This is a genomic window from Pseudomonas sp. lyk4-TYG-107, assembly GCF_030209055.1.
Classification (GTDB): domain Bacteria; phylum Pseudomonadota; class Gammaproteobacteria; order Pseudomonadales; family Pseudomonadaceae; genus Aquipseudomonas; species Aquipseudomonas putida_A.
This window is the reverse complement of the sequence record NZ_JARVST010000014.1, coordinates 55,435-112,665: the sequence shown is the minus strand read 5'-3', so window position 1 is coordinate 112,665 and position 57,231 is coordinate 55,435. Positions and strand designations below refer to the sequence as shown.

Below are 57,231 nucleotides of genomic sequence, written 5' to 3'. Positions count from 1 at the left end.
AAGGAGCTGATCTCGGTTGCACTCAATATTGAGTTCGGCTGGATATTTCAGGTCGATGTAGCTCGAGAGCACAACTCGGTCGGCTCCCTCTCCCTCGGGGAGAGGGCTGGGGTGAGGGTGCTCTTGAACTTGCCAGACAATTACCGATCAGTTCCTTACAGGTTCAGCCAAGAGGGATCGGAGTTTTGATCAAGTTCAGGATCGCCATTTTGCTGGGAGCGCTGCTGTTTCTCGGCGCCAGCGAACTCGAAGCCGCCACGCTGCCGGGTGTTCCGGCTGCTGCTGAAGAACCGGCCAAACCCGAGCCGATTGTGCAGGGTGGTCTGCTCGGCGCGATCAGTTCGAGCATCGACGACGTGCAGGACAAACTCGATCTCAACGAGCATCTGGTCGACGCCTGGCGCCTGCGTGCCGACCGGGCGGCGGATGAGGTCGACAAACTGGTCAACCAGCCGTCGAACCGATCCGGCTGGAGCGTCGCCGGAGATTTTCTGATGTTGTCCGGCGTCTGGCTCGGCACTTTTGCGCTGCTCACGGTGCTCGGCAACCTGCTGGCCAAACGGCTGAGTCAGGGCCGTTGGCTGCGCACCCGCCAGCGCAGTCAGGACCTGGTTGGCTACCTGCTACCGTACACGCTGCCGGCGCTGATCTGCCTGCCGCTGACGTTGTATGTCAGCCACTTTCTGCAAGCTTCGGTTGGGCGGGCGCTGGCACTGTGTTTCGCCTACGCCACCAGCAGCGGGATTTTCTCCACCTCGATGCTGTTGTGTGTGGTGGTGATGTTCAATGTCGGGCACAAACGGCCGGCCGCGCGGATCATTCGCGACTACTGCCCGAAACCGCTGTTCCTGATCGGCTTTCTCGCCGCCCTCAGTGATGCGTTGACCAGCCCACAGATCGCCCGCCAGTTGGGCGGCAATATCACCAGCAGCGTTGCGGTGTTCACCGGGCTGATCGCCTCGATCATCTTCGGTCTGCTGGTGATTCGCCTGCGTCGGCCGGTGGCGCATCTGATTCGTAACCGACCGCTGGCGCAACGTCTGAAACAGCCGTCGTTGCAGGAGTCGCTGCGGATTTTTTCCGGGCTCTGGTACTGGCCGATCGTGCTGATGGTGCTGGTTTCGGCGGTCAATCTGATCGGCATCGGCGAAGACAATCAAAAGGCCCTGCGCTGTGCGCTGTTCACCACGGTGCTGCTAATCGGCACGGTGTTCCTCAGCACCATCCTCCAGCACCTGTTCAAGTCGCGCAAAGCCGAAGCGATCCAACGCAGCAGCGCCTACAAGGAGCGCTTTCTCAGCCTGTTGCACGCGCTGCTGCGGATCGTTATTGCGATTGCCTTCATCGATATTCTCGGGCGGATCTGGGGCGTTTCACTGCTCGATTTCGCCCAGAGCAGCACGATCGGCCGGGCGATCAGTAATGCGTTGAGCAGCATCGGCCTGATCTTCCTCGTCACGTGGCTGTTGTGGGTGGTGCTCGACACGGCGATTCAGGAAGCGCTGAAACCACCGGTCAGCAAACGCTCGTCGCGCCAGCCCAGCACCCGGGTGAAAACCATCCTGCCGCTGCTGCGCAATGCGATCAAAATCATCCTCGTGGTGATCTGCGCGATCACCACCATGGCCAACCTCGGCATCAACGTTGCGCCACTGTTGGCCGGTGCCGGGGTGGTCGGTCTGGCGATCGGTTTCGGTTCGCAGCAACTGGTGCAGGACGTGATCACCGGGCTGTTCATCATCATCGAGGACACCCTGTCGATCGGCGACTGGGTGGTGCTTGATTCCGGGCACGCCGGCACCGTCGAAGGCCTGACCATTCGCACCCTGCGCCTGCGTGACGGCAAGGGGTTTGTGCATTCGGTGCCGTTCGGCCAGATCAAGGCAGTGACCAACCAATCACGCCAGTTCGCCTATGCATTTTTCTCGGTGCAGTTCACCTACGACACCGACGTCGACAAGGCCATCGAGCTGATCCGCGAGACTGGTGATTCGATCCGTGAAGACCCGTTCCTCAAGTACAACCTGCAGGGGCCGCTGGATGTGTTCGGGGTGGACCGGATGGACTTGAACGGCGTGGTGCTGACCGCACAATTCCGTACCGTGTCGGGCGGGCAGTATGCAGTGAGCCGGGCGTTCAACCAGCGTTTGAAAAAGCTTGTGGATAACAGCCCTGAGGTGCATTTCGCGCAGACTTATCCACAGCAGGTTTTGTTGCCCAAGCGGCAGGGTGAGGGGGAGTTGGTGGCGAGCGAGGTGCCGCAGAAGTCGAGTACCTGACCGCCGGATTTTGTGCTGGGATTGCCGGCCTCTTCGCGGGCAAGCCCGCTCCCACATTGGATTTGTGAACGCCGCAGATCCCCGGTGGGAGCGGGCTTGCTCGCGAAAGGGCCGGAACTGTCGACATCAATGCCGGATCAGCTTGCTGCGCACCTGTTCCATAGTGATCTGATCCAGCTCAGCCCAGAAAACCTGTTTGCCAGCAATCTCGGCAGCAAGCGGCACCCCATCGCGATACACCAACCGATTACTCGCCAACGCCGGCACTTTTGCCCCCGGCAACAATGTCCCCGCCAGGTTCAATGGATCCACCCCGCACACCGCAATCAGACTGCCGTCATGTGCCCGGCGGCGCACTTCGCGCAGCAACGGAATCGCCTCGGGCAAGGCAAACTGTTCCCCCGCCAGACCACTGACAAAGCGCCCGCCGCGAATCTCGCCACGGGCCTCCAGCCGATGAAACGTGCGCAGCAATTCGCGCCAGCTCGGCAGCCAGTCCGCTTCGCGCTCCAGCAGACGCCAGAACACCACACCGTAGCGGCGCAGCAACGTCATGGCGACATGTTCGAGGGTTTCCGGCGAAGCGCTCTGGCTGTTCTCCATGAGCGGCCCGCGCCGCAACAACGCCCAGCGCCCGGCATCGTCCATGCCACCGACAAACGCCCCGCGCCCGCGTCGACTGCTGCGTTGCTGGCGCTTGCTCGCCGGGGTGATCAGGGCGCGCAAACCGGCGAAGCTGTCGGCGTTCACCAGGCCGGCACCGACCAGTTCCTGCAAGGCGATTTCCAGCTCGGTGCGCAGCAGATGCGCCTCGTGAATCAACTCATCGAAAAACAGCGCGCCGTGCTGACTCAGCGCTTCGTAGACCTTTTGCGTTTTCGGCGACAGTTCGCTGACCGGCGTTTGCTCGGCCAATCCACTCCACAACCCGACCTGACTGCGCGGCAGCAGCACAATCGGCGTACTGCGCAACGCCGTGCCGCTGACTTTCTGCCGGGCGCTGAGCCGCGTCCACACCAGTTTGCCGTTGCGGCACAGGTCATCCAGCCAGCTCGGCGAATAGTCTTTCAGGCGCGCCGGGAGAATGTCGCTGTCCCACGCGGAGGCCGCTGCCGGGTAACCTTCGAACTGGCCGACAATCGCCGGCAACACCGCGCTGCCCTGAGCGCGCGTAGCGGAGGACAGATGCTGCCAGTCGAACAGAAAACGCATGAAATCCTGCAGAGCCACCGGCTCGATTTCCCGGCGCAAACGCTTGACCGTGTAGCGATGAATGCGCGCCAGCAGATGCCGTTCGCACCATTCCTCAACCGTCGCGCCCGGGGTGAATTTACCGCGCAGCACGTAGCCTTCGCGCTCCAGTTGCGCGAGGGCCTGATTGACCTGCGGTATCGGCAACGCGAGTGGTTCGGCAATGGCGGCCAACGGCAGCGGGCCAAATGCGCCCAGTCGCGCGCGGAGCACTTCGACCAGCGCTTCCTCTAACGTCCAAGGCTCGTTGAAACCGGGCAAGGCCTCTTGCTGCGGTTGCAGCGTGGCCTGTGGATAAAGCGCCAACAGGCAGGTCAGGCGTTCTCGCGCCAGCCACAACGAGCCAGGCTGTGGATGTGTAGTGACTGTGAGGCCGTCTTCGCGAGCAGGCTCGCTCCCACAGTTGACAGTGTTCCAACTGGCGGAACGCGGTTGAATGTGGGAGCGAGCCTGCTCGCGAAGCTTTTCTTTTGCCGTTACTGGCGGAACGGCCAAGCGGCAGGCGCGACCGCTCGCAGTCAGCGCGTCAAGCCATTCGCGCCAGTGTTCGCCAGCCTGAACTTCAAGGTCGCTGATGCAGGCAAGGCTCATCAGCGCCTCGTGCATTTCATCGATGTTGGCCGGCGTCGGCCATGCCTCTTCACGCACCGCGTTGATGGCGTCTGCGTCCAGCGCACCGAGATCATCAGTGGACTGCGGATCGCTCCAGCGCCGGTTGAGCACCGCTTGGGTGCGGCGTTCTTCCAACGGCGCATCGTCGAGAAAGCTGTACGGCCGCGCGCTGAGAATTTCTGCCGCCAGCGGTGACGGCGCCGGCAGATCGCGGCTGAGCAACCGCACCTCGCCGCGCTCCATGCGCCGCAGCAGATTGAGCCAGCCGTCGCTGTCCATGGCCTCGTGCAGGCAATCGTCGAGAGTCTGTTCAATCAGCGGATGTTCGGGAATCTCCCGCTCGCCGGCGAGGTTTTCCAGGCAGGCAATCTGATCGGGGAACACGCTGGCAATCAGGTCTTCGCTTTTCATCCGCTGCAACTGCGGCGCGACTTTGCGCCCGCCGGTAAAACGCGGCAACGCCAGCGCTACCCCGGCATTCCAGCGCCAGCGCACGCCGAACAACGGCGCGTCGAGAATCGCATGAATCAGGATGTGCTCGGCGCTGTTGCTGTGCAGGTAGCGCCAGACGTCGTCCAGTTCGAAACTGTGGCTGGTGGACAGCGACAACACGATCGCATCCTCACTGGCGGCAGCCTGCAACTCGAAATTGAACGTGCGGCAGAAACGCTTGCGCAGCGCCAGGCCCCAGGCGCGGTTGATGCGGCTGCCAAATGGCGAATGGATGATCAACTGAGTGCCGCCGGACTCATCGAAAAACCGCTCCATCAGTAACGTGTCCTGCGAGGGCAGGGCGCCGAGGGTCAGGCGAGCGCGGGCGAGATAGTCCACCAGCTGTTCGGCGCTGGCGCGGTTCAGGCCGAGGGTTGCGGTCAGCCAGTCGAGCGCCGGTTGCAGATCGCCGGGGCTGGCGCCGAGCAACAGGTCGAGAGTCGCTTGCAGCCGCGCCACCGCCGCAGACAATTCATCGCTGCGCCCCGGGGCTTCGCCGAGCCAGAACGGAATGGTCGGCGGCTGGCCCTGAGCATCCTCGACCCGCACCTTGCCGGTTTCAACCCGCAGGATTCGGTAGGAGGTGTTGCCGAGCTGGAACACATCACCCGCGATACTTTCCACGGCAAAGTCTTCGTTGACACTGCCGATGCTCAGGCCTTGTGGCTCAAGCATCACGCTGTAATCGGCGTTGTCGGGGATGGTGCCGCCGCTGGTCACGGCGGTCAGTTGCGCGCCACGGCGGCCACGCAGGGTGCGGCTGACCGCATCGCGGTGCAGGTAGGCGCTGCGGATGCCCTGACGACCGTTGTAGCCTTCGGCGAGCATGGTCAGCAGCGCCTGATAGTGTTTTTCGTCGAGATCGCGGTAGGGCGAGGCTTGGCGGAATAGCGCCAGCAGCGCGTTTTCCGCCCATTCCCGGCAACTGACTTCGGCGATGATCTGCTGCGCCAGCACATCCAGCGGCGCTTGGGGGATTTGCAGGGTGTCGAGTTCGCCACGGCGCACGCAGTCGAGCAGGGCGGCGCACTCGATCAGGTCGTCGCGGGTGGTGGCGAACAAGCGGCCCTTGGGCGTGCCGCCGACCTGGTGCCCGGAGCGCCCGACCCTTTGCAGAAACCCGGCAATCGAACGCGGCGAGGATATTTGGCAGACCAGATCGACTTCGCCGATATCGATGCCCAATTCCAGCGACGCAGTGGCGATCAGCACTTGCAGCTCGCCGCGCTTGAGCCGCTGTTCGGCGTCGAGGCGGAATTCCTTGGCCAGACTGCCGTGGTGCGCGGCGACTGCGTGCTTGCCGAGGCGCTCGCTGAGGTGGCGGCTCAGGCGTTCGGCGAGGCGCCGGGTATTGACGAAAATCAGCGTGGTTCGGTGTTCGCGGGCCAGTTCGGCGAGCCGGTCATAAACCAGCTCCCAGACATCGTTGGCCATCACCGCCGACAACGGCACCGGCGGCACTTCGATGCCCAGATCCCGTGGCCGGGCGTGGCCGATGTCGATGATTTCGCAGGGGCGATCGGTGCCGACCAGAAACCGCGCCACGGCGTCGATCGGCTTTTGCGTGGCGGACAAGCCGATGCGGGTCAAGGGTTCGGCACACAACGCCTGCAGGCGTTCTAGGCTCAGGGCCAAGTGACTGCCGCGTTTGCCGGCCGCGATGGCGTGGATCTCGTCGATGATCACCGTGCGTGTGTTGCCGAGCATTTTGCGCCCGGACTCGGAGCCGAGCAGCACGTACAGCGATTCCGGAGTGGTCACCAGAATGTGCGGCGCACTTTTGCGCATGGCAGCGCGGTCTTTTTGCGGGGTGTCGCCGGTGCGCACTGCCGTGGTGATCTGCAATTCGGGCAGGCCCATCCGGCGCAACTGCTCGGTGATTCCCGCCAGCGGGTTCTGCAGGTTGATGCGGATGTCATTGGACAACGCCTTGAGCGGCGAAACGTAGACCACCAGGGTTTCGTCCGGCAGACCTTCGGGGTTTTCCAGGCCACGGTGGACGAGGTCGTCGAGCACCGCGAGGAAGGCGGTGAGAGTTTTACCGGAGCCGGTGGGCGCGGCGATCAGCGTCGAGCGGCGCTGGCGGATCAACGGCCATGCGCGGGCCTGGGCGGCGGTGACCGTCGGGAAGGTGCTGCTGAACCAGGCGCTGACGGCGGGGTGAAAGCCTGCCAGGGTGGCGTCCTTGAGGATGGGCAGATTCATGGCTCAAGTTATGCGGGTGGGGGCGGCAAGATGCAAGTACCGCTGGGATCTTCAGCGTTTGGCCGGGCCTCTTCGCGAGCAAGCCCGCTCCCACAGGGGAATGCGGTCAACTGTGGGAGCGGGCTTGCTCGCGAAGAGGCCTGCTGCAACGCCACAAATGCCAGGGATCTACACTTTACGGGTGACGGTTGCGCACTAAACCCGCAAAATGCAACGATTCCGGCAATTATCGACGACGGGTGTCACAAGCACCGTCGCTAAAGCCATCGTTCCAATCAGACTGGGCCTGCTGACTCTATGCGAATGCGCCTTATGTTACTGGGCGGCGGAAATGCCCTTGGGCAGGCGCTGATTCGCCTCGGTGCGGAAGAAGACATCGGTTTCCTCGCCCCCCGCCCGCCAGAAGACGGCTGGGATGCCGCGAGCCTGACGCAACTGCTCGACGATACCCGTCCGGATGCGTTGATCAACCTCGCCTACTATTTCGACTGGTTCCAGGCCGAAACCGTCAGCGAAAGCCGTCTGGCCGGGCAGGAACGCGCCATCGAACGGCTGGCCGAGCTGTGCCAGCACCACAACATCATCCTCGTGCAGCCTTCCAGCTATCGGGTGTTCGACGGTTCGCGGGCGACTGCCTACAGCGAAAAGGACGAGCCGGTGCCGCTGGGCCTGCGCGGTCAGGCGCTGTGGCGTATCGAGCAAAGTGTTCGCGCCACTTGCCCGCAACACGTGTTGCTGCGCTTCGGCTGGCTGCTCGATGACAGCCCTGAAGGCACCCTCGGGCGCTTCCTCGCCCGCGCCGAACAACCGGACGAATTGCTCATGGCCGATGACCGCCGGGGCAATCCGACTCCGGTGGATGACGCGGCACGGGTGATCATTTCGGTGCTCAAGCAACTCGATTGCGCGGCGCCGCTGTGGGGCACTTACCATTACGCCGGCCACGAAGCGACCACGCCGCTGGCGCTCGGGCAGGCGATTCTGACCGAGGCGCGCAGCCTGCATCAGTTGGCAATCGAAGCGCCGACCGCTCAGGCCCATGCCGCGCGGCCGGACGCCGCCGAGGAACCGCAACACGCGGTACTCGCCTGCAAGAAAATTCTGCACACTTTCGGGATCAAGCCCCGCGCCTGGCGCGCCGCACTCCCGGCTTTACTGGATAGGTTTTATCGTCATGGCTGAAGGCCCTGTTTTAATCACCGGCGGCGCCGGTTTCATCGGCTCGCACCTGACTGACGCGTTGCTCGCCACCGGCCACTCGGTGCGGATTCTCGATGATCTGTCGACCGGCAAACGCAGCAACCTGCCGCTGGACAACCCGAAGGTCGAATTGATCGTCGGTGACGTCGCCGATGCCGCGCTGGTCGCACATGTCATGCAAGGCTGCAGCGCCGTCGCGCATCTGGCGGCGGTGGCCTCGGTGCAGGCGTCGGTGGACGATCCGGTGAAGACGCACCAGAGCAATTTCATCGGCACCCTGAATGTCTGCGAAGCCATGCGCCAGGCCGGAGTGAAGCGTGTGCTCTACGCCTCGAGCGCAGCGGTGTACGGCAACAACGGTGAAGGCGAGTCGATCGACGAAGACACGCCAAAAGCCCCGCTGACGCCATATGCCTCGGACAAACTGGCCGGCGAGCACTACTTCGATTTCTACCGTCGTCAGCATGGTCTGGAGCCGGTGATCTTCCGCTTCTTCAACATCTTCGGCCCGCGCCAGGATCCCTCTTCGCCGTACTCCGGGGTCATCAGCATCTTCAGCGAGCGGGCACAGAAAGGCCTGCCGATCACGGTGTTCGGCGATGGCGAGCAGACCCGCGATTTCCTCTATGTCGAGGATCTGGTCGATGTGCTGGTGCAGGCAATCAACAAGCCTGAAGTGGAAGTGGGGGCGATGAACGTCGGCTGGAATCAGGCGATGAACCTCAAGCAGATGCTGCAAGCGCTGCAGGAAGTGGTCGGCGAGTTGCCCCCGGTCAGCTACGGCCCGGCGCGCTCCGGCGACATCCGTCACTCGCGGGCGAATAACGCGCGTTTGCTGCAACGCTTCAAGCTGCCAGAGCCGACGCCGATGCGTGTGGGGCTGGCGCGGTTGCTCGGCAAGTAGGTTTATCGCAGACATGAAAAAGGCGCCTTTTTACAGGCGCCTTTTTCACGGCCGGAATTTGTCGCTAATCCTGTGGCGAGGGGATTTATCCCCGATCGATCACGAAGTGATCGTCGTCAGTTCTAAGCCTGCTCACCCAAAGCCTCATTCACCACCACGTGAACGTTCCTGGTTGAATCTGCCTTAGAACTTGTAGCCCAGACCCACCATGTACACAAACGGATCGACATCGACATTCACCTTGGCACGAGTGCCCGGTGCCACCGCGTTGTTCTCGACGGTGGCGCGGGTGTCGATGTCGATGTAGCGCACCTGGGCGTTGAGCATGATGTTGTCGGTCAGCATGTAGTCAGCACCGACCTGCCAGGCCAGGCCCCAGGAGTTTTTCGCCTTGAAGTTGCTGAAGCCGTTGGACTGGGCTTCGCTGCCGACGTGCTCGTCGTAGATCCAGGTGTAGTTGATGCCGCCGCCGATGTAGGGCTGGAACGGCGATTTCGCATCCAGCGGGTAGTACACGACGCTGAGGGTGGGCGGCAGGTGTTTCAGGGTGCCGAGTTTGCCGTTGGCCGCTGGCAGCGCGGTGCCTTTGATCTTCACGTCATGCTCGAACGGCGAGGCCGCCAGCAACTCGATCCCGATGTTGTTGGTCAGCATGTAGGCGAAGTTCAGACCCAGTTGGGTGTCGCTGCTCATGGTCGCCTTGCCGCCCAGGTTGGTGCCGCTCAACGGACCCTGATCGACCTTGACATTGGAGCTGTCGGCCTTCGGGTTGACGGTGATCGCACCGGCGCGAACGATGATGTCGCCGGCTTCGTGAGCGTGGGCGAGCGGGGCTGCGAGCGCGAGGGCAAACAGCGAGGCGCTGAGCAAGGACTTGTTCATGGGGGCTCCAAAAGGACGTTAAAAATGTCTGATGTCCTATGGTATGAAGCCAACTGATACGGTCTTTTGACTCAGCTCAATGAAACAGTGATGCCCCGGTTTTTTGTGGAACCTTTGCCGACCCCTTCGCTGGCAAGCCAGCTCCCACAGGTTTCGTTGGTGTTCAAAAAATGGGTGAACGACTCGATCACTGTGGGAGCTGGCTTGCCAGCGAAGGGGCCATTAAAAACATCACAGAAGTGCCGGAATTACTCCGGCAGCTCATACACATAAATCTTGTCCGCCGCCATCTGATACCCGGCATCGGCCAGTTCGCTGGTGGACGCCTTGACCTGCAACGGTCCCTCGACCCAGTACGGCTGATACAGCTCGTCGAGCTTCACGCCCAGCTCGCTTTTCACATGCACGATCTGGTTCGACGGCGGTGGCGGCACGTGGATGCAGGCGCCGAAATACGGCACCAGCAGGAAGTCCGTAGTGCGTCCTTCTTCATTGACTTCCAGCGGCACGATGTAGCCCGGCAGGCGGATGTTCTGCCCGTCGAGACTTTGCACCACCGGCGCGTTGGGCATGTCCTGTTTCGCCGCTGGCGCCGACTCAGCCGAGAGCGCGTCGCCCATCTTCGACAGGTCGTGCAACGGCGTCATGTTCGGCACTTCCGGCGCGGCGTCCGGCGGGATCATCTCCGACCAGGTCAGGTCTTTCGGTGCCGCTGCCCACACGGGTAGGGCGACCAGCAACAGCAGCGCAAGCACAGCGCGGGGCATGGTGAACATCCTCATAAACGGATCGACAGGCCATCGGCCAAGGATTGGCGATACGCGCGCCAGGCCGGCACGCTGCCCATCAGCAGCGCGGCCGCCAGAATGCCACCGAGCAGCGTCCATTCATACTCGCTCGGCCACGCCAGCGGCAGATACAGCCCGTAATTGGCCTGCACGTAACCCTGCGCGGCGGCGATGCCGAGGTACAGCAACGCCAGTCCGGCGATTACGCCGGTCAGTGCCAGCGCGAAAGCTTCCAGCACCAGCAGACTCGCGATGTGCCACGGTCGTGCGCCGACCGAACGCAAAATCGCCATCTCCCGGCGGCGCTCGTTAAGGCTGGTGAGAATCGCCGTGAGCATGCCGATCAACCCGGTCAGCACCACAAACAGCGAGACCACAAACAGCGCCTTTTCAGCGGTGCTCATCAGGCTCCACAGCTCCTGCAAGGCCACGCCCGGAAGGATCGCCAGCATTGGCTCGCCCCGGTATTCATTGATCTCGCGTTGCAGGGCGAAGGTGGAAATCTTGCTGTTGAGGCCGAGCATGAACGCAGTGATCGCCTGTGGCGTCAGGTCCATGTTGCGTGCCTGATCCGCCGTGATTCGGCCGTTGCCGCGTGCCGGCACACCGTTGTGCCAGTCGATGTGAATCGCCTCCATACCGCCGAGGCTGATGTGCAGCGTTCGATCTACTGGCGTGCCGGTGCGCTTGAGAATGCCGACCACGGTGAACGGTTTGTCATCGTGCTTGACCAGACTGATTGCCGCTACGCCGTGGGCCAGCACCAGTTGGTCGCCGAGCTTGTAATGCAGCGCTTCGGCGACTTCGGCGCCGAGCACCACTTCGAACGGGTCGGTGGCGAAGGCACGGCCGTCGGCCAGTTCCAGATGTTGCTGACGACCGTACTGGTAATGCTCGAAATAGGCTTCGGTGGTGCCCATCACCCGGTAGCCGCGATGGGAGTCGCCGAGGGACATCGGGATCGCCCACTTCACTTTCGGGTTGCTGGCGAAATGTTCGAAGCTGTCCCAACGGATGTTGTTGGTCGCGTTGCCGATGCGGAACACCGAGTACAGCAGCAGGTTCACCGAACCGGAGCGAGCGCCGACGATCAGGTCGGTGCCGCTGATGGTGCTGGCGAAACTGGCTTTGGCCCCGGTGCGCACGCGCTCGACCGCGAGCAACAGGCACACCGACAGGGCAATGGCGAACGCGGTGAGCAGGGCGGTAAAGCGGCGGTTGGCCAGACTGGCCATGGCCAGACGAAACAGATACATCTCAGACCTCGGCAGACGTGGCGGCGCGATTGAGTTCGGCCAGGGACAGGTGACGGTCGAACAGCGGCGCCAGGCTCTGGTCGTGGCTGACGAACAACAGGCTGGAGCCGGCCTCGCGGCATTCGGCGAACAGCAGACGGATAAAGTTTTCCCGGGCGTCGTAATCCAGCGCCGAGGTCGGTTCGTCGGCGATCACCAGTTCCGGTTGGCCGATCAAGGCCCGGGCGGCGGCGACCCGTTGCTGCTGACCGATCGACAGCGAATCGGCGCGACGACCGAGGATGCTTTCATCTTTCAGGCCCAAGTGGGCGAGCAGGGTGGCGGCGGCCTGGTCGACGCTGCCGTGGCGCTGTTTCGCTCGCTCGGCACGCAGCCTGGAGAAGTGGCAGGGCAACTCGACGTTCTCGCGTACCGAAAGAAACGGCAGCAGGTTGAATTGCTGGAAGATGTAGCCGGTGTGATCGACACGAAAGCGGTCGCGGGCGCCGGCACCGAGTTCGGTCAGTTCCTGGCCGAGCAGGCGAATGCTGCCGCGCCCGGGTTTCTGCACGCCACCGAGCAGGCCGAGCAGGGTGGTCTTGCCACTGCCGCTGGGGCCTTTGAGGAACAGGGTTTCGCCCGGTTCCAGGCGAAACGCCGGGATGTCCAGCAGCGGCGGGTGACCGGGCCAGTTGAAGCCCAGGTCGGACAGTTCGATGAGTGCTTGGGTCATGGCACCAGTTTCATGAAGTGAACACGTAACCCCTTGTGGGAGCGGGCTTGTCGGTGTGATCAGAATTTCAGGGCAGCCGCCTTGGCCGTCACTTCCGTACCCTGCTGGCCGCTCGGGCCGATCAGTTGTACCTGAATTTTCTGAGTGGCCGGGAAGGTATTGAAGACGTTCGCCAGATCCAGCGTCTTCAAGGCACCTGGTGCAGCGCAACTGAATTGGTAGTGTGCGTGGATTTCGCTGTGATCGTGATGATGCGCTTCACCGCCCTTGGCATCTTCGTCGTGGTCATCATCGTCATGCTCGTCGGCAGCCGGTTTGTCGCCGAACAGCGGGCTTTCCAGTTCCTGGCTGGTGACCTTGCAACCGGCGGCGGCTGGCAGGCTGAACAGCGCCAGCGGGTTTTCCAGTTTGGTGCGCGCGGCCACGACTTTGGCTTTGTCGGCGTCGCTGGCGGCGGCGTGTTCGAAGCCCACCAGGTTCATCGCCGGGCTTTCCAGTTCCAGCTCCAGGGTCTGGCCGTCGAGTGCGGCGTTCAGTCGGCCTACACCGTGTTCGTGGGCCCCGAGGCTGCCGTGCTCATGGTCATGATCGTGCTCATCGGCGGCATGGGCGATGGCCAGCGGCAACAGGGCAAACGGCAAAGCGAGGAGCAGACGACGCATGACGGTCTCCGGGAAGTAAAGTGAAGAGTTTGTTATGTAATCTTATAACGAAAGTCCGCAGAGTTTGCCCGTGCGCTTGGCGTTGCACAAGTCCCGTGGGAGCATGCAGGTCAGAAATGTGCAGGAGCGAAGCAGATGTTGCGGATACGCGGAACCGTCGGCGCGACGCCGGTGGATTTGACGGTGGAGCTGGATGACAGCGATTGGGTGAAGCTCGGCGCAGCCCTTGGCGCGCAGCCGCAGGGTGATCAGCCTGAAGCGGCATTGAGCACGCCGGCAGTGAAGCCACTGAACCAGGACGATGCGTTGTGGCAGGTCGCGCAGGATCTGTTGCGCAAGGCCGGGCAACTCAGCGGGCCAGATCTTCTGGGGCAGCTTGAGGGATTGACCGGCAGCGCGGCCGCAGGCAAACGCCTGCTGGTGCGCTTGCGCCACAGTTCACAGGTGAAAGTGGCGAGCGGCGGCGATACGCCGCTCTACAGCTGGGTCGAGTGAGCGGTTAGTACAGCGCAGCGAAGACCTTGCGCCGGTAAGCGGTCACCAGCGGATGATCGTTGCCCAGCAGTTCGAACACCTGCAGCAACGTCTTGTGCGGCAACCCTTCGCCGTAGCTACGGTTACGGATGAACAGCTTGAGCAACGCCTCCAGCGCCGCTTCGTATTGCTGACGCGCCAGTTGCTGGATCGCCAGTTGATACACCGCTTCGTCGTCTTGCGGATCTTTGGCCAGACGCGCCTTGAGGTCGGCAGCATCCGGCAGATCACGGGCAAGTCCCAGGAACTTGATCTGCGCCTTGGCCCCGGCCAGTGCAGCCTTGTGCTCATCGCTCTTGACCGCGTCGAGCACGGCTTGCGCTTCGTCCAGTTCGCCGCGTTCGGTCAGGCAACGGGCGTAGAGGATCAGCGCCTTGGCGTTGCTGTTGTCTTCGGTGAGCATCACCACCAGCGCCGCTTCCGCGTCAGCGAAACGCCCTTCATCGAACAGCGCCTGCGCCTGTTCGAACGGATCGGCGGCGGCCGGCGGCGGCATTTGCACATGCGGCTCAAGCAACGCGCGCACTGCGGATTCCGGCTGCGCACCGGCAAAACCGTCCACCGGTTGACCGTCCTTGAACAGCACCACGGTTGGCAGGCTGCGGATGCCGAAGCGGGCGACGATGTCCTGTTCTATGTCGCAGTTGACCTTGGCCAGCAGCAGTTCGCCCTGATAGCTCTCGGCAATGCCTTGCAGCATCGGCATCAACGCCTTGCACGGCGCACACCACTCGGCCCAGAAATCCACCAGCACCGGTTTGTTGAAGGAGGCTTCGATCACCGACTGGTCGAAATCGGCAGTCGTGGCGTCGAAGATGTACGGCGTTTGCTGACTCATGGGGGATCTCGTAAAAGCGTGGATGTGGCAACTATACGGCTTGGCGGGGTGTGGCCGGAAGCGGTCAGTCTTTGAGAGGTGTGTTGCCTGCCAGAATGCTTTCGCGAGCAGGCTCGCTCCCACATTTGGAATGCGTTACCCCTGTGGGAGCGAGCCTGCTCGCGAAGCTTTTAGTCACGCCGCGCATGGTAAAGACTGACATGTCTGAACTCTTCCGGCTCCGCCAGATCCGGCAAGGTCATCGCCTCAAGCATTTCGATCCGCTCATACAGCGGATGACGAAAATCCCGAACCCGCGAATCCGCCACCAGCGCCTCACGGCCACGGCTGAGAAATGCATCAAGCAGTGGCAGGTTCTCGCGGTCGTAGAGCACGTCCGCCACCAGAATCAGGTCGAAGCGATCAGCCTCGGCAAAGAAGTCCGTCGAATAACTCATCTGCACATCATTGAGTTCAGCGTTGGCCCGACACGCAGCAATCGCCAGCGGATCCAGATCACAGGCCACCACTTCCGACGCCCCGGCCTTGACCGCCGCAATCGCGGCGATGCCGGAGCCGGCGCCGAAATCCAGCACACGCTTGCCACGCACCCATTCGGGAAACTCCGCCAGATAACGCGCCACCGCCAGGCCGCTGGCCCAGCAGAAACTCCAGTAGGGCGGTTCGTGGAGGATGCGCCGGGTTTCATCCGGGCTGAATTCGCGATCCATGTTGTCGCCGTCGATCAGCCACAACTGCAAATCGGTGCCCGGTAACGCACAGGCCTTGAGCCGCGCATCACCGAGCAATTCACCCAGCGCCTGTTGCAGGTCGAGCGGTACGGTCATGGTGCTTTGACAAATTGCAGCTGGCCCAGCGCCTGTGTGGTCGGCTGGGTGATGGTTTGCGACGGCAGGTGCAGGATCAACTGGCCCGATTGCGTGGCACGACCGCGCAGCTCAACCCGTGCGCCGGCCGGAAATGACTCCGGATTGAAGCGCAGGCGAAATGGCAGGATCTGGTTGTTGCCGATCAGGCTGGAACTGGCGAGCAGTTGTTGCGGACGCGATTTTTCATCGATCACCAGCAGCGCCAGTTCGACTTCGGCCCCGGCCGGCACGCCTTGCAAGGTGCCGCTCAGTTCCCGTTGATAGGCAGGCAGCGGACCAAGATCAGCGGCCTCGCGGGCTTTTTTCTGCGCCTGTTGCGGCGCCGGGCCTGGTGTTGGCGGTTGCGGTTTGGGTTTATCGCTACCGCAGGCCACCAGCAGGGCGAAAAGACTGAGCAAAACGAGCGGTCGTAGCGACATTGGCAGCTCCAGAAAATGAAATCCGTGGATCAAACGATCATGGCAGTCTGTATACCGCAAACCCTATGGCTTGTCTTGCCACCGGGATGCGCTACCATGGCCCTCCCTTTTTTTGTTGCCAGCCACCATGCACTGTCCCTTCTGCGGTGCCAACGACACCAAGGTCATCGACTCGCGTCTGGTCGCCGAGGGCGAACAGGTGCGCCGCCGGCGTGAATGCCTGGCCTGCGGCGAACGTTTCACGACATTCGAGACGGCCGAACTGGTGTTGCCGCGCCTGATCAAAACCGACGGCAGCCGCCAACCGTTCGACGAAGAAAAACTCCGCGCCGGCATGCAACGCGCCTTGGAAAAACGTCCGGTGAGCGTCGAGCGTCTCGAATCCTCCCTGGTCCACATCAAGCACAAGCTGCGCGCCACCGGCGAGCGCGAGGTCAAATCCCTCGTGGTCGGCGAACTGGTGATGGCCGAGCTGCAAAAGCTTGATGAAGTCGCCTATATCCGTTTCGCTTCGGTATACCGACGCTTTCAGGACCTCAACGAGTTCCGCGAAGAGATCGACCGCCTCGCCCGCGAACCGGTGAAAGAATGACCAGCGCCGCCGAGCAGGCGATCCTCGACGCCCGTTTCATGGCACGCGCGCTGGAACTGGCGCGCAAGGGCCACTACACCACCCATCCCAATCCCCGGGTTGGCTGCGTGATCGTCAAGGACGGGCAGATTGTCGGCGAAGGCTTTCACGAGCGTGCCGGCGAACCCCACGCTGAAGTCCACGCCCTGCGTGCTGCCGGTGAGCTGGCCCGAGGCGCCACGGCTTACGTGACCCTTGAGCCGTGCAGCCACCATGGCCGCACGCCGCCGTGCGCCGATGCGCTGGTAAATGCCGGAGTTGCCCGGGTGGTCGCCGCGATGCGCGATCCGAATCCGCAGGTCGCCGGGCGTGGCTTGCAGCGTCTGGCTGATGCCGGTATCGCCATCGAAAGCGGCGTGCTGGAAGCTGAAGCACGTCAACTCAATCAAGGTTTTCTGAAACGCATGGAACACGGCTTGCCGTTCGTGCGGGTCAAGCTGGCCATGAGTCTCGACGGTCGTACGGCGATGGAAAGCGGCGAAAGCCAATGGATCACCGGCCCAGCGGCGCGTTCCGCCGTGCAGCGTCTGCGCGCGCAGGCTGCAGTGGTGCTGACCGGGGCCGACACCGTGCTGGCCGACGGTGCGCGCCTGACCGTGCGCGCCGACGAACTGGGTCTGGATGCCGAGCAAACCGCACTGGCCATGAGCCGTCCGCCGCTGCGGGTGCTGATCGACGGGCGCCTGCGGGTGCCGCTGGATGCGCCGTTCTTCAAGGCCGGCCCGGCGCTGGTCGCCACCTGCATGGCGGTCGAAGAGCAATACGCCAATGGCCCGGAGTGTCTGATCGTGCCGGGGGATGACGGTCAGGTCGATCTGCGTCAACTGCTGATCGAACTGGCCAACCGTGGCGTCAACGAAGTGCTGGTCGAGGCCGGCCCGCGTCTGGCCGGCGCGTTTGCCCAGCGCGGTCTGGTCGACGAGTTCGTGATCTTCATCGCCGGCAAGTTTCTCGGTTCCACAGCGCGGCCGCTGCTGGACTGGCCGCTGGCCTATATGAAGGACGCTCCGGAGTTGAAAATCACTGAAATCCGCGCGGTTGGCGATGACTGGCGAGTCACTGCGACGCCAGTCGTTTCGGCGAGCGTATAATTCCCGGCCATCGCCTTAGCGCTGGCTTCGTTCTCAAGGAGAACCCCATGTTTACCGGCATCATCGAATCCATCGGCAGTATCCGTGCACTGACCCCCAAGGGCGGTGATGTGCGGGTGCATGTCGAAACCGGCAAGCTCGACCTGAGCGACGTCAAACTCGGCGACAGCATCGCCGTCAACGGCGTGTGCCTGACCGCGGTTGAATTGCCGGGCAACGGTTTTGCTGCTGACGTCAGCCGCGAAACCCTCGATTGCACCGCGATGAATGACCTGAAAAGCGGCAGCCCGGTCAATCTGGAAAAAGCCCTGACCCCGACCACCCGTCTCGGTGGACACCTGGTCAGCGGTCACGTCGACGGTGTCGGCGAAGTGGTGTCGCGCAGCGACAATGCCCGCGCCGTGGAATTTCGCATTCGCGCGCCGAAAGAACTGGCCAAGTACATCGCCCATAAAGGCTCGATCACCGTCGACGGCACCAGCCTGACCGTGAACGCGGTGGATGGAGCCGAATTCCTGCTGACGATCATTCCGCACACCCTGAGCGAAACCATCATGGCCTCCTACAAGCCAGGCCGCCGGGTGAACCTGGAAGTCGATTTGCTGGCGCGTTATCTGGAGCGTTTGCTGTTGGGCGACAAGGCTGCAGAGCCGACGTCCGGTGGTATCACTGAAAGCTTTCTGGCCGCCAACGGCTACCTCAAATCCTGACTGAAGGGGGTGCCTTGTGGCGCTCAATAGCATCGAAGAACTGGTTGAAGACATCCGCCAAGGCAAGATGGTCATCCTCATGGATGACGAAGACCGCGAGAACGAAGGCGACCTGATCATGGCCGCCGAATGCTGCAAGGCCGAGCACATCAACTTCATGGCCAAGCACGCCCGTGGCCTGATCTGCATGCCGATGAGCCGCGAGCGCTGCGAGCTGTTGAAGCTGCCGCTGATGGCGCCGCGCAACGGTTCCGGTTTCGGCACCAAGTTCACCGTGTCGATCGAAGCCGCCGAAGGCGTCACCACCGGTATCTCCGCCGCCGACCGTGCGCGCACCGTGCAAGCGGCTGCGGCCAAAGATGCCAAGGCTGAAGACATCGTCAGCCCGGGCCACATCTTCCCGCTGATGGCCCAGGCTGGCGGTACGCTGGCCCGTGCCGGTCACACCGAAGCCGCCTGCGACCTGGCGCGCATGGCCGGTTTCGAACCAAGCGGTGTGATCTGCGAAGTGATGAACGACGACGGCACCATGTCCCGTCGCGCCGAGCTGGAAGCGTTCGCCGCCGAACACAACATCAAGATCGGCACCATCGCCGACCTGATTCACTATCGGATGATCCACGAACGTACCGTTCAGCGGATTGCCGAGCAGCCGCTGGACAGCGAACTGGGCCAATTCAACCTGGTGACCTATCGTGATTCGGTGGAAGGCGACGTGCACATGGCCCTCACGCTGGGCACTGTCTGCGCCGAAGAGCCGACCCTGGTGCGCGTGCACAACATGGACCCGCTGCGCGACCTGCTGATGGTCAAGCAACCGGGCCGCTGGAGCCTGCGCGCCGCGATGGCTGCGGTGGCCGAGGCCGGCAGCGGTGTGGTGCTGTTGCTCGGGCACCCGCTTGATGGCGACGTGTTGCTGGCGCACATCCGCGAAACTGCTGATCAGGCGGCGGTGAAAAAACCGACCACCTACAGCATCGTCGGTGCCGGTTCGCAGATCCTGCGTGACCTCGGTGTGCGCAAAATGCGCCTGATGTCGGCACCGATGAAATTTAATGCGATATCCGGTTTCGATCTGGAAGTTGTAGAATACGTGCCCTCCGAATAATGACCCGGTTTTTCCGGCATTGTTGACATGGATTCTTGTGGTGAGGGGATTCATCCCCGATGGGCTGCGCAGCGGCCCCTGTTTTGGGACTGCTACGCAGTCCATCGGGGATAAATCCCCTCGCCACAGCTAATATCACTGAGGGATGCGTACGAGACGCGTCCCGGCTCTTTAAGAGATCTGACGAATGACCCTGAAGACCATCGAAGGTACCTTCATCGCCCCTAAAGGCCGCTACGCTCTGGTAGTGGGCCGTTTCAACAGCTTCGTGGTTGAAAGCCTGGTCAGCGGTGCAGTTGATGCCCTGGTTCGCCACGGCGTGAGCGAAAGCGACATCACCATCATCCGCGCACCTGGCGCCTTCGAAATCCCGCTGGTTGCGCAGAAAGTCGCCCAGAAAGGCGAGTTCGCAGCCATCATCGCCCTCGGCGCGGTCATTCGTGGCGGCACTCCGCACTTCGAATACGTGGCAGGCGAGTGCACCAAGGGTCTGGCCCAGGTGTCCATGGAATTCGGCGTACCGGTCGCGTTCGGCGTCCTGACCGTTGACTCCATCGAGCAAGCCATCGAACGTTCCGGCACCAAGGCCGGCAACAAAGGTGCTGAAGCTGCCCTGTCCGCTCTGGAAATGGTCAGCCTGCTGGCGCAGTTGGAGGCCAAGTGATTAGCGACGATAGCGATCGTTTCAACCCGCGCGATCCGAAACCTGCGGATGCCGGCAAGCCATCGAAGAGCGCCAAGCGCCGCGAAGCCCGTCAGCTCGCGACTCAGGCCCTGTATCAGTGGCACATGGCCCGGCAATCGCTGAACGAGATCGAAGCGCAGTTTCGCGTTGATAACGATTTCACCGATGTCGATGGCGCCTACTTCCGCGAGATTCTGCACGGGGTTCCGCAGTTCAAGAGCGAAATCGACACCGCGCTCAAGCCGTGCCTGGACATCGAGATCGAAGAGCTGGACCCGGTTGAACTGGCGGTTCTGCGCCTGTCCACCTGGGAACTGCTCAAGCGCGTCGACGTGCCGTACCGCGTGGTCATCAACGAAGGCATCGAGCTGGCGAAAGTCTTCGGTTCGACCGACGGCCACAAGTTCGTCAACGGCGTACTCGACAAGCTGGCTCCGCGCCTGCGTGAAGCTGAAGTGAAGGCGTTCAAGCGCTGATACGCGCTTGAGACCTCATGGGCGAGTTTGAGCTGATCCGCAATTTCTTCGCCGCCGCGCCTTGTGCGCAGGGCGGCGAGGGCGTTGCTCTGGGGATCGGCGATGACTGCGCCTTGCTCGCCGTTCCCCCCGGGGAACAGCTGGCGATTTCCACCGATACGCTGGTGGCCGGTGTGCATTTCGCCGACCCTTGCGATCCGTTTCTGCTCGGTCAGCGCTCGCTGGCCGTCGCGGTCAGCGACCTGGCCGCCATGGGCGCTACGCCCGTTGCCTTTACCCTTGCCCTGACTGTGCCGACGGTGACCGCCGATTGGCTGCAAGCCTATGCCCACGGTTTGAACCGCATGGCGCAGGGCTGCGGCATCGCGCTGGTCGGCGGCGACACCACGCGCGGGCCGTTGAGCCTGACGGTGACCGTATTCGGTCGCGTACCGGTCGGGCAGGCCTTGACCCGCAGCGACGCACAACCGGGCGATCTGCTCTGTGTTGGCGGTGAGCTGGGCAATGCCGCCGGGGCGTTGCCGCTGGTGCTTGGCCAGCGCGAGGCCGAAGCAGATATCGCCCAGCCGTTGCTCGATCATTACTGGTCGCCGCAACCGCAACTGGCGCTAGGTCAGGCCTTGCGTGGCAAGGCCACATCGGCCCTCGACATCTCTGACGGCCTGCTCGCCGATTGCGGGCATATCGCTCTGTCCTCGGGGGTTCGCCTCGAAGTTGAACGCGAGCGCGTACCGTTGTCCGATGCTTTAGTGGCGTTTCTCGGTCAGCGCGGTGCCGAACGGGCGGCGTTGAGCGGCGGCGACGACTATGTGCTGGCCTTCACGCTACCGTCCGTCGAGTTGCCGGCGCTGCTGGCCGATGGTTGGCCGATCCATGTGATCGGGCGTGTGGCGCAGGGCCAGGGTGTGGTGCTGCTGGATCGCGAAGGACACGACATCACCCCGCAAATCCGCGGTTATCAACATTTTCAGGAGACACCGTGACAGATCACCCGAAACAGGTTCCGGCCGAATTCGTTCCGCCGTCGGTCTGGCGCAATCCCTGGCATTTTCTCGCGTTCGGCTTTGGCTCCGGCACCTTGCCGAAAGCACCGGGCACGTGGGGTTCGTTAGTTGCGCTACCCTTTATCCCGTTGTGGCAGATGCTGCCCGACTGGGGTTACTGGCTGATGCTCGGGATCACCATGCTGTTCGGCTTCTGGCTGTGCGGCAAGGTGGCCGACGATCTGCGGGTGCACGACCACGAAGGCATCGTCTGGGATGAAATGGTCGGGATGTGGATCACCCTGTGGCTGGTGCCGGAAGGCTGGTACTGGTTGCTCGCGGGGTTCCTGGTGTTCCGCTTCTTCGACATTCTCAAGCCATGGCCGATTCGCTGGATCGACCGGCATGTCCACGGCGGCGTCGGCATCATGCTCGACGACGTGCTGGCCGGCGTGTTTGCCTGGCTGGCGATGCAGGGGCTGGTGTGGATTTTCGCCTGATCCGGATCGTCAGGGTTAAGTGAGGAAACGAGGGATGGCTCGACGCTGGCTGGCGCTTGTGTTTTTGACCTTGCTGGGCACTGTTGCCAATGCGCAGGAAGCTGCGCCGACGCCCGCGGTCATCCATCTGGCCAGCGAAGACTGGGAAGACTACACCGCCGCCGACGGCCATGGCCTGGGCTGGGACGTGCTGCGCAAGGTGTTCGAACCGGCCGGGGTGAAGCTCGACATCCGCACTGAACCCTATACGCGCTCCGTCGGTCTGGCCGAGCGCGGCGAAGTCGATGCCTGCGTCGGTTCGTATAAAAACGAGGCCAGCGACCTGCTATACCCGCGCTGGAACTTCGACACCGATCACATCTACGCCCTGGGCCTGGCGAGCAATCCGTCACCGACCCCGGAGACCCTCGGCAACTATCGCCTGGCGTGGGTACGCGGTTACGACTATCAGGATTATTTGCCCAATGTGCGCAACTACAATGAGGTCGTGCGGCGAACCGGGATCCTGTCGATGCTCACCCACAACCGTGCGGACTATTACATCGATGCCTTGACCGAAATCGATTACGTGCTTGGCCGGGCCAAGGATCCGACGCAGTTTCGCAAGACCCCAATCGCCGAATTGCCGCTGTACCTGTGCTTTGCCGACACGCCGCAAGCGCGCACACTGATGGCGCTGTTCGACAGGCGCATGGAGCAATTGGTCAAGAGCGGGGAACTGAAGCCGGTTTTCGAGCAGTGGAAGCAGCCGTATCCGTTTGATTCAAACTGACGCACTGATCTTGCGTCCAACACCGCCCCCCCTGTGGGAGCGAGCTTGCTCGCGAACGCGGTGGTTCAGCCGGCCTAGTGATCGACTGACACGACGCCTTCGCGAGCAAGCCCGCTCCCACAGGGATCTGCAATGGCCGGGTGTTATCAAACTTTTTGATCGTTATGCCCGATAATTCAGCCTAAGCGTCTGCAGGAACCTGCTGTTACAATGCCGGCCTGCGAATCTTCAGACTTTTAGATCAGGAGCACACCGGTGCCTGTCGTTTTTGTCGCCGCTTCCAAGCTGCCAACGCCTTTTGCACAATTCACCATGCACGGTTTTCTCGATGAGGCCACCGGCCGCGAGCACGTTGTGCTGAGCCTGGGTGATTTCGCCGACGGTGCCCCGGTGCTCGGCCGGTTGCACTCCGAGTGCCTGACCGGTGACGCGCTGTTCAGTCAGCGCTGCGACTGCGGGTCGCAACTCGAAGCGGCGCTCAAGGCCATCGCCCGTGAAGGCCGTGGCGTGCTGCTGTACCTGCGTCAGGAAGGTCGCGGCATCGGTCTGCTGAACAAGATCCGCGCCTACGAGTTGCAAGACGGCGGCGCCGACACCGTTGAAGCCAACGAGCGTCTGGGGTTTGCCGCCGATCAGCGTGACTACGCCATGTGCCTGCCGATGCTCGAGCATCTGGGCGTGAAGTCGCTGCGTCTGATGACCAACAACCCGCGCAAGGTCAAAGCCCTGACCGACATGGGCATCGTCGTTGCCGAGCGTGTGCCGCTGCACACCGGTCACAACCCGCACAACAAACTGTACCTGGCAACCAAGGCCAGCAAGCTCGACCACATGATGGGCAACGAGCATCAGGGCGAGGTAGACCGCGCGTGACCCGCGGTCAGGTGCGACGCCGCCTGGCGGTCGACTGGTGGAAGTATCTGGCGTTGGCGCTGCTGCCGCTGTTTGTCCTGAACCTGCTGTTCGGTCAGGGCGAGGGCATTGTGCCGGTGCTGACCATGCCATTGTTCATCGCCGGCGTTGCGTCGATGTTTGTCAGCCTGAAGTTCTTCGGGCGCTACAAACACGCGCTGATCGCCACGCAGAAAGCCCTCGACACCCCTGATGAACCGGCGGCCTGGATTGCTTTGGCCACCCAGCGCCGTAGTGCATTGCTCGCGGCATCGTTGCCGGCATGGATCGGTGCGCTGGCGGTGTTCGTCGGTCTTGAAGCCGTACCGCTGATGTTGCTGGCGCTGTCCACGGCCGTGCTGTTCTACCTCTACCGTATCCCGCGTCAACTCGGCTGATGCGTCGTCTGTGGCTGGCGGTTCTGCTGCTGGCCTGCGCCGGCCCGGTGCTGGCGAGTCTGCGGGTGGTTAGCCTCGCGCCTTCTTTGTCAGAAATCGTTATCGAGCTGGGCTCGGCTGATTTGCTGGTTGGCGTGCTCGATGCTGGCGAGCGTCCTGCGGAACTCAAGGATGTCCCGTCAGTTGGCCACTACGGTCAGCTGGACATGGAACGCCTGCTCAGCCTGAAGCCTGATTTGTTGTTGCTGTGGCCCGGCAGCGTCGGCCCGGCGCAACGCGATCAACTCAAACGCCTGAATATCCCGACTTACGTCGCCGAGCCGCACAGTCTCGAACAACTTTCTGCACAGATCGAATCTATTGCCGCGCAACTAGGCCGGCCTGAGCGCGGAGTGAAACTGGCGGCGCAACTGCGCAAGAAACTCGATGACCTGCGCCAGCGCTATCGTCGGGACACGCCGCTGAACGTGTTTTATCAAGTCTGGGACAAACCGCTGTATACCGTCGGTGGCGGGCAGATCATCAGCGATGCGCTCGAAGTCTGCGGCGCACGCAATGTGTTTGCCGACCTGAGTGTGCCAGCGCCGCAGGTGAGTATCGAGGCGGTGTTACAGCGCGATCCGCAGGTGATTCTGGCTGGCGATCAGGCGCAGCTTGATGCGTGGAAAGCCTGGCCGCAGGTAGCAGCAGTGAAGCAGGGGAAACTACTGTTGATTACCGATAAAGGCCTTGAGCGCCCAAGCGGCCAAATGATCGATGCCACCGCCAAACTCTGCCAATTGATCGCGCCTGACCGCTGAAGCCGGGGGTGACTTCTTCGCGAGCAGGCTCGCTCCCACAGGGGATTGCATTCCAAATTGTGGGAGCGAGCCTGCTCGCGAAGGGGACAGTCAAATCAGCGAAGATTCAGATCAAAGCTGGGGAGTCCAGGTGACCCCAAACATCCAGACTCGACCTTCCTCGCGATAGCCATACTGGCTGCCGTCATAGCTGTAATTCGCCCGGCTGTAGCCTTTGTCGAAAACGTTATCGACCTTCAGATCCAGCTTGATCTCGCGGTTCAGCGCCCAACTGCTGCGCAAGCCGAACAAGGCGTAGCCACCCAGCGGGGTTTCATTTTTCAGATCGTCATAACTGTTGCTGACAGCCTGCCAACTCGCACCGACGCCGATCTGGTCAAACTGCCGATCCAAATCCCAGCTCAATGTACGCCGCGCACGACGCGCCAACGTGTGCCCGCTATCGCGATCACGCGGGTCGATAATCGCCACACCGAGATTGCTCTGCCAGCCGAACAGTTCCTGTTTCAGCGCCGCTTCAAAGCCATTGATCCGCGCCGAGGCCACGTTCTCCGGGCGTGAGTTGCTGCCAAAGATGATCGCGTCTTGCAGATCAGTGCGGTAAATCGACGCCTCCAGCCGACTGCTATCGCTCAACTGACTGCGCCATTGCAGCTCGTAGCTTTTCGAGGTTTCCGGCTTCAGATCAGGGTTGCTGAAGTCCGGGTAGTACAGGTCGTTGAAGGTCGGCGCGCGGAAGCCTTCGCTGTAGCTCAGCAACAGATCGTTGTCCGGGTTCAGCGGCAGGGTGAAGGTGCCGCTCCAGGTGTTCTGGCTACCGAATTGCTGGTTGTCGTCGTGGCGCAGACCCAGTTCGGTGGAGAAGCTGTCGGCCTGATAACGATGCTGGATGAACGCGGCGCGGTTCCAGCGGCTGTCTTCATTGAACGCGGTGCTGCTGTTGACCCGGTCTTCGTACCAGTCGCCGCCGAGGATCAGGCTGTTGCGCGCATCCAGAGTCAGGTCGTTCTGCCAGTTCACCGAATCGCGATAGGTATTGAACACCGTGCGCTCGTCGCTGAGCTTGTCGAAGGTTTTCTCGCGATTTTCGCTGTGACCGAATTCGACGCGGGTTTTCCAGATTTCGTTGACCCGGGCATCGACGTAGCTGCTGACACTGCTGACGTTGAAGTCGCTGTAAGGCTGCTGTTGCACCGACTCGAAAGTAGTCGTATCGAAGCGGCCGAACGGGTTGTCGAACTCGCTTTTGCCACGGTTATCCAGCAGGTTGGCGCCGACTTCGATGTCATCGGTCAGTGCATGGCTGAGACTCAGGCTGACGGATTGATTGCGATAGGCATCTCGATCGCTGTCGCTGGGGTATGACTCATGAGTACGGTCGAGGCCGGCGGTGTCATCGAGGCTGGCGCCGAGGTTGAAGCGGGTCTTGTCATCGCCACCGGACAGGCCGAGGCTGCGTTCCCAGGTCTGGTTGCTGCCGAAGCCGACGTGCAAGCGCGGCTGCAGGCCTTGCTCGGTGCCGCGGCGGGTGAAGATCTGGATCACCCCGCCAATCGCATCGCTGCCGTAAATCACCGAGCGCGAACCGCGCAACACTTCCACGCGTTCGATCTGGTCGATGTTCAGGTGCTGCAGATTGCTGTCGCCGGAGGTCGAACTGCCAATGCGCTGGCCATCGACCAGCACCAGACTCTGCGCCGATTGCGTGCCGCGAATGTAGATCCCCGGCAGGCTACCGCGCCCACCGGCCTGCGCCACTTGCACACCCGGCACCCGCTGCAGCAGATCGGTGACGCTGCCCGGTTGCAGGCGGTCGATGTCTTCGCGGGTGAACACGGTGTTAGCGGCGCTGCTGTCGTTGCGCGCTTCGACCTGGCGGTTGGCGCTGATCAGCGTGTCGGGCAGCTTCAGCGCTTCGTCGCGTTCGAAGGTGTCGGCGAGGGCGCTGGCGGCTGGCAGCAGGAGAAAGGGCAGGGCGAGGCGCGAGAGGTTCATCGGTGTTCCCGTGGGTATTTCTGATGTACACAAATCAAATGTGGGAGCGGGCTTGCTCGCGAAGGCGGTGTATCAGTCCACTCATCATCGACTGATCCGACGCCTTCGCGAGCAAGCCCGCTCCCACATGGGTATTGCGTGTTACTTGTTGAGCAGTTCCAGGCGCTCACGAATCGAAGCTTCGATTCCCGCTTCGTCCAGCCCGCACTCGGCCAGCATCTGCGCGGGTTTGGCGTGCTCGACGTAGATGTCCGGCAAGCCCAGATGCAGCATCGACTTGAGGATGTTCTCGCGCGCCAGGAACTCGCTGACCGCGCCACCGGCACCGCCCATGACCGCGTTCTCTTCGATCGTCACCAGCAATTCGTGGTTGCCGGCGATTTCGCGCACCAGTGCCTCATCCAGCGGCTTGACGAAGCGCATGTCGACCACGGTCGCATCCAGCTTCTCGGCGACTTTCAGCGCTTCGGTCAGTTGCACGCCGAACACCAGCAGGGCGACTTTGCTGCCCTGGCGGCGGACGATGCCCTTGCCGATTTCGATCGGCTCGAGATCCTTGTCGATGGTCGCGTTCGGGCCGGTGCCGCGCGGGTAACGCACCGCCGCCGGGCCGTTGTACAGGTGGCCGGTGGTGAGCATCTTGCGCAGTTCGTTTTCATCGCTCGGGGTCATGATGACCATGCCCGGAATGCAGCGCAGGTACGACAGATCGAAGCTGCCGGCGTGAGTCGGGCCGTCTTCGCCCACCAGACCGGCGCGGTCGATGGCGAACAGCACGTCGAGGTTCTGCACCGCGACGTCATGCACCAACTGGTCGTAACCGCGTTGCAGGAACGTCGAGTAGATCGCCACCACCGGTTTGGCGCCTTCGCAGGCCATGCCGGCGGCGAACGTCACGGCGTGCTGTTCGGCAATCGCAACGTCGAAGTAGCGCAGCGGGAAACGTTCGCTGAACGCCACCAGGTCCGAGCCTTCCTTCATCGCCGGGGTAATCCCGACCAGGCGCGGATCAGCCGCGGCCATGTCGCACAGCCATTCGCCGAACACCGCCGAATACTTCGGCCCTCCGGCCTTTTTCGGCGCAGCAGCCGGGGCGTCGACCGGCTCGAGCTTGGTGATCGCGTGGTAACCGATCGGGTCGACTTCCGCCGGGGCGAAGCCTTTGCCTTTCTTGGTGACGATGTGCAGGAACTGCGGGCCCTTCAGATCGCGCATGTTGCGCAGGGTGGCGATCAGGGTCGGCAGGTCGTGGCCGTCGATCGGGCCGATGTAGTTCCAGCCCAGCTCTTCGAACAGGGTGCCGGGCACCAGCATGCCTTTGGCGTATTCTTCGGTGCGGCGGGCGATTTCCCAGGCGCCGGGCAGGCGCGACAGGACTTTCTTGCTGCCCTCACGCATGCTCGCGTAAGTGCGGCTGGACAGGATCTTCGCCAGATAATTGGACAGGCCACCGACGTTGCGCGAGATCGACATGTCGTTGTCGTTGAGGATCACCAGCATGTTGGCGTTGACTTCCGGCGCGTGGTTCAGCGCCTCGAAGGCCATGCCGGCGGTCAGCGCGCCGTCACCGATCACCGCAATCGCCTTGCGATCGCTGTTCTGCAGGCGGGCGGCAATCGCCATACCCAGCGCGGCGCTGATCGAGGTGCTGGAGTGGCCGACGCCAAAGGTGTCGTACTCGCTCTCGGCGCGACGCGGGAAGGCGGCGATGCCGTCCTTCTGACGCAGGGTTTCCATGCGCTGGCGGCGACCGGTGAGGATCTTGTGCGGGTACGCCTGATGACCCACGTCCCACACCAGCCGGTCATCCGGGGTGTCGAAGACGTAATGCAGCGCGATGGTCAGCTCGATGACGCCCAGGCCGGCACCGAAATGCCCACCGGTCTGGCCGACCGTGTAGAGCAATTCCAGGCGCAACTCATCGGCCAGGGTTTCCAGCTCGGCTTCGCCTAACCGGCGCAGGCCGTCCGGCGTGTTCGCGCGGTCGAGCAGGGGCGTGGTCGGGCGCTTGCGGGGAATCTCATGAAACGTCGTGGGCATCAGGCGAATCGTTATAGGTATAGAAGAGGCGGCAGTTTACCTGATGCTTCGCCCCCTGCCCACGCGTTGCTCTTTTTTGGCAGGTTGGCGTTCAGTTACGCCGCTCGACGATATACCGGGCCAGGTCGCGCAAAGGCTCGGCTGCCGCGTCAAACGGTCGCAGCGCGTGCAGGGCCTGATCGCGCAGTTCAAGAGCATAGCGCTTGGCCGCTTCCAGCCCCAGCAGGGCCGGGTAGGTCGGCTTGTCGCGGGCGATGTCGGCGCCTTGGCGTTTGCCAAGGGTTTCGGTATCGCTTTCGACGTCGAGAATGTCGTCCTGCACCTGGAAGGCCAGACCAATGGCCTGTGCATAAATCTGCAGAGCCTTGAGTTCATCCTGCTCGGCACGGCCGCTGGCCAGGGCGCCGAGCTTGACGCTGACTTCGATCAGCGCGCCGGTCTTGTGTCGGTGCATCTGCTCCAGCGCTTGCTGATCCAGCTTCAGACCGACCGAACCGAGGTCGATGGCCTGACCGCCGACCATGCCTGCCGGGCCGGCCGCGTGCGCCAGCGCCGTGACCTGTTGCAGACGGATGTCAGCGTCGAGGTTGCTCAGACGCGGGTCGAGCAGGGCGCTGAAGGCCAGGCTCTGCAAGCCGTCACCGGCGAGAATCGCGCAGGCTTCGTCGAATTTCTTGTGGGTGGTGGGCTGGCCGCGACGCAGATCGTCGTCGTCCATCGCCGGCAAATCGTCGTGTACCAGCGAATAAGCGTGGATCAGCTCCACCGCGCAAGCCGCACCGTTGGCTTGCTCAGCCTTGCCGCCCAGCGCTTCGCACGCAGCGTAGGCGAGTAGCGGACGTACGCGTTTGCCGCCGATCATCACGCTGTAGTGCATCGCCTCATACAGGCGCGACAGCTCCGGCAGCGGAGCCTTGAAGAGGATTTCCAGTGCCGCATTGACCCGCGCCTGGCTGGTCGCCGAATACGCCGCAATCATTCTGGCTGTTCCGCGTCGAAGGGTTCCTCGGCGAGTTCGCCATCGCGCTCCAGCAGCACTTGCACCTTCTGCTCGGCCTGGGCCAGCGCTGCCTGGCAGTCACGGGTCAGACCGATGCCCTGCTCGAAAGCGGTCAGCGAGTCTTCCAGCGACAATTCACCGTTCTCCAGACGCTCGACCAGTGTTTGCAGGTCGGCGAGGGACTGTTCGAAATCCAGTGCAGCTTTTTTGCGGGCCATGGCGGCGATTTCCGGTTGACGTTAAACCGGCGCGACACTAGCAGATAGGGGGTTTATGGGCAAATGAGTGGGCCGACGGACAAGGGTGTCAGTCGGTCGAGTCACCCGGATATTGAATCTGATACCGAGTGCTCCGCCCCCCGCCCGGAAGACGTTGCAGGCAGCCTTTTTCCAGCAGTTCCGCCAGATGTCGGGTGGCCGTGGCTTTGGAAACCTTGGCCACACTCTGGTATTGCGCTGCACTGATACCGTGCTCGAAACCACGCTCACCACCGTCGAGCAAACGATTGAGCACTTTGATCTGCTCCGCCGACAGCCCGGATTCGCGGTGCGCCTGCCAGAAGCGTGATTTTCCCAACACACTTTCAATCCGCGCAATGGCCTGTTGCAGACTGCGCAGTAAGGTTTGCAGGAACCATGTGAGCCAGTCGGTAATGTCCAGCGTGGCTTTCTGACTGGATTCGAGAATCCGGTAATAGCCCGCACGATCATCGAGGATGCTGGCGGACATCGCATAAAAACGAATCGCCTGCGCTTCGCTCTGAGCCAGTGCCAGATCGGTAAGGGTGCGAGTCAGGCGTCCATTGCCGTCGTCGAACGGATGCAAGGTGACGAACCAGAAATGTGCGATGCCAGCTCGCAAGAATGGATCGAGGCCTGCCTGTTGCCGACTGGCGTCGAACCACTTGAGAAAACTGTCGAGTTGCCGCTCAAGGCCTTGTCGCGGTGGCGCCTCGAAGTGCACGGTCGGACGGTCGATTCGCCCTGAAACCACCTGCATCGGCTCATCGCCGCGTAATGCGCCGACATTGATTGCACGCGAAAGGAAACCACTCTCCTGTTCTGGAAACAGCCATGAATGCCATTCCAGCAATCGTTGCAGTGTCAGCGGTTCGGCAAAGCGTTGAGTGGCATCGAGCATCAGTTGCGCGAGCCCTTCGCTGCGCTTGCTGACGTTGTCGCCATCAGGCGATTCCAGCCCCAGGCGTCGTGCCAGTGAAGAACGCACGGATTCAACATTCAATTGTTCCCCCTCGATGGCCGAGGAGGTCACGATGTTTTGCAGCAACGCGTCCAGTTCAGTCTGAGCGCTCAATGAATTGCCCACTGATCCCGCCATGCCCATCAATTGTCCCTGCGCCTGAACGCATTCGCGCAACAGCGCAGTGAGACGCTCTGCCTGCCAGTTGAAGTCGGGCCAGTCGGGCTGCTGCCAGATCCAGTGAGTTGCCATGAAATGCCATTCCTGAGTGCGTGAGCCGAATAGAAACGCTATTCGGCTCATTTCGTGAGCCGAATATGACGCCTATTCGGCTCATCGTCCACCCGAGGGCGTGATTCCTACCGCATTTCAAGATGTATCCGATTGTTAAAAAACTGCCGAATCGCTAATCTTCGCGCCTTCTACGACCCGCTAGTCACGGGGTCTTTCAGACGAAACGCAGTTTCCACCGCTGTGAAGTACCGAGGATCGGGTGCAAGGTTTCGTTCAGGCATGGCAGGAGGCATTACATGCGTTCATTTCTTTGGCTGCTGATCGGTTTGGCCTGCGCGCCTGCGCTGTGGGCGGCGCCGATTGCCGAGCTGTCTGAGCCATCCGGTGGCTGGCGTTACAACGGTCTGCTCGACCGCAGTGAAAACCCGCAAGTCGCCTACCCCACGCCGCCGATCGATCGCGGCATTCAGCGCAATCGCACGATGATTCAGGGCCAGCTCAAGGCCATCGGCAATCAGCGCGGGCCGCACACGCTGGCGGTCAACGGCAATCCATTGAATCTGTACACCGACGATGACGGGCGGTTCGCCCGGCCCTATGCGTTCGGCGCCGGTTCCAACAGTGTCGAAGTGCGCAGCGCCGAGGGGCAGTCGCTCAAGCGCGTGCAGTTCTATGAAGCGAATAACCTGCGCACGCCGGCGAAGATCCGTGTGGTGCTCGGCTGGGACGATCCCAAGGCCGAGCTCGACCTCCACATCATCACCCCGGACGGCCAGCATGCGTTTTTCGCCCACACGGCGTTGACCAACGGCGGCGGTCTGGACCCGGATGGTGTCGATGGCCCCGGCCCGGAAATGTTCACCATGACCGCGCCGCTGCATGGCACCTATCTGGTTTACGTCAACTATTGGGGCAACTTCGGCGACGGCGGCTATAACTTCGAGGAGGCCAGCAATCAGAACGAGGTCATCACCTCGCAAATCACGCTGGTGCTCAACGAAAACACGGTCGACGAAAAACGCGAAACATTCATCGTGCCCCTGCGGGCGATCGGTGATCTGCTGCTGGTCAAGACTTTCAACTATTAAGCATCCCGCTCCACGGATGAACTTCGGGTTTTGTGAACATGAGTGATAACGCTGCTTCTCCGGCCGTCCCGACAGCTGCCGGCCAACCTTCCCGGCGCTGGCCGGCGCTGCTGATCGGCTTGGTCCTGGTGGCCGGTGTGGCCGGTGGTCTTGGCTGGCTGCTGCACAAGCCCAAGTTGCCGGCGGCAGCACTGGCCAGCGACAAGCTCGGCCTGAGTCGTCCGGATGCGCTGCTGGAAACCCGCTCCCTGAGCCAGTTGCCCAAGGACCTGCTGACGGTGCCGTTCCTCAAGGCCACGCTCACCGAGGATTTCGTCTTCTATTACGAAACCCACGCCGACCGCCTGGGGTTGATCGGCAGCCTGCGCCGGATCATTTACGAACACGACCTGAAGCTGCAGGACAGCCTGATCGAGCAGCTTTTCGATCAACCGGCCGACGTCGCGTTGTGGCGTGGCGCCGATGGCCGGCTCAAGGATTTTCTGCTGGTGATGGACCGCGGCGGCCTGGCGAAGCTGCTCGAACCGTTGGCGAAAGTCGCGCTGGACGATTCGCAGCTCAGCGTCTTCGGCAGCCTCAAGGTCGGCGGTGACGAAGTACCGCTGTACCAGCTCAGCTACAACGCCAGCAAATCGCTGTTGTTCGCGTCGCGCGGCGACAAACTGGTGGTGCTGTCCAACCCGAACAAATATTACGACCCGGCCAGTGGCGAATCGGAAGAGTCCGGGCACGTCTCGCCGCAAGCGCTGGCAGCGCTGCTCAACGGCGACAAACTGTTCCCCGAGGCCTTCGGTCTACCGGCCAAGGCGCCGGAGATCAAACAGCGTCTGTCGGTCAATTCCAGCGTCCTTGCGATGGGCTATCAGCGCTTCATCCCGAACTTCGCCGGGCTGCGTTTCGACATGGACGACAAGGGCTGGCACAGCTACCTCGCCATGGACGAACTGGATAATCAGCCGGACTTCGATTTCAAACCGGTGTGGCAAGCCATGCCCTTGGGCGCCAGTGCCTGCGTGACCTTGCCGGTGGCGGCCGAACCGCAGAAACCGCTGCTGGTGAAACTCGGCGCCGACGAAGCGGTGGCGCAGAAGCTCACCGAGCATGTGGCCGGCGCGGCGGGCCTGTGCTGGTACGCCGATTCACGGTTGTACACGCCGTTGCTGGTCGCCAGCCTGAAGGACGAAGACAGCGGCAAGCTCGATGGCGACCTGGGCACGTTGTTCGGTTCGATGGTGGGCGCCTACGAGGCGAATGTCGATGAACACGCATTCCCGGTGGTCGAGAAACAGGAAGGCCAGAGCCATGTCTGGCAGCGTCAGGTCAGCTCGAACTTCGGCCCCTACGCAGCGAAGACTGCCGAGAATCCGGATGCGATCAGCGGTAAAGCGTTCATGAAAGTCAGCCTCGCCCGTCACGGTTCGACGCTGCTGTTTTCCCTCGACGACAAACTGGTGGACAAGGCTCTCGGTACTCTCGACAAGCGCTTCCCGCCGATGGCCGACGTGCTGCCGAAAGATGTGCTGATGCCGATCTACTTCGGCCCCGATTCGATGGCGCAACTGATGCAGCAGGAAACCCTCGACAGCCTGCCGCAGGACATGGAGCCGGTGTTCTACAACGCCGCGCAAACGTACCTGATTCCGAAACTGCGCACCCTCGGCGGCTACGGCAAATACGCCCTGACCCTGCCGGAAGGCAGCGAGCCTGACGGCCACTGGCAATGGCTGCCGCTGGAGTGGAAAGCGCTGTGACGACACTGATCCGCAGCCTCGGCCTGCTCGCGCTACTGCTCAGCGCGGGCGCCCGAGCCGTCGAAACGCCGGCGCTGGATCCGGCGCAGTCCCAGGTGTTCCGCGCCTGGTTCGTGCGCATCGCTCAGGAACAACTGAGCCAGGGCCCGAGCCCGCGCTGGTATCAGCAGGACTGCGCAGGCCTTGTGCGTTTTGCCGCCAACGAAGCGCTGAAAGTCCACGACGACAAATGGCTGCGCAGCAATGGTCTGTCCAATCGCTACCTGCCGCCGGAGCTGACGCTCAGCGACGAGCAGCGCAAGCTCGCCCAGCAATGGCAGCAGGGCGGCGGCAAGGTCGGGCCGTACGTCAACGCGATCAAGCTGATTCAGTTCAACAGCCATCTGGTCAGCCGCGACGTGTCCCAGGCACGCCCCGGCGACCTGATGTTTTTCGATCAGGGCGACGACCAGCACCTGATGATCTGGATGGGCCGCTACATCGCCTATCACACCGGCACGACCACCCCCACTGACAACGGCATGCGTTCGGCAAGCCTGCAGCAACTCATGACATGGAAGGACACCCGATGGATACCCGACGCAGCCAACCCCAACTTCATCGGCGTCTATCGACTGAACTTTCTCTCCCAATGACCGGTGCCCGCATGCTGCGACTCTGCGCTCGAATTCCCCTGCTGCTGGCGTTGTTGCTGCCATTGGCGACCGTCAACGCTGAAGATTCGGTGGAGCCGAGCGGCTACACGCCGGTCGCCGGTGAAAGCTTCTTCCTGCTGGCCGACAGCAGTTTCGCCGCCGACGAGCAGGCGATGGTGCGTCTCGAAGCACCGGGCCGCGACTACCGCCGTTTCCGCATGGAGCCTTACGGCGGCGCCGACATTCGCGTGTATCGCATCGAAAAGCCGCTGGATTTCCTCAAACGTCAGAAGAACCTGCACCGCGTGGTCAGCGACGGTCAGTTCAAGGGCGAGGGCTTGTCCAACACCCTCGCGTACCTGTGGGACAACTGGTACCGCAAATCGCGGCGGGTGATGCAGCGCGCGTTCTCCTACGAGTCGCGCAAGCAGGTCACCGAGGAAGTACCGGAACTGAAGATGGGTAACGCCATCGCCGCGCCGACCCCGTACGACGCACAGCCGCAATTCGCGTTGATTCCGGGTCTGCCGGTGGTCAGCCAGTTCCGTTATCCACTGTGGCAGGCCAAACCGATCCAGCCGCCGGCCGGGGTCAATCTGGCCGGGTCTTCCAGCGAGTTCGTCAGCGTTGCACCGGGTAACGTGTACATCCCGTTGGGCAAGCTGAAACCGGGCCTGTATCTGGTCGAAGCGCTGATCGGCAAGTACCGCGCGACCTCCATGGTTTTCGTCTCCAACACCGTGGCGGTGAGCAAGATTGCCGGTGATGAATTGCTGGTCTGGGCCGCACGCAAACACGAAGGCAGTTCGGTGCCGAAGGTCAATGTGCTGTGGACTGACGGCCTCGGCGTGATGAGCAGCGGTGCCACTGATGCCGATGGTTTGCTGCGCCTGAAACACGTCAGCCCCGAGCGCTCGTTCGTCATTGGCGAGGACGAAGAGGGCGGGGTGTTCGTCTCGGAAAACTTCTATTACGACAGCGAAATCTACGACACCAAACTCTATGCGTTCACCGACCGACCGCTGTATCGCCCGGGGGATTGGGTGTCGCTGAAAATCGTCGGTCGCGAGTTCAAGAATGCGCGGGATTCGGTGCTGCCGGGCGCTGCTGACGTCAACGTCAGTGTGCTTGATGCCACCGGCACCGAGCTGCAACGCCTCGACCTGAAACTCGATTCCAAGGCTGGTACCCAGGGCCGGTTCCAGTTGCCGGACAACGCTGTGGCCGGTGGTTACGAGATCCGCTTCAACTACAAGGATCAGGCCTACAGCAGCGCCTTCCGCGTGGCCGAGTACATCAAGCCGCACTTCGAAATTTCGCTGAATCTGGCCAAGCAGGATTACCGCACCGGCGAGCCGGTGAAGGGCAGTCTGGTGCTGCTGTACCCGGACGGCAAACCGGTGGCCAACGCCAAACTGAGCCTGAGCCTGCGTGCCCAGCAACTGTCGATGGTCGACAACGAGTTGCAATACCTCGGGCAATTCCCGGTGGAGCTGACCAGCACCGAACTGACCACTGACAGCAAGGGCAACGCGACCCTCGACCTGCCGGCCGCCGACAAACCGAGCCGTTATATGCTCACCGTGTTTGCCAGCGATGGCGCGGCGTATCGGGTCAAGACCACCAAGGAAATCCTCATCGACCGTGGCGCCGCGAGCTTCCGCCTGAGTGCGCCGCAACGTTTCAGCGCAGTCAACGACAAAGTCGCGTTCAGCTACGCCAACGAGGGCGGCAGCGAGCAGAGCAAAGCTGTGACCCCAAGCAGCTACAGCTGGGTGCGTCTGGAAGACCAGAGCACTGGCGAAGGCAAACTCGCGGCGACTGACAAAGGCTTTAGTCTGGCCTTCGAGCGTCCGGGTACTTACAACCTGACGCTGAAAGATCAACACGGTCGCGTCCTCGGCGCCACCGGCCATTCGGTCACCGGCGACGGTGTCAAAGCGGTGCCGGGCACTGTGGAAATCGTCCTCGACAAGCCCGAGTACAAGGCCGGCGATGAAGCGCTGGCACTGATCACCTTCCCTGAGCCGGTCAGCGATGCACTGCTGTCGCTGGAGCGCGACAAGGTCGAAGCCACCGCGCTGCTGGCCAAGGGCGGCGACTGGCTGAAACTGGAAAAACTCAGCGACACCCAATACCGCGCGCGCATTCCGGTGAAGGACAACTTCGCGCCGAACCTGACCTTCTCGGTGCTCTACACCAAGGGCGGGCAGTACAGCTTCCAGAACGCCGGGATCAAAGTGATTGCCCCGCAAATCGACGTGGCGATCAGCACCGACAAACAGGTGTATCTGCCGGGCGACACGGTGACCGTCGACCTGACTACGCAGTTCGCCGGTAAAGCAGTTCCGGCGCATCTGACGGTGAGTGTTGTCGATGAAATGGTCTACGCGCTGCAACCGGAAGTCGCGCCGACCATCGACCAGTTCTTCTACCACCCGCGTCGCAATAATGTGCGCACCAGCGCCAGCCTGTCGTTCATCAGTTACGACGTGGCGTTGCCGGGCAGCCCCGGCGCGCCGGGCAAGGCCAACCGCAGCGAACGTGGGGTGAAAGTGCTGGAGCGCCCACGTCGTGAAGACGTCGACACCGCCGCGTGGCAGCCGGAATTGCTGACCGGTGCCGACGGCAAAACCCGCTTCACCTTCAAGATGCCGGACTCGCTGACCCGCTGGCGCATCACCGCCCGGGCCATCGCCGACGACGGCCAGGTCGGGCAGAAGAAGCAGTTCGTTCGCTCGGAAAAACCGCTGTATCTGAAGTGGAGCGGGCCGAGCAAATTCCGCAAGGGCGATCAGCCACAGCTCGGTGTGTTCGCCTTCAGCCAAGCCGAAAAACCGGTCAAGGCTGAGCTGGTCACGCATTACGCTGGCGCCGAACAACGCCTGCCGGTAACCCTGAACAACGGCATCAACTACGTGCCGCTGCCAGCGTTCGCCCTGGCCTCGGGTGAGTGGACTGCCGAACTGGTGCAGGACGACAAAACCGCTGACGCCCTCGCCGTGCGCCTGAGCGCGACCGGTGACGGCTGGCAAGTCACGCAAACCCAGAGCCTCGACGTGGCCAGCGGCGACACCCCGTTGAGCCTGCCGGCGGACGCCACCGACATTCGCCTGCGTCTGGATGACAGTCCGCAAGCGCTGTTCCGTTCCGCGCTCGATGATCTGCTGAGCTACCCGTACGGCGGCGTCGAGCAGACTGCCAGCCGTTTGCTGCCGCTGAGCATTGCTTATCCGTCGCTGGCGTCGAACCCGCAGATCCGCGATCGCCTGCGCCTGATCATGCAGAACAGCCGTCTGCGTCTGGTGCAAATGGCCGGGCCGTCGGCGAGCTTCACCTGGTGGGGCTTCGACGGCGAGCCGGACGCGTTCCTCACCGCTTACGCCTACTACGCCGACTGGAACGCCAGTCAGGTGCTGGAACTGACCTTGCCACCGGAGCACTGGCAGCGAGTGCTGGAGGTCTACGCCAAGCAAGCGCCGAACACGCCGCTGCTGCAGCGGGCACTGATTCTGTCGTTCGCCAAGCAGATGCACCTGCCGGTGAATACCCTGCTCAGCGGTTTGATGGACGATCTGGCCAAGGCCGGTGAGGGCAATGCCGAAACCCTGATGGACGACGGTGAAGACAGCCTGGTGATGAGCGACCCGGATTCGGCGCTCGGTCTGGCGGCGGCGCGGGTGTTGACCGCGGCGCTGGCGACTCAGTCGAAAGTTGCGTTGCCCGACGCGTTCAATCGCCAGGTCGCTGCGGCACAACAGCGTCTGGCCGTGAGTTCGCAGCCGTTTGCCGAAGCGCTGAACCTGTCGCTGCAACCGTTTGATCAGGCGCGGGCGACGGCGTTGTTGCAACGTCTGTTGCCACAGCAATCGACCCTCGAACGCGCCCTGGCGCTGAGCTGGTTGCAACGCAGCATCGCTCAGGCCTCGCCGACCATCGCGCTGCTGCCGGGTGAAGGCTGGAAGAAAAACTACGGCGCAACCGGTGAGATGTTCTGGACCTGGCAGGGTGCGACGCCGGTGCCGAGCGTGTTGTCGGTGTCCGGCACTCAGGAGCGACCGCTGCGCGCGGCGCTGAGCTTCCAGACCCAGCAACCGGCCTTCGATCCAATGGCCGTGACCATCACCCGCCGTTTGTCGCGGCTGGTGCCGGGCGACGAAGCGTTCACCTTCAAACTGGAGCCGGTCGGCAGCAAACCGCTGTCCAGTGACAGCCTGTATCTGGACGAAGTGATCCTCACCAGCAAGGCGCCGAAACCGCTGCGCTACGGCATGCTCGAAGTGCCGCTGCCACCGGGCGCCGACGTCGAGCGCACCACCTGGGGCATCAAGTTGCAAGGCAAGGACGGCACCGAACCGACCGCGCTGGAAAAGGCGCGCTTCGAACCGGGGCAATTGGCCTACGCGGTGCCGGTGGATGCGCTGAGCGGCGAATTGCGCCTGCGCCATCTGGTGCGGTTCTCGCAGAAGGGCCAGTTCAACCTGCCGCCGGTGCGCTTCACTCAGGTCTACGCGCCGCAGCATCAGGCCCGGGAAGCGAAAGCCGCCCTCGGTCAGGTCACGGTCAACTGACATGAACCGGCCGCTGCTGTGGCTGCTGATGTGTGTGATGCCTGCGCTGGCGACGGCGCAGGATGAGCCGCTGCGGCTGGCGTACAAGGGCGAGTTGCTGTCGTTGAATCAGACGCAACTGATCGCTCGCGAGCCGTTGCCGTCGACGCTGGATACCCCGCTGGGCAGCCTGTGGAAATTGTTCGTCTATGCGTGGCTGGTGGATACCGGCGCGCGCGAGCCAGCGTATGAATGTCGCGGGCAATCCAAGGAGGAGGTTTATTGCTGCTCGGCGGGCGGCAGGATCGAGCGTGATCAGGCGTTGGTCAAATCCTGCGGGTTGTACTTTGAGCCGGCGCGATTGGGCATCGCTGCTGCCGATTGGCGCACGTATTGGCAGGTGCGGCAGGCGCCTTCGTGGTTGCTGGATTTGCCAGGCGTGCAGCCGGCTACCCGGGTTTCCGTGACTGACTTGCTGAAGGTGTTGTCGGTGTTGCCGGCGCAGGAGCAGATGCGCCGCGTGTTGCTCGACGTCGTGCTGAATGCGGCGGACGGCAATGTCGTCGGTGATCTCGGTGGGCGCCTGCGGGTGAAAACCTGGAGCTGGCTCGGTGATCAGGATCCGCAATCGCGGCAGGGCGGTTTCGCCGGTTGGACGGCGGACGGCTCGCCGATCTGGGCCAGTGGGCGTGGTACCAGTCAGATGGTTTTGCGCCATTACGGTCAGGCGCTGGCGACGGTGCTGCCTTCTTCGTGGCCGGCGGAAGCAGGGCGTTGCGTTGAGGTCGGTCTGTTTTCGCGTTATCCCGTTTCCCGGGTTCTGGCCGGTGATCGGGTGGTGTCTTCCGGCCCGTTGCAAGGCGACTACCGCGTCGAATTCGCCAACGGCAATTCGCTGGATATCCACAGCGCCGGCGAACTGTTTCTGCTCAACGGCAAACTCGTTGCACGGCTCGATCGCGAAGAATACGTCGCCCGCGTCCTTGAGCGCGAAGCCAAACCTGAACCCGCCGAAGCTGCCAAGGCACTGGCCGTGGCGATCCGCACCTATCTGCTGCAAAACGCCACGCGCAACGGCGATTGCCTGAGCATCGACGACAGCAGCAACCGTCAGCGCGTCGCTCCGCGTCCGGCCTCCGCCGAGTCGCGCAACATCGCCGCATGGACAGCGGATCTGGTGCTGGCCGGCAGCACCGTCACCTATCACTCCGATCAACCCGGCCCGGACAAACTCGCCTGGCAACAAGCCGTCGAACAGGCTAACGCCGGCCAGCGCTACGACGCGATTCTGCTGCACGCCTATCCGCGCGCGAGCCTCAGCCGTTGGGACAACCCGGTGGCCTCCTGTGAAGCACTGCCCGCCGCCCAAGACTGGCTGCAAAAGCAGCGTCGCGGCTGGCGTCCGACACTGGAAAGCGAAACCGGCTACAACGAAGTCAGTACGTTCGCCGTGTGCAAACTGGCGTTCGGCCGCCCGTTTGTCGATCGCGAACGCCAGCGCATTTACGTGCGCGGCGTGCTCACGCTGCAGGATCGCCTCGACCTGACTCACGAATACCTGCACCTGGCCTTTGAAGCACATCCCAATGGTCAGGATGAAACCTACATCGAAGGGCTCGCCCGTCACCTCTTGCTGGAATAGACCATGACACTCCGTTATCCACAGGTCTTGCTGTTGCTCTGCGCGTTCCATGCGTTGCCGATGGCAATGGCCGCCGACAGCGTCAAACTCGACACGCCGGTCGGCGGCTGGCGCACCGGCGCGCCCGAGGGCGAAGGCGAGAGCTTCCGCCAGACCGTCAACTACCCGGCTTCCTCGGTCAACACTCCGGTCGGCCAAGCCAACACCGCGCGCATCAACGGCGAAATCAAAGCCTCTCCCAAGAGCAAGGATCCCGGCCGACTGATCGTCAACGGCGTCAGCATGCCGCTGAAAATCGACGACAGCGGCCGCTTCGACCGCCCGTTCTCCTTCCCCAACGGCAGCAACAGCGTAGAAGTGCGCAGCCCCGACGGCCAGCAACGCCACCGCACCCAGTTCCTCAACGCCAGCGGCGGCGCCACCCCGGCCAAACTGCGCGTGCTGCTGTCGTGGGACAGCGATGGCACCGACCTCGATCTGCACCTGATCACCCCCGACGGCGCGCACATCTGGTACGGCGACCGCGTCGCACCCAATGGCGCCGCGCTCGACGTCGACGTCACCACCGGCTACGGCCCGGAAATCTTCGCCATGCCGGCGCCGATCAAGGGCCAATATCTGGTGTATGTGAACTACTTCGGCGGAGGTTATCGGGGGGATGATGAAGGCGGGGAGGAGGCGGTGCAGCCGCTGACCACGGCGCAGGTGACGGTGATTACCGAGGAAGGCACGCCAAGCGAGAAAATGGAGACGTTTGTGGTGCCGATGCGGGCGGTGGGTGAACTGACGTTGGTGAAATCGTTCAGTTATCCCTGAGCAGCTGCCTGCTCAGGGCTGCACTAAAAACCGGGCGGAATGTAACCAGGCACGAACGGCACGTTGATGCACTTGCCGTGAATGATCTTTCCGTCCTCGATCCTGAACAGCACGATCTTTTTCGCCTTGTTGACGGTGGCTTCGAGTTTGCAATCGGAACTGTGACCGACCGTCTCGTAGTACTCGGTGTAAACCATGCCGTTACCGGTGTGATTCATTGAAGTACCGGCCGCTTCCGTGGTGGTCCAACTGGACGATTTGTACCAGGTGAGCACAGCCAGATTCTCGCCGTTGGCCCCGGTCTGTTTTTTCATCGAGTCAGGTTTGCCGAACAGATCGAGCGCTTCCTGAACATCGCGTCCTTCCCAGCGCGACTGGGCAATCAAGTGGCAGCCATTGATCAGCAAAACGGCGGGCGTTATCAGCAGCGCCAATAACGTTTTAGTCCATGGGTTCATCGTTATTCCCGCCGCTTACTTGTTGCCCAGGATCGAGTCGAGGTTATCCATCATCTGGCCTTTCTCCTGAATCGGCGCCAGTTTGAAGAACATCTGCTGCATACCCTGAATCATCTGCAGGTACTCCATCTTGCCCAGCGCGATCATGTCCTTTTTGGCCGGTGAGCAAACGAACTCGCTGGTGCGCTGCACCCAGAACTCTTTCGGCTGCTGCCATTGGTCATTAACTTTCAGGTTGCGCATCATGTAGGCGATGCGATCAACCGACTGGCCATTGAGCATTCGGACCTTGTTCGTCGAACACTGAACTTCGAGGTTGTAGGCATCGATCATCGGTTTGCCGGGTTCCTCATACACCAGCGTCACGGCGACCAACTTGGCCCCCTTGGTCTGCTTCGACGGCACGACTGAAGTGCTGTCGGCGACATACATGATGTTCTTGTGGGGAACGCCGTTGCCGTAAATGATCCACCAGTCACCGACGAGCTTCTGCTCCTCTGCCATGGCTGAAGAGGTAGCGGTCAGGAGTGCGGTCAGTAGAACAACGGATTGATTGAGTTTGAAAAACGACGACATGGTGTTGCTCCATTCCTTGGCGCTTTTGTAATGCACAAAAACAGAATGGAAATTTAGTGGTGAGGTTGGGCGCGGGGCAATTAGGGCGGATGTGCTAATGGCTTATTGCGATGCCTGAGTGGCGGGTGCTGCCCGGTTAATCTGTCGAGCTCGTCAAGATAACGTTGCTTTCAGGCAGGCATTAAAAAGCCGGCTTGTGGCCGGCTTCTCGGGGACTGGCTTGGTTTATTTTTGGTAAACCGCGTCAGCCTTCAAAACGTACACCCGGATCTGCGTCCGGCTGTGGGACTTGGCCAGACGTTGGTCTGCCGCGTCAGGCGTCATCTGAGCCGCGGGAGCGGGGCGATGCGCAAATGTGGGGCGCAGGATACTGAGTTTTGTTGGGGATTCCCAGCCTCAACTGCGGAATAGAGCCACCGCGGGGGGCAAAATTCGCGATTTGTACTGATTTTCGGGGCCTCTTCGCGAGCATGTTCGCTCCCACAGGGGTTGGTGCAGGGTTGAAGATCCCTATCCGATCAGAGAAACGGTACCACCGGCCGGCGTTTGCCCAGCGTCGACCACCAGAATACCCAGCCCAGAATGTGTATCCGCTGCTCATCGATTTGTGCTGCGCGGAAGATTTCGTCCGGGTATTCGGCGCTGTTGTGGCTGCGCAGGCGCAGGGCGTTGCCGGGCATGCGGTGCAGGTATTTGATGCGCAGCATGCCGTCGTGTTCGATGGCGTAGATTTCGCCGTCGACCACCTGGGTCAGGCCGCGGTCGATGCCGACGATGGAGCCGTCTTCGATGCGCTCGGCCATGCTGTTGCCGATCATGTGCGCGCAAATGGCGTCGCTTGGGCGGATTTCCAGTTGGGCGAGATGGGCCCGGGGCAGGCGGACGGTCTGCTCGGGGTCGAGGATGACGTGGGTTTTGTCGGCGCCGGCGCTGAGAGGTGTTTCCTTGAAAAACGGCAGTTCGATGTCGTTGGGGTTGATGATGGAATAGACGCCGTTGACGGACTGCGCGTCGAAGGTGTCGCCGTTGCTGGCAGGCGTTTGCAGGCGGGGTGACTCTTTGCTGCCTTCGCCGGTTTTCAGCCACTCGCTGTTGACCGAGAGCAGGCGTGAGACTTCCTCCATGCGATACGCCGGGACGCCCCGGGTGTACCAGTTATGAATGTTTTGGGCTTCCGTGCCCCAGAACTTTGCGAATCCCGTGGTGGTGATGTTCGCTGCTTCCAGGAGTGCCTTGAATCTTGGACCGCTAGTGTTCTTTCTCATAAACACCGAGTCTACGGCCGTGCCAGAGCGGTTTGAATAAACCGGCTGTTCAAAAAAAGCCTGTATTTTGCGACTGGATGTAAGACGTGCTTGTGGGAAATCACTCACTTCGAAACTTTTCTGTAGTCCGCAATAAACACACTGTTTAAAGCGGCGTTTTTCAGGCACAAAAAACCCCGGATCAACCGGGGTTTTCTTCAAGCGTCATGCAGCCAGCCGGCGCTTAGCCCTTGTAGGCAGCTACCGACTTGGTGATCGCGTCGCGAGCGGCATCAGCGCCAGCCCAGCCTTCGATCTTGACCCACTTGCCTTTTTCGAGATCTTTGTAGTTCGCGAAGAAGTGCTCGATCTGCTGGATCAGCAGTGGTGGCAGGTCGGTGTATTCCTTCACGTCGACGTACAGCTGGGACAGCTTGTCGTGTGGGACTGCGATGACTTTGGCATCGCCGCCGCCGTCGTCGGTCATGTTCAGGATGCCGACTGGACGCGCGCGGATCACCGAGCCTGGAGCAACCGGGTAAGGGGTCACAACCAGCACGTCGAGGGGATCACCGTCGTCAGCCAGGGTGTTCGGGATGTAACCGTAGTTGGCCGGGTAGAACATTGGGGTGGCCATGAAACGGTCAACGAACAGGCAATCGCTGTCTTTGTCGATTTCGTATTTGATCGGCGCGTGGTTGGCCGGGATCTCGATCGCGACGTAGATGTCGTTCGGCAGGTCTTTGCCAGCCGGAATCTTGCTGTAGCTCATTGGGCGTTGCCCCCGTAGTTGACCAAAAAAACTTGGCCGGATTGACCAAAAAGTGGCGGCGATTATAGGCATATTCCTACGCCGACGCCACGTACCAGAAGTCGTGCAGCGCTTACTCGTGCGCCTGATAGACCGGGTCTGTGGCCTGAAGTTGCCGCAGCCTGCCCAACGGATCCTGCCGGTAGAAAAGCTGCAGTTGCAAGTAGACCTGTGGATAAGCCGCGTGCAGCAGATCCGGGGCGCTGAAGAAGTATTCGCTGGTGACCGCAAAGAACTCCGCCGGGTTTTCCGCGGCGTACGGGTCGATGGCGGTTTCGGCGTCGGGGTTGCGGTCGAGCTGGCGGTTGAGGTCGTCGTAGGCGTGCTGCATGACCTCGGCCCAGTCGCTGACGCGCATGTCGGCGTGCAGCGGCGGCAGGCCGTTGGCGTCGCCGTTGAGCATGTCGAGTTTGTGCGCCAGTTCGTGGATCACCAGGTTGTAGCCTTCCCAGCCACCACTGGCCATCACCCCCGGCCAGGCGAGGATGATCGGCCCCTGTTGCCAGGCTTCGCCGCTGTGTTCGCCGTCCCACTCGTGCTCGACGCCGCTGGCATCGCGATGGCGTTGCGGGCTGAGGAAGTCGTCGGGGTAGAGGACGATTTCGTGGAAACCCTGATACCAGTTCAAGTCGCCGAGATTGAGCAGCGGCAACTGGGCCTGGGCGGCGAGCAGCAGGCGCTGTTCCTGATGCAGTTCGACGCCGGGCAGGGCGGTCAGGTGTTTTTCTTCCAGAAACAGCACGCTGGCTTCACGCAACCATTGGTCTTCGGCGGCGCTGATGCCGTCGAGAAAGCTCAGGTGATGGCGCACCCGTTGCCACAGGTCGTCGGCAATCGGGTGCCTGGCCAGAATGCGCCGGCGACGCCAGGCGCTCAGTGACCACATCGGATCAGTGGGTTTCGGCTTTCGCGCCGCCGAAACGGCTGCGCACCACACCGATGATCATCGGCACCAGCGACAGCAGGATGATGCCAACCACCAGCAACGACAGGTTCTTCTTGATGAACGGCACGTTGCCGAAGAAGTAACCCAGGGTCACCAGGCCGCCGACCCAGAGGATGGTGCCGAACACGCTGAACGCGAAGAAACGCGGGTAGGGCATCTTCCCGACGCCGGCGACGAACGGGGCAAATGTACGGATGATTGGCAGGAAGCGCGCCAGGGTCACGGTTTTGCCGCCGTGCTTGTCGTAGAAATCGTGGGTTTTTTGCAGGTAGTCGCGACGGAAGATTTTCGAGTTCGGGTTGCTGAACAGTTTTTCGCCCGCCGTTCGGCCAATCACATAGTTGGTGCTGTCGCCGAGGATCGCCGCGAGCATCAGCAGCCCGCCCAACAGCACCGGATCCATGCCACCGCCCGCCGCCACGGCACCGGCGATGAACAACAGCGAATCACCCGGCAGGAACGGCATCACCACCAGACCGGTTTCACAGAAGATGACAGCGAACAGAATCGCGTAGATCCACGGCCCGTAGTTGGTCACCAGCAAATCGAGGTACACATCGAGATGCAGGATAAGGTCGAGCGGGTTGAAATCCATGGGGGCACCTGTGGTGACGGCCCGACTCGGCAGGCCTGTGCGGATGATTCGGGTGTAAGCCTACAGTGGGGTGTAGTTTTTCTTACAAGCCGGAAAGCTCGGGATTATACGGTCTGAGAGGTGAAAAGCGCGTTGGTTTTGTAGCGAGGGATGTCGGGGTGTGAACAAATGTCAGGCAGACTTCGGGTTTGATAAAAGATCAAAAGATCGCACCTTCGGCAGCTCCTGCATTGGAATGCGTTCTGCCGAAGGCTGCGATCTTTTGATTTCAGAGCTCGTCGCTGATCGGCAGCACGTAGTTCTTGAACTCGGTGTCTTCCTTGAAACCAATGGATTCGTAGGTTTTCTGCGCCACTTCGTTATTGCTGCTGGTGGAAACGCGCATGCGCACGGCCTGGGTTTCCTTGGCCATTCTCTTCGCGGTGCGGATCAGGTTGTCGGCCACCAGTTGGCGGCGGGCATCTTCGGCGACATAGATGTCGTTGAGGATCCACACGCGCTTGAGCGACAGCGAGGAAAAGCTTGGATACAGCTGGCAGAAACCCATGAGCTTCTTGTCGTCATCATCGGCCAGGGCCAGATAAATCACCGACTCCTTGCGACGCAGGCGTTTTTCGAGAAACGCGCGGGAGGAATCCGGGTAGGGCAGGGAACCGTAGAACTCGCGATATTTGACGAACAACGGGGTCAACAAATCCAGGTGTTCGAGGGTCGCTTGAATAATCCGCATGATAGGTCTCGTCTTCAAGTGGCTGTCTTCAACTGCTCTGACGGCGATGGGAAACCCTGCGGCCGTGCGTCGATCCTGCCTGAAAGCAGCGCAGAAACGCAATGCGGAAACGGTTCAGGTTGTGGGCGGATCAAGCAGGAAATTTCCCTTCATGTCCGCACCGGCGTCCGACTCCAGCGTCTGCACCTGTGCTTCGTCCTTCAGATTGACCCCCGACAGCTGCCGCCGGCAGGCTTCGCGCATCAGATACAGCAAGCGATGCGCCGCCATGCCGTAGCTCAAGCCCTCAAGCCGCACGTTGGAGATGCAATTGCGGTAGGCATCGGTCAGCCCGACTTTTGGATTGTAGGTGAAATATAAACCGAGGCTGTCGGGCGAGCTGAGGCCCGGACGCTCTCCGATCAGCATGACGACCATTTTTGCACCCAGCAACTGGCCGATCTCGTCACCGATGGCGACGCGACCCTGTTCCACGAGCACTACCGGGGCAAGCGACCAGCCGTCGGCGCTCATCTGCTCCTCCAGGCGGGTCAGAAACGGCAGGGTATGCCGATGCACCGCCAGTGCCGACAGACCGTCCGCCACCACAATCGCCAGATCGACCCCGCCGGGGTTGGCCTGCGCGTAATCCCGCAGGCTCTGCGCCGAGGTGTCGCTGAGCTTGCGCCCCAGATCCGGGCGTTGCAGGTAGCTGTTGCGATCGGTCGCCGCGCTGTGCAGCAACAAGGTCTCGCGCCCGCGCTCGCTCAGTTGCGCGCTGAGCCCGGCATGATCGAACGGCAGATGCACCGCATCCCGCGCCTGAGCGTGGGCGAACTGGAAATCCAGCTGGGCGCTGGTCGGCAGGCTGGTGCCGGTACGGCCCAGAGCGATGCGCGCCGGGGTCAGGCGGCGCAGTTCCAGCCATGGGTTTTGCGGGTCGACAGGCGGTTTTTCCATCACACTCATCCCAGTTGCGCCAGCGCCTGGCGGAAGGCCGGCGGCAGGTTGTTGCCAAAGCGAACCTTGCCGTCCGCCTGGGTGAAAATGCCCATGTTCGCCAGCCATTGCTCGAACTCCGGCGCCGGTTTCAGGCCCAGGGTCTGGCGCGCGTAGAGCGCGTCGTGAAACGAGGTGGTCTGGTAGTTGAGCATGATGTCGTCGGAGCCGGGGATGCCCATGATGAAGTTGATCCCGGCCACACCGAGCAGGGTCAGCAGGGTGTCCATGTCGTCCTGATCGGCTTCGGCGTGGTTGGTGTAGCAGATGTCGCAACCCATCGGCACGCCGAGCAACTTGCCGCAGAAATGGTCTTCGAGGCCGGCGCGGATGATCTGTTTGCCGTTGTAGAGGTATTCCGGGCCGATAAATCCTACGACGGTGTTCACCAAAAACGGCTTGAAGTGTCGCGCCACGGCGTAGGCTCTTGTCTCGCAGGTCTGTTGATCGACACCGTGGTGGGCGTTGGCCGACAAGGCGCTGCCTTGCCCTGTTTCAAAATACATCAGGTTCTGCCCCAGAGTGCCGCGCTTCAGGCTCAGCCCCGCGTCATGGCCTTCCTGCAATACATTGAGGTTGATGCCGAAACTGGCGTTGGCCGCTTCAGTGCCGGCAATCGACTGGAACACCAGGTCCAGCGGCACGCCACGGTTGATCGCCTCGATCGAGGTGGTGACGTGGGTCAGCACGCAAGCCTGGGTCGGGATGTCGTAGCGCTGGATGATCGCGTCGAGCATTTCCAGCATCGCGCAGATCGAGGCGATGCTGTCGGTGGCCGGGTTGATGCCGATCATCGCGTCGCCATTGCCGTACAGCAGACCGTCAAGAATGCTCGCGGCGATGCCGGAGGGCTCGTCGGTCGGATGGTTCGGTTGCAGCCGGGTCGACAAGCGCCCGCGCAGGCCGAGGGTGCCGCGAAATTTTGTGACCACGCGGATCTTCTGCGCCACCAGCACCAGATCCTGCACGCGCATGATCTTCGACACGGCGGCGACCATTTCCGGGGTCAGACCGGGGGCGAGAGCGCGCAGGCTGGTTTCGTCCGCCGCGTCGCTGAGCAGCCAGTCGCGGAAACCACCGACGGTGAGGTGGCTGACCACGGCGAAGGCTTGTTTGTCGTGGGTGTCGATGATCAGTCGGGTGACTTCATCGGCTTCGTAGGGAATCAGCGCTTCCTGCAGAAAATGCGTGAGCGGGATGTCGGCCAGCGCCATTTGTGCAGCCACGCGTTCGCCGTCATTGAGCGCGGCAACGCCGGCCAGAAAGTCACCGGAGCGCGCCGGGCTGGCCTTGGCCATGACGTCCTTGAGGCTGTCGAAGCGGTAGGTCTGGGCGCCGACGGAATGGGCAAATGCGGCCATGGGGCGGTGTCCTCCTGATTCTGTGGGTAACTCGGTCTCCCTGTGGGAGCGGGCTTGCTCGCGAAGGCGTCGTGTCAGACGACATCGATGTTGGATGACACGACGCCTTCGCGAGCAAGCCCGCTCCCACATTGGATCTTCATGCACTTCTATATAGCGGGCACCGGGCGACAGGCCCGGTGCCGGTGCAACTAGATACCTTCGAGCATAGCGTCTGCCGGCGCTTCTGAGCGTTGCTTGGCGGTCAGCTGGAAATACAGGTAGCCGGCGGCCATAAAGCCCAGGAACACACAGCCGATCAGCGTGTTGAACCACGCCATCGCCACCAGGCACACCACCGCCAGGAACAGCGCAATCGCCGGCACCACCGGGTAGCCCGGGGCGCGGAAGGTGCGTTCCAGGTTCGGTTCGGTTTTGCGCAGTTTGAACAGGCTGAGCATGCTGATGATGTACATCACGATCGCGCCGAACACCGACATGGTGATCATCGCAGCAGTCAGGGTCATGCCTTGCAGATTGACCAGTCCATCGCTGTAAATCGCCGCGATACCAATCACACCACCAGCCAGAATCGCCCGATGCGGGGTCTGGAAGCGCGACAGTTTGGCCAGGCTTTTCGGCAGGTAACCGGCGCGGGCGAGGGCGAAGAATTGTCGCGAGTAGCCGAGGATGATCCCGTGGAAACTCGCCACCAGGCCGAACAGGCCAATCCACACCAACATGTGCATCCACGACGAATTGTTGCCGACCACCGCTTTCATTGCCTGTGGCAGCGGATCATTGATGTTCGACAGTTGACGCCAGTCGCCGACGCCGCCGGCCATCACCATCACGCCGATGGCAAGGAACACCAGAGTCAGGATGCCGCTGACATAAGCCTTGGGAATTGTGCGTTTCGGGTCCTTGGCTTCTTCGGCGGCCATGGCGGCGCCTTCGATGGCGAGGAAGAACCAGATCGCGAACGGGATCGCCGCAAAGATTCCGGGGATCGAGCCCATCGTGAACTCGTTGGAACCCGACCAGCCATTGAGCACGAAATTGCTGAAGCTGAAGCCCGGCGCGACCACGCCCATGAACACCAGCAGTTCGGCGACCGCCAGCACGGTGACCACCAGCTCAAAAGTCGCGGCAATGCTGACGCCTAGGATGTTCAGGGTCATGAACACGAAATACGCGCCGACCGCTGCCACCTTCGGATCAAGCTCCGGGTACTGCACATTGAGGTAGGCGCCGATGGCCATGGCGATCGCCGGTGGGGCGAAGACGAATTCGATCAGCGTGGCGATGCCGGCGATCAGTCCGCCTTTTTCGCCGAACGCCCGGCGGCTATAGGCAAACGGCCCGCCCGCGTGGGGAATCGCGGTGGTCAGTTCGGTGAAGCTGAAGATGAAGCAGGTGTACATGGTCGCGACCATCAGCGCCGTGACCAGAAATCCGAGGGTACCCGCGGTGCCCCAGCCGTAACTCCAGCCGAAGTATTCGCCGGAAATCACCAGGCCGACGGCAATACCCCAGAGGTGCAGGGTGCCGAGTGTGGGTTTGAGCTGTGTGGTGGAAGTCATAAGTCCTCTCTGTTTTTTATTGTTCGATCTGTTGGACTTTCGGGTGCAGTGGTTGAGGTGGATGGATGCTGTTCACGCAGCGGCAGTTTTTGTGCAAATCCTGAATGACGGGTACGCAAGGGCCGTGCCAGAGCGGCCAGGCCTTGTGTTGTGTCATTGAGGACGCCATCGCGAGCAGGCTCACTCCCACAGTGGATTTGTGCCGAGCCTGTGTATGTGGTGCGACACGACTCCCTTGTGGGAGCGAGCCTGCTCGCGAAAGCGGTCGAAAGGGCGACACAGAAATATCTGTATCGCCCCCGGGTTTTAGAAGAAACCCAACGGATTGATGTCGTAGCTCACCAGCAGGTTTTTCGTCTGCTGATAGTGATCGAGCATCATCTTGTGGGTTTCACGGCCGACGCCGGACTTCTTGTACCCGCCGAACGCGGCGTGCGCCGGGTACAGGTGGTAGCAGTTGGTCCACACACGACCGGCCTTGATCGCGCGGCCCATGCGGTAGGCGCGGTTGATGTCGCGGGTCCACAGGCCGGCGCCGAGGCCGAACTCGGTGTCGTTGGCGATGGCCAGGGCTTCGGCTTCGTCCTTGAAGGTGGTGATGCTCACCACCGGGCCGAAGATTTCTTCCTGGAACACACGCATTTTGTTGGTGCCCTTGAGCAGGGTCGGCTGGATGTAATAGCCGGTTGCCAGATTGCCCTCGAGTTTTTCCACCTTGCCGCCGGTCAGCAGCTCGGCGCCTTCACCCTTGGCGATTTCCAGGTACGAAAGGATCTTGTCGAATTGCTGCTCGGACGCCTGCGCGCCAACCATGGTGTCGGTGTCCAGCGGGTCGCCGCGTTTGATCTGCAGGACTTTCTTCATCACCACTTGCATGAATTCGTCGTAGATCGATTCCTGTACCAGTGCGCGGGACGGGCAGGTGCAGACTTCGCCCTGATTGAAGAATGCCAGCACCAGACCTTCGGCAGCCTTCTCGATGAAGGTCGGTTCGGCCTGCATGATGTCTTCGAAGAAGATGTTCGGCGACTTGCCGCCCAGTTCCACGGTGGACGGAATGATGTTCTCGGCCGCGCATTTCATGATGTGCGAGCCGACCGGGGTCGAACCGGTGAAAGCGATCTTGGCGATGCGTTTGCTGGTGGCCAGGGCTTCGCCGGCTTCTTTGCCGAAACCTTGCACCACGTTGAGCACGCCCGGTGGCAGCAGATCACCGATCAGCTCCATCAGCACGCAGATGCCCAGCGGGGTTTGCTCGGCAGGCTTGAGTACCACGCAGTTGCCGGCGGCCAGTGCCGGGGCGAGTTTCCACGCGGCCATCAGCAGCGGGAAGTTCCACGGGATGATCTGCCCGACCACACCCAGCGGTTCATGGATGTGATAGGCCACGGTGTTGCCGTCGATTTCGGCAGCGCTTCCTTCCTGCGCGCGCAGGCAGCCGGCGAAGTAGCGGAAATGGTCGGCGGCCAGCGGGATGTCGGCGTTGAGGGTCTCGCGGATGGCTTTGCCGTTGTCCCAGGTTTCGGTGATCGCCAGCAGTTCGAGGTTCTGTTCGATGCGGTCGGCGATTTTCAGCAGGATCAGCGAGCGCGCCTGCACAGAGGTCGCGCCCCACGCATCGGCAGCGGCGTGGGCGGCGTCCAGTGCCTTGTCGATGTCTTCGGCAGTGGAGCGAGGAAATTCGGCAATCGGTTGGCCATTCACTGGCGAGGTGTTGGTGAAGTACTGACCTTTGACAGGCGCGACGAACTCGCCGCCGATGTAGTTACCGTACTTGCTCTTGAACGAGACTTTGGCGCCTTCAGTACCGGGGTGAGCGTAACGCATGATTTGTTCTCCTTGGCTTTGTACTTATTAGAGAAACGCGCAAGTGCGCTTGCTATAAGCGTAGAGCAAAGGTCGGGCCACTGCCGTGCAGGGCAGGCAAATCAAGGCTTTGCGCCGTTTGTGTCGGACGGGCGGGCGGCGCCTGTGATGGTTTCGGTACAGAGGGGGTGACAGTTTGTACCGCTTTTGGCACAGCCAGTGACCGGCTGGTCTTGCCAGCATTGCAATGCGCCGATGGCTGGAGGATGCTGACTGCCAATCGCCCAGATGCACCTTTGTGGTGAGGGGATTTATCCCCGATGGGTTGCGAAGCAGCCCCAATAAAAATTGTGGCGACTCAGATTCACCGCGTATGCCGGATTTACGACTGCTGCGCAGCCGATCGGGGATAAATCCCCTCACCACAAGGTATGTGCCAGCCAATAAAGAGGCGGCACTGATCTCGGGGAGAATAATAAGAAATGCACGACAACCATTTGAGTCGCCATGCCCAGCAGGTTCTCACCGTCAGTCAGGGCAAGCCGCACCTGCACGGGCCCGGTGCCGATCCGTCGATTGCCCGCTCGTGGCTGCGCTGTCTTGAGGACTATCACCTCGATCCGGCCCTGACCATGGCGCCCACCGTGCTCGAACACGGGCGCGTGCTTGAAAGCCGCGAACGCCTGCAACAGGTGTTGCAGATCGCCGGTAATGAAATGAGCAGCCTGCATCAACAACTCTCCGGCGCCGGTCATGCGGTGCTGCTGACCGACGCGCGCGGGGTGATCCTCAACTGCGTCACCGCGCCGGCCGAGCGCAAGATTTTCGAACGCGCCGGTCTCTGGCTCGGCGCCGACTGGAGCGAAGCCTGCGAAGGCACCAACGGCATCGGCACCTGTCTGGTCGAGCGCCAGGCACTGACCATCCATCAGGACGAACATTTTCGCGGTCGCCACACCGGCCTGACCTGCTCGGCGAGCCCGGTGTTCGACCCGCACGGCGAACTGCTGGCGGTGCTCGACGTGTCCTCGGCGCGCCACGACGTTTCTCGGCAGAGCCAGTTCCACACCATGGCGCTGGTCAATCTGTCGGCGAAGATGATCGAGAGCTGCTATTTCCTGCGCTGCTTCGATAACCAATGGCTGCTGCGTTTCCATCTTCAGGCCGAATCCGTCGGTTTGTTCAGCGAAGGGCTGCTGGCGTTTGACGGCGAAGGGCGGATCAGCGCGGTCAACCAGAGCGCGCTGAACCTGCTCGGGCATATTCGCGGTGGTTTGCTCGGCAAACCGGTGGAAGCATTTTTCGATTGTTCGCTGGACGAGTTGCTCGGTCGGGCCAGCGCCAATGCCAGCGCCAGTTGGCCGCTGCGCACCCGCGACGGGCGGCATCTGTTTGCCTTGTTGCGCGGCGAATCGCGCAAGCCGGCGCCGATCCTGCCGGCCCCGATCGTGGCCAAGCCTCAAGCGCTGGCGGGCATTTGCCTCGGTGACGCGGCGCTGCAAGCGGATTTCCGCAAGGCGTTGCGGGTATTCGAACGCGACGTGCCGCTGCTGATCAATGGCGAAACCGGCTCCGGCAAGGAAGCCTTTGCCAAGGCTGTGCATCACGCCAGCCAGCGCGCCAACAAAGCTTTCGTCGCGCTCAATTGTGCGGCGATTCCCGAGAGCCTGATCGAGAGCGAGCTGTTCGGTTATCGCGGCGGCAGTTTCACCGGCGCGCGCAAGGACGGCATGCGCGGCAAGCTGCAGCAGGCCGATGGCGGCACGCTGTTTCTCGATGAGATCGGTGACATGCCGTTGGCGCTGCAAACCCGTTTGTTAAGGGTGCTGGAAGACCGGCAGGTGGTGCCGATTGGCGGCGAGCCGGAGGCGGTCAACGTGCGGATCATCAGCGCCACTCACCGTAATCTGCTGGAACGGGTCGAAGGCGGCAGCTTCCGTGAAGATCTGTATTACCGGCTCAATGGCCTCGAAGTCGCGCTACCGGCGTTGCGCGAACGCAGTGATAAATCGCAGTTGCTGGATTTCCTGCTGGCCGAGGAGGCCGGCGGCGAAACAATTGTGATCGACGAACCGGCGCGTCGGGCGTTACTAACCTTCAACTGGCCGGGCAACGTTCGGCAGTTGCGCAATGTCCTGCGCACATTGGCGGCATTGTGTGATGAAGGGCGAATCGGGCTGGAGGATTTGCCGGCGATGATTCGGCAGGGGCGGCCAACGCTGGAACTGAAGTCGGTTGAGTCCGAGCATCCGCTGGAAGACGCTGAACGTCTGGCGTTGCTCGATGTGCTGGAGCAAACGCGCTGGCACATGACCCAGACCGCGCAGCAGCTCGGGGTCAGCCGTAATACCCTCTATAGAAAGCTGCGCAAACACGCGATCTCCCGTTAAACCGCGCCGCACCGTTCGCGAGCAGGTCGCTCCCACAGGGTTAGCGCCTATCTTGTGGGAGCGAGCCTGCTCGCGAAGGCGTCGGCAAAGGCGAAACACAAGGTGCGATTTCCCCCTCCCTGCGCTAACCTGCGGCCATGTTTTACGAGGTCGACTATGCACATTCATATTCTGGGTATCTGCGGGACTTTCATGGGCTCGATGGCGGTTCTAGCCAAAGAGCTGGGCCATCACGTGACCGGCTCCGACGCCAACGTCTATCCGCCGATGAGCACGCAGCTTGAGGCCCAGGGCATTCAGCTGACCCAAGGCTACGACCCGGCCCAGCTCGATCCGGCACCGGATCTGGTGGTGATCGGCAACGCCATGTCCCGCGGCAACCCGGCGGTGGAGTATGTGCTGAACAAAGGCCTGCCGTACGTCTCCGGCCCGCAATGGCTGGCCGATCACGTGCTGCAAGGGCGCTGGGTGCTGGCGGTCGCCGGTACGCACGGCAAGACCACCACCAGCAGCATGCTCGCCTGGGTGCTGGAACACGCCGGCATGAGCCCGGGGTTCCTGATCGGCGGCGTGCCGCAGAACTTCTCGGTGTCCGCACGTCTGGGCGGCACGCCGTTCTTCGTGATCGAGGCCGACGAGTACGACAGCGCGTTTTTCGATAAGCGTTCGAAGTTCGTCCACTACCGTCCGCGTACCGCGATCCTCAACAACCTTGAGTTCGATCACGCCGACATCTTCCCCGATCTGCCGGCGATCGAGCGGCAGTTCCACCACTTGGTGCGGACTATTCCGAGCGAAGGTCTGGTGATCCACCCGACCACCGAACCGGCCTTGCAGCGCGTGATCGAAATGGGCTGCTGGACCCCGGTGCAGACCACCGGCGTCGGCGGTCAGTGGCAGGTCAAGTTGCTCAAAGACGATGGCTCGGCGTTCGAAGTAATGTTCGAAGGCGTGTCCCAGGGCACGGTCGAATGGGAGTTGACCGGTCAGCACAACGTCGCCAACGCCTTGGCTGCGCTGGCAGCGGCGCGGCATGTCGGTGTGGTGCCAGCGATGGGCATCGCCGGGTTGAGCGCATTCAAGAACGTCAAACGCCGGATGGAGAAAGTCGCCGAAGTGCGCGGCATCACCATCTACGACGACTTCGCCCATCACCCGACCGCCATTGCTACCACCCTTGATGGTTTGCGCAAGCGCATCGGCGACGCACCACTGATTGCGATCATCGAGCCGCGCTCCAACTCGATGAAGCTCGGCGCGCACCGTGACGGTCTGCCGGACAGCGTGGTCGATGCCGATCAAGTGATCTGGTATGCCCCGGCCAACCTCGGCTGGGATCTGGGCGCCACCGCCGCGCTGTGCAGCGTGCCGTCGATTGTCAGCGATTCGCTGGAAGGCATCATCGAACGCGTGAAGAGCCAGGCCCAGCCCGGCACCCACGTGGTGATCATGAGCAACGGCGGTTTCGGCGGCCTGCACGGCAAACTCGCCGAGGCGCTGCAATGAACACTTTTGCCCAGAGCGGCGGCCCGGAACGCATCACTCTGGCGATGACCGGCGCGTCTGGCGCGCAGTATGGATTGCGCCTGCTCGACTGCCTGGTACGGGAAGATCGCGAAGTGCACTTCCTGATCTCCAAGGCCGCGCAACTGGTGATGGCTACCGAGACCGATGTCACGCTGCCGCCCAAGCCGCAGATGATGCAGGCGTTCCTCACCGAGTACACCGGGGCGGCCGCCGGGCAGATCCGCGTGTACGGCAAGGAAGACTGGATGTCGCCGGTAGCCTCGGGCTCCGGCGCACCAGCGGCGATGGTGGTGGTGCCGTGTTCCACGGGTACCTTGTCGGCGATTGCCACGGGCGCGTGCAACAACC

50 protein-coding genes (1 of these 50 only partly in view) are annotated in these 57,231 nt (G+C 62.0%); 25 read left to right on the top strand and 25 right to left on the bottom strand.

What is annotated here, in order from left to right; translation table 11 throughout:
- Positions 1–185: 185 nt before the first annotated feature.
- The gene (locus QRN61_RS13585; RefSeq protein ID WP_285374005.1) at positions 186–2,279 is read left to right on the top strand and encodes a mechanosensitive ion channel family protein; all 2,094 of its coding nucleotides are present in this window, start codon (positions 186–188) and stop codon (positions 2,277–2,279) included.
- Positions 2,280–2,405: 126 nt separating this feature from the next.
- On the opposite strand, the gene QRN61_RS13580 is transcribed toward QRN61_RS13585, so the two are convergent.
- Positions 2,406–6,839 (bottom strand): DEAD/DEAH box helicase, encoded by a 4,434-nt coding sequence (locus QRN61_RS13580; protein ID WP_285374004.1) that lies wholly within the window; start codon positions 6,837–6,839, stop codon positions 2,406–2,408.
- A gap of 297 nt (positions 6,840–7,136) precedes the next feature.
- Here QRN61_RS13580 and QRN61_RS13575 point away from each other — a divergent pair, with 297 nt between their 5' ends.
- Positions 7,137–8,021, top strand: a complete 885-nt coding sequence (locus tag QRN61_RS13575) for a sugar nucleotide-binding protein (RefSeq protein WP_027612945.1) — start codon at positions 7,137–7,139, stop codon at positions 8,019–8,021.
- Entirely contained in the window at positions 8,014–8,943 is a 930-nt protein-coding gene (gene pgnE, locus QRN61_RS13570; protein ID WP_285374003.1) for a UDP-N-acetylglucosamine epimerase PgnE, read from the top strand. The genes QRN61_RS13575 and pgnE overlap by 8 nt, the downstream gene beginning before the upstream one ends.
- Before the next feature lie 183 nt (positions 8,944–9,126).
- Here the strand turns inward: pgnE and QRN61_RS13565 are convergent, their stop codons facing one another.
- From QRN61_RS13565 to QRN61_RS13545, 5 genes are all read right to left on the bottom strand, one after another.
- Complete coding sequence (locus QRN61_RS13565) at positions 9,127–9,825, bottom strand: OmpW/AlkL family protein (RefSeq protein ID WP_027612943.1); 699 nt, start codon at positions 9,823–9,825, stop codon at positions 9,127–9,129.
- A 248-nt stretch (positions 9,826–10,073) separates the two neighbouring features.
- Entirely contained in the window at positions 10,074–10,592 is a 519-nt protein-coding gene (locus QRN61_RS13560) for a DUF3299 domain-containing protein (protein WP_047296927.1), read from the bottom strand.
- Between the two features lie 11 nt (positions 10,593–10,603).
- Entirely contained in the window at positions 10,604–11,869 is a 1,266-nt protein-coding gene (locus QRN61_RS13555; protein ID WP_285374002.1) for an ABC transporter permease, read from the bottom strand.
- 1 nt (position 11,870) lies between these two features.
- The gene (locus tag QRN61_RS13550; RefSeq protein WP_003228669.1) at positions 11,871–12,581 is read right to left on the bottom strand and encodes an ABC transporter ATP-binding protein; all 711 of its coding nucleotides are present in this window, start codon (positions 12,579–12,581) and stop codon (positions 11,871–11,873) included.
- A gap of 59 nt (positions 12,582–12,640) precedes the next feature.
- A complete protein-coding gene (locus QRN61_RS13545; protein ID WP_027612940.1) occupies positions 12,641–13,243 on the bottom strand; it encodes a DUF2796 domain-containing protein in 603 nt (200 codons plus the stop codon).
- Positions 13,244–13,378: 135 nt separating this feature from the next.
- Here QRN61_RS13545 and QRN61_RS13540 point away from each other — a divergent pair, with 135 nt between their 5' ends.
- Positions 13,379–13,738: a hypothetical protein gene (locus tag QRN61_RS13540; RefSeq protein WP_285374001.1), complete on the top strand. Its 360-nt coding sequence runs from the start codon at positions 13,379–13,381 to the stop codon at positions 13,736–13,738.
- Between the two features lie 4 nt (positions 13,739–13,742).
- On the opposite strand, the gene trxA is transcribed toward QRN61_RS13540, so the two are convergent.
- The 3 genes from trxA to QRN61_RS13525 all read right to left on the bottom strand — a co-directional run bounded on the left by trxA (position 13,743) and on the right by QRN61_RS13525 (position 15,903).
- The gene (trxA, locus tag QRN61_RS13535) at positions 13,743–14,615 is read right to left on the bottom strand and encodes a thioredoxin (protein ID WP_285374000.1); all 873 of its coding nucleotides are present in this window, start codon (positions 14,613–14,615) and stop codon (positions 13,743–13,745) included.
- 170 nt (positions 14,616–14,785) lie between these two features.
- Complete coding sequence (locus QRN61_RS13530) at positions 14,786–15,442, bottom strand: class I SAM-dependent methyltransferase (RefSeq protein ID WP_145598376.1); 657 nt, start codon at positions 15,440–15,442, stop codon at positions 14,786–14,788.
- Positions 15,439–15,903, bottom strand: coding sequence for a YbaY family lipoprotein (locus QRN61_RS13525; RefSeq protein WP_098965824.1), 465 nt, complete (start codon positions 15,901–15,903; stop codon positions 15,439–15,441). Before QRN61_RS13525 ends, QRN61_RS13530 begins: the two co-directional genes overlap by 4 nt.
- Before the next feature lie 127 nt (positions 15,904–16,030).
- Between QRN61_RS13525 and nrdR the strand changes: the two genes are divergently transcribed.
- The 12 genes from nrdR (at position 16,031) to QRN61_RS13465 (ending at position 24,948) form a co-directional block, all read left to right on the top strand.
- Positions 16,031–16,495: a transcriptional regulator NrdR gene (gene nrdR, locus QRN61_RS13520; RefSeq protein ID WP_003228656.1), complete on the top strand. Its 465-nt coding sequence runs from the start codon at positions 16,031–16,033 to the stop codon at positions 16,493–16,495.
- Positions 16,492–17,625, top strand: coding sequence for a bifunctional diaminohydroxyphosphoribosylaminopyrimidine deaminase/5-amino-6-(5-phosphoribosylamino)uracil reductase RibD (ribD, locus tag QRN61_RS13515; RefSeq protein WP_285373999.1), 1,134 nt, complete (start codon positions 16,492–16,494; stop codon positions 17,623–17,625). The genes nrdR and ribD overlap by 4 nt, the downstream gene beginning before the upstream one ends.
- Before the next feature lie 47 nt (positions 17,626–17,672).
- Entirely contained in the window at positions 17,673–18,335 is a 663-nt protein-coding gene (locus QRN61_RS13510; RefSeq protein WP_007955571.1) for a riboflavin synthase, read from the top strand.
- A gap of 16 nt (positions 18,336–18,351) precedes the next feature.
- Positions 18,352–19,443, top strand: a complete 1,092-nt coding sequence (gene ribBA / locus QRN61_RS13505) for a bifunctional 3,4-dihydroxy-2-butanone-4-phosphate synthase/GTP cyclohydrolase II (RefSeq protein ID WP_007966103.1) — start codon at positions 18,352–18,354, stop codon at positions 19,441–19,443.
- A 187-nt stretch (positions 19,444–19,630) separates the two neighbouring features.
- Positions 19,631–20,107, top strand: a complete 477-nt coding sequence (ribH, locus tag QRN61_RS13500) for a 6,7-dimethyl-8-ribityllumazine synthase (protein WP_003228649.1) — start codon at positions 19,631–19,633, stop codon at positions 20,105–20,107.
- Positions 20,104–20,604 carry a transcription antitermination factor NusB gene (gene nusB, locus QRN61_RS13495; RefSeq protein WP_041074513.1) on the top strand — a complete coding sequence of 167 codons (501 nt, stop codon included), beginning with the start codon at positions 20,104–20,106 and terminating at the stop codon, positions 20,602–20,604. Before ribH ends, nusB begins: the two co-directional genes overlap by 4 nt.
- Positions 20,605–20,621: 17 nt before the next feature.
- Positions 20,622–21,587: a thiamine-phosphate kinase gene (gene thiL / locus QRN61_RS13490; protein WP_285373998.1), complete on the top strand. Its 966-nt coding sequence runs from the start codon at positions 20,622–20,624 to the stop codon at positions 21,585–21,587.
- On the top strand, positions 21,584–22,087 hold the full coding sequence (locus QRN61_RS13485; protein ID WP_007910933.1) for a phosphatidylglycerophosphatase A family protein: 504 nt from the start codon (positions 21,584–21,586) through the stop codon (positions 22,085–22,087). The genes thiL and QRN61_RS13485 overlap by 4 nt, the downstream gene beginning before the upstream one ends.
- A 34-nt stretch (positions 22,088–22,121) precedes the next feature.
- On the top strand, positions 22,122–22,859 hold the full coding sequence (locus QRN61_RS13480; RefSeq protein WP_285373997.1) for a substrate-binding periplasmic protein: 738 nt from the start codon (positions 22,122–22,124) through the stop codon (positions 22,857–22,859).
- Between the two features lie 255 nt (positions 22,860–23,114).
- The gene (ribA, locus tag QRN61_RS13475) at positions 23,115–23,732 is read left to right on the top strand and encodes a GTP cyclohydrolase II (protein WP_027612931.1); all 618 of its coding nucleotides are present in this window, start codon (positions 23,115–23,117) and stop codon (positions 23,730–23,732) included.
- Positions 23,729–24,148: an MFS transporter gene (locus QRN61_RS13470; RefSeq protein WP_285373996.1), complete on the top strand. Its 420-nt coding sequence runs from the start codon at positions 23,729–23,731 to the stop codon at positions 24,146–24,148. The genes ribA and QRN61_RS13470 overlap by 4 nt, the downstream gene beginning before the upstream one ends.
- A complete protein-coding gene (locus tag QRN61_RS13465; protein WP_285373995.1) occupies positions 24,148–24,948 on the top strand; it encodes a cobalamin-binding protein in 801 nt (266 codons plus the stop codon). The genes QRN61_RS13470 and QRN61_RS13465 overlap by 1 nt, the downstream gene beginning before the upstream one ends.
- A gap of 111 nt (positions 24,949–25,059) precedes the next feature.
- On the opposite strand, the gene QRN61_RS13460 is transcribed toward QRN61_RS13465, so the two are convergent.
- The 5 genes from QRN61_RS13460 to QRN61_RS13440 all read right to left on the bottom strand — a co-directional run bounded on the left by QRN61_RS13460 (position 25,060) and on the right by QRN61_RS13440 (position 31,435).
- Entirely contained in the window at positions 25,060–26,943 is a 1,884-nt protein-coding gene (locus QRN61_RS13460; RefSeq protein WP_285373994.1) for a TonB-dependent receptor domain-containing protein, read from the bottom strand.
- Between the two features lie 141 nt (positions 26,944–27,084).
- On the bottom strand, positions 27,085–28,983 hold the full coding sequence (gene dxs, locus QRN61_RS13455; protein ID WP_027612927.1) for a 1-deoxy-D-xylulose-5-phosphate synthase: 1,899 nt from the start codon (positions 28,981–28,983) through the stop codon (positions 27,085–27,087).
- Between the two features lie 91 nt (positions 28,984–29,074).
- Positions 29,075–29,962 (bottom strand): (2E,6E)-farnesyl diphosphate synthase, encoded by an 888-nt coding sequence (ispA, locus tag QRN61_RS13450; protein WP_285373993.1) that lies wholly within the window; start codon positions 29,960–29,962, stop codon positions 29,075–29,077.
- Entirely contained in the window at positions 29,959–30,201 is a 243-nt protein-coding gene (locus tag QRN61_RS13445) for an exodeoxyribonuclease VII small subunit (protein ID WP_003228627.1), read from the bottom strand. Before QRN61_RS13445 ends, ispA begins: the two co-directional genes overlap by 4 nt.
- Before the next feature lie 88 nt (positions 30,202–30,289).
- Positions 30,290–31,435, bottom strand: coding sequence for a Fic family protein (locus QRN61_RS13440; protein ID WP_027612924.1), 1,146 nt, complete (start codon positions 31,433–31,435; stop codon positions 30,290–30,292).
- 278 nt (positions 31,436–31,713) lie between these two features.
- On the opposite strand from QRN61_RS13440, the gene QRN61_RS13435 reads away from it, so the two are divergent.
- Genes QRN61_RS13435 through QRN61_RS13410 form a run of 6 tightly spaced genes read left to right on the top strand, consistent with a single transcriptional unit; the run spans position 31,714 to position 41,899 of the window.
- Entirely contained in the window at positions 31,714–32,505 is a 792-nt protein-coding gene (locus tag QRN61_RS13435) for a YfaP family protein (protein WP_285373992.1), read from the top strand.
- A gap of 38 nt (positions 32,506–32,543) precedes the next feature.
- Complete coding sequence (locus tag QRN61_RS13430) at positions 32,544–34,256, top strand: DUF2138 domain-containing protein (RefSeq protein ID WP_285373991.1); 1,713 nt, start codon at positions 32,544–32,546, stop codon at positions 34,254–34,256.
- On the top strand, positions 34,226–34,891 hold the full coding sequence (locus QRN61_RS13425) for a DUF1175 domain-containing protein (protein WP_045121987.1): 666 nt from the start codon (positions 34,226–34,228) through the stop codon (positions 34,889–34,891). The genes QRN61_RS13430 and QRN61_RS13425 overlap by 31 nt, the downstream gene beginning before the upstream one ends.
- Positions 34,888–39,462, top strand: a complete 4,575-nt coding sequence (locus tag QRN61_RS13420) for an alpha-2-macroglobulin family protein (protein WP_285373990.1) — start codon at positions 34,888–34,890, stop codon at positions 39,460–39,462. Before QRN61_RS13425 ends, QRN61_RS13420 begins: the two co-directional genes overlap by 4 nt.
- Before the next feature lies 1 nt (position 39,463).
- A complete protein-coding gene (locus tag QRN61_RS13415) occupies positions 39,464–41,083 on the top strand; it encodes a DUF2300 domain-containing protein (protein ID WP_285373989.1) in 1,620 nt (539 codons plus the stop codon).
- 3 nt (positions 41,084–41,086) lie between these two features.
- The gene (locus QRN61_RS13410; protein WP_285373988.1) at positions 41,087–41,899 is read left to right on the top strand and encodes a YfaP family protein; all 813 of its coding nucleotides are present in this window, start codon (positions 41,087–41,089) and stop codon (positions 41,897–41,899) included.
- A 23-nt stretch (positions 41,900–41,922) separates the two neighbouring features.
- Here the strand turns inward: QRN61_RS13410 and QRN61_RS13405 are convergent, their stop codons facing one another.
- The 11 genes from QRN61_RS13405 to exaC form a co-directional block, all read right to left on the bottom strand.
- Positions 41,923–42,357 carry a hypothetical protein gene (locus QRN61_RS13405; protein WP_027612917.1) on the bottom strand — a complete coding sequence of 145 codons (435 nt, stop codon included), beginning with the start codon at positions 42,355–42,357 and terminating at the stop codon, positions 41,923–41,925.
- Positions 42,358–42,372: 15 nt separating this feature from the next.
- The gene (locus QRN61_RS13400) at positions 42,373–42,933 is read right to left on the bottom strand and encodes a hypothetical protein (protein ID WP_096796319.1); all 561 of its coding nucleotides are present in this window, start codon (positions 42,931–42,933) and stop codon (positions 42,373–42,375) included.
- A gap of 518 nt (positions 42,934–43,451) precedes the next feature.
- Positions 43,452–44,198, bottom strand: coding sequence for a S24 family peptidase (locus QRN61_RS13395; RefSeq protein ID WP_027612915.1), 747 nt, complete (start codon positions 44,196–44,198; stop codon positions 43,452–43,454).
- A 223-nt stretch (positions 44,199–44,421) separates the two neighbouring features.
- Positions 44,422–44,949, bottom strand: a complete 528-nt coding sequence (gene ppa, locus QRN61_RS13390; RefSeq protein ID WP_008052339.1) for an inorganic diphosphatase — start codon at positions 44,947–44,949, stop codon at positions 44,422–44,424.
- 112 nt (positions 44,950–45,061) lie between these two features.
- The gene (locus QRN61_RS13385; RefSeq protein ID WP_027612913.1) at positions 45,062–45,874 is read right to left on the bottom strand and encodes a M90 family metallopeptidase; all 813 of its coding nucleotides are present in this window, start codon (positions 45,872–45,874) and stop codon (positions 45,062–45,064) included.
- 4 nt (positions 45,875–45,878) lie between these two features.
- Positions 45,879–46,529, bottom strand: coding sequence for a DedA family protein (locus QRN61_RS13380; protein WP_003228594.1), 651 nt, complete (start codon positions 46,527–46,529; stop codon positions 45,879–45,881).
- Between the two features lie 268 nt (positions 46,530–46,797).
- Positions 46,798–47,259 (bottom strand): GNAT family N-acetyltransferase, encoded by a 462-nt coding sequence (locus QRN61_RS13375; RefSeq protein WP_258676346.1) that lies wholly within the window; start codon positions 47,257–47,259, stop codon positions 46,798–46,800.
- 114 nt (positions 47,260–47,373) lie between these two features.
- Complete coding sequence (eutC, locus tag QRN61_RS13370; protein ID WP_285373987.1) at positions 47,374–48,198, bottom strand: ethanolamine ammonia-lyase subunit EutC; 825 nt, start codon at positions 48,196–48,198, stop codon at positions 47,374–47,376.
- A 5-nt stretch (positions 48,199–48,203) separates the two neighbouring features.
- Positions 48,204–49,598, bottom strand: a complete 1,395-nt coding sequence (locus tag QRN61_RS13365; RefSeq protein ID WP_285373986.1) for an ethanolamine ammonia-lyase subunit EutB — start codon at positions 49,596–49,598, stop codon at positions 48,204–48,206.
- A 191-nt stretch (positions 49,599–49,789) separates the two neighbouring features.
- Complete coding sequence (eat, locus tag QRN61_RS13360) at positions 49,790–51,160, bottom strand: ethanolamine permease (protein ID WP_285373985.1); 1,371 nt, start codon at positions 51,158–51,160, stop codon at positions 49,790–49,792.
- Between the two features lie 306 nt (positions 51,161–51,466).
- Positions 51,467–52,987, bottom strand: coding sequence for an acetaldehyde dehydrogenase ExaC (gene exaC / locus QRN61_RS13355; protein ID WP_025108675.1), 1,521 nt, complete (start codon positions 52,985–52,987; stop codon positions 51,467–51,469).
- A gap of 461 nt (positions 52,988–53,448) precedes the next feature.
- Here exaC and QRN61_RS13350 point away from each other — a divergent pair, with 461 nt between their 5' ends.
- The 3 genes from QRN61_RS13350 to ubiX all read left to right on the top strand — a co-directional run.
- On the top strand, positions 53,449–55,356 hold the full coding sequence (locus QRN61_RS13350) for a sigma-54-dependent Fis family transcriptional regulator (protein WP_285373984.1): 1,908 nt from the start codon (positions 53,449–53,451) through the stop codon (positions 55,354–55,356).
- Between the two features lie 156 nt (positions 55,357–55,512).
- Positions 55,513–56,862 (top strand): UDP-N-acetylmuramate:L-alanyl-gamma-D-glutamyl-meso-diaminopimelate ligase, encoded by a 1,350-nt coding sequence (mpl, locus tag QRN61_RS13345; protein WP_027612907.1) that lies wholly within the window; start codon positions 55,513–55,515, stop codon positions 56,860–56,862.
- A protein-coding gene (gene ubiX, locus QRN61_RS13340; protein WP_007968137.1) for a flavin prenyltransferase UbiX crosses the window boundary here: on the top strand, positions 56,859–57,231 show its 5' portion. 275 nt of this gene lie beyond the right edge of the window; the window shows 373 of its 648 coding nt (coding positions 1–373); the start codon lies at positions 56,859–56,861; the stop codon falls past the right edge of the window. The genes mpl and ubiX overlap by 4 nt, the downstream gene beginning before the upstream one ends.

What these genes read in the sequence shown, in the direction of transcription:
- QRN61_RS13580 (WP_285374004.1), bottom strand. Translation starts at nt 6,839, where the DNA reads ATGAATCTGCCCATCCTCAAGGACGCCACCCTGGCAGGCTTTCACCCC.
- QRN61_RS13575 (WP_027612945.1), top strand. Translation starts at nt 7,137, where the DNA reads ATGCGAATGCGCCTTATGTTACTGGGCGGCGGAAATGCCCTTGGGCAG.
- pgnE (WP_285374003.1), top strand. Translation starts at nt 8,014, where the DNA reads ATGGCTGAAGGCCCTGTTTTAATCACCGGCGGCGCCGGTTTCATCGGC.
- QRN61_RS13565 (WP_027612943.1), bottom strand. Translation starts at nt 9,825, where the DNA reads ATGAACAAGTCCTTGCTCAGCGCCTCGCTGTTTGCCCTCGCGCTCGCA.
- QRN61_RS13560 (WP_047296927.1), bottom strand. Translation starts at nt 10,592, where the DNA reads ATGCCCCGCGCTGTGCTTGCGCTGCTGTTGCTGGTCGCCCTACCCGTG.
- QRN61_RS13555 (WP_285374002.1), bottom strand. Translation starts at nt 11,869, where the DNA reads ATGTATCTGTTTCGTCTGGCCATGGCCAGTCTGGCCAACCGCCGCTTT.
- QRN61_RS13550 (WP_003228669.1), bottom strand. Translation starts at nt 12,581, where the DNA reads ATGACCCAAGCACTCATCGAACTGTCCGACCTGGGCTTCAACTGGCCC.
- QRN61_RS13545 (WP_027612940.1), bottom strand. Translation starts at nt 13,243, where the DNA reads ATGCGTCGTCTGCTCCTCGCTTTGCCGTTTGCCCTGTTGCCGCTGGCC.
- QRN61_RS13540 (WP_285374001.1), top strand. Translation starts at nt 13,379, where the DNA reads ATGTTGCGGATACGCGGAACCGTCGGCGCGACGCCGGTGGATTTGACG.
- trxA (WP_285374000.1), bottom strand. Translation starts at nt 14,615, where the DNA reads ATGAGTCAGCAAACGCCGTACATCTTCGACGCCACGACTGCCGATTTC.
- QRN61_RS13530 (WP_145598376.1), bottom strand. Translation starts at nt 15,442, where the DNA reads ATGACCGTACCGCTCGACCTGCAACAGGCGCTGGGTGAATTGCTCGGT.
- QRN61_RS13525 (WP_098965824.1), bottom strand. Translation starts at nt 15,903, where the DNA reads ATGTCGCTACGACCGCTCGTTTTGCTCAGTCTTTTCGCCCTGCTGGTG.
- nrdR (WP_003228656.1), top strand. Translation starts at nt 16,031, where the DNA reads ATGCACTGTCCCTTCTGCGGTGCCAACGACACCAAGGTCATCGACTCG.
- ribD (WP_285373999.1), top strand. Translation starts at nt 16,492, where the DNA reads ATGACCAGCGCCGCCGAGCAGGCGATCCTCGACGCCCGTTTCATGGCA.
- QRN61_RS13510 (WP_007955571.1), top strand. Translation starts at nt 17,673, where the DNA reads ATGTTTACCGGCATCATCGAATCCATCGGCAGTATCCGTGCACTGACC.
- ribH (WP_003228649.1), top strand. Translation starts at nt 19,631, where the DNA reads ATGACCCTGAAGACCATCGAAGGTACCTTCATCGCCCCTAAAGGCCGC.
- thiL (WP_285373998.1), top strand. Translation starts at nt 20,622, where the DNA reads ATGGGCGAGTTTGAGCTGATCCGCAATTTCTTCGCCGCCGCGCCTTGT.
- QRN61_RS13480 (WP_285373997.1), top strand. Translation starts at nt 22,122, where the DNA reads ATGGCTCGACGCTGGCTGGCGCTTGTGTTTTTGACCTTGCTGGGCACT.
- QRN61_RS13465 (WP_285373995.1), top strand. Translation starts at nt 24,148, where the DNA reads ATGCGTCGTCTGTGGCTGGCGGTTCTGCTGCTGGCCTGCGCCGGCCCG.
- QRN61_RS13460 (WP_285373994.1), bottom strand. Translation starts at nt 26,943, where the DNA reads ATGAACCTCTCGCGCCTCGCCCTGCCCTTTCTCCTGCTGCCAGCCGCC.
- dxs (WP_027612927.1), bottom strand. Translation starts at nt 28,983, where the DNA reads ATGCCCACGACGTTTCATGAGATTCCCCGCAAGCGCCCGACCACGCCC.
- ispA (WP_285373993.1), bottom strand. Translation starts at nt 29,962, where the DNA reads ATGATTGCGGCGTATTCGGCGACCAGCCAGGCGCGGGTCAATGCGGCA.
- QRN61_RS13445 (WP_003228627.1), bottom strand. Translation starts at nt 30,201, where the DNA reads ATGGCCCGCAAAAAAGCTGCACTGGATTTCGAACAGTCCCTCGCCGAC.
- QRN61_RS13440 (WP_027612924.1), bottom strand. Translation starts at nt 31,435, where the DNA reads ATGGCAACTCACTGGATCTGGCAGCAGCCCGACTGGCCCGACTTCAAC.
- QRN61_RS13435 (WP_285373992.1), top strand. Translation starts at nt 31,714, where the DNA reads ATGCGTTCATTTCTTTGGCTGCTGATCGGTTTGGCCTGCGCGCCTGCG.
- QRN61_RS13430 (WP_285373991.1), top strand. Translation starts at nt 32,544, where the DNA reads ATGAGTGATAACGCTGCTTCTCCGGCCGTCCCGACAGCTGCCGGCCAA.
- QRN61_RS13425 (WP_045121987.1), top strand. Translation starts at nt 34,226, where the DNA reads ATGGCTGCCGCTGGAGTGGAAAGCGCTGTGACGACACTGATCCGCAGC.
- QRN61_RS13420 (WP_285373990.1), top strand. Translation starts at nt 34,888, where the DNA reads ATGACCGGTGCCCGCATGCTGCGACTCTGCGCTCGAATTCCCCTGCTG.
- QRN61_RS13415 (WP_285373989.1), top strand. Translation starts at nt 39,464, where the DNA reads ATGAACCGGCCGCTGCTGTGGCTGCTGATGTGTGTGATGCCTGCGCTG.
- QRN61_RS13410 (WP_285373988.1), top strand. Translation starts at nt 41,087, where the DNA reads ATGACACTCCGTTATCCACAGGTCTTGCTGTTGCTCTGCGCGTTCCAT.
- QRN61_RS13405 (WP_027612917.1), bottom strand. Translation starts at nt 42,357, where the DNA reads ATGAACCCATGGACTAAAACGTTATTGGCGCTGCTGATAACGCCCGCC.
- QRN61_RS13400 (WP_096796319.1), bottom strand. Translation starts at nt 42,933, where the DNA reads ATGTCGTCGTTTTTCAAACTCAATCAATCCGTTGTTCTACTGACCGCA.
- QRN61_RS13395 (WP_027612915.1), bottom strand. Translation starts at nt 44,198, where the DNA reads ATGAGAAAGAACACTAGCGGTCCAAGATTCAAGGCACTCCTGGAAGCA.
- ppa (WP_008052339.1), bottom strand. Translation starts at nt 44,949, where the DNA reads ATGAGCTACAGCAAGATTCCGGCTGGCAAAGACCTGCCGAACGACATC.
- QRN61_RS13385 (WP_027612913.1), bottom strand. Translation starts at nt 45,874, where the DNA reads ATGTGGTCACTGAGCGCCTGGCGTCGCCGGCGCATTCTGGCCAGGCAC.
- QRN61_RS13380 (WP_003228594.1), bottom strand. Translation starts at nt 46,529, where the DNA reads ATGGATTTCAACCCGCTCGACCTTATCCTGCATCTCGATGTGTACCTC.
- QRN61_RS13375 (WP_258676346.1), bottom strand. Translation starts at nt 47,259, where the DNA reads ATGCGGATTATTCAAGCGACCCTCGAACACCTGGATTTGTTGACCCCG.
- eutC (WP_285373987.1), bottom strand. Translation starts at nt 48,198, where the DNA reads ATGGAAAAACCGCCTGTCGACCCGCAAAACCCATGGCTGGAACTGCGC.
- QRN61_RS13365 (WP_285373986.1), bottom strand. Translation starts at nt 49,598, where the DNA reads ATGGCCGCATTTGCCCATTCCGTCGGCGCCCAGACCTACCGCTTCGAC.
- eat (WP_285373985.1), bottom strand. Translation starts at nt 51,160, where the DNA reads ATGACTTCCACCACACAGCTCAAACCCACACTCGGCACCCTGCACCTC.
- exaC (WP_025108675.1), bottom strand. Translation starts at nt 52,987, where the DNA reads ATGCGTTACGCTCACCCCGGTACTGAAGGCGCCAAAGTCTCGTTCAAG.
- QRN61_RS13350 (WP_285373984.1), top strand. Translation starts at nt 53,449, where the DNA reads ATGCACGACAACCATTTGAGTCGCCATGCCCAGCAGGTTCTCACCGTC.
- mpl (WP_027612907.1), top strand. Translation starts at nt 55,513, where the DNA reads ATGCACATTCATATTCTGGGTATCTGCGGGACTTTCATGGGCTCGATG.